Source organism: Methanothermobacter sp. KEPCO 2 (assembly GCF_041228365.1).
In the GTDB taxonomy this organism is placed as follows: Archaea; Methanobacteriota; Methanobacteria; order Methanobacteriales; family Methanothermobacteraceae; genus Methanothermobacter; species Methanothermobacter marburgensis.
This window is the reverse complement of record NZ_CP166185.1, coordinates 364,858-422,528: the sequence shown is the minus strand read 5'-3', so window position 1 is coordinate 422,528 and position 57,671 is coordinate 364,858. Positions and strand designations below refer to the sequence as shown.

52 protein-coding genes and 1 pseudogene (2 of these 53 only partly in view) are annotated in these 57,671 nt (G+C 47.6%); 22 read left to right on the top strand and 31 right to left on the bottom strand.

The window, feature by feature from the left end:
* Both AB9H23_RS02420 and AB9H23_RS02415 read left to right on the top strand, forming a co-directional pair.
* Positions 1-440: the 3' portion of a hypothetical protein gene (locus AB9H23_RS02420; protein ID WP_370005331.1), read on the top strand. Its footprint begins 178 nt before the window's first position; the window shows 440 of its 618 coding nt (coding positions 179-618); its start codon lies beyond the left edge, outside the window; the stop codon is at positions 438-440.
* A gap of 11 nt (positions 441-451) precedes the next feature.
* Positions 452-829 (top strand): cupin domain-containing protein, encoded by a 378-nt coding sequence (locus tag AB9H23_RS02415; protein ID WP_370005329.1) that lies wholly within the window; start codon positions 452-454, stop codon positions 827-829.
* A 63-nt stretch (positions 830-892) separates the two neighbouring features.
* Here AB9H23_RS02415 and AB9H23_RS02410 read toward each other — a convergent pair whose 3' ends face one another.
* From AB9H23_RS02410 to AB9H23_RS02395, 4 genes are all read right to left on the bottom strand, one after another.
* Positions 893-6,796, bottom strand: coding sequence for a right-handed parallel beta-helix repeat-containing protein (locus tag AB9H23_RS02410; protein ID WP_370005327.1), 5,904 nt, complete (start codon positions 6,794-6,796; stop codon positions 893-895).
* Positions 6,797-7,227: 431 nt separating this feature from the next.
* Positions 7,228-11,901, bottom strand: a complete 4,674-nt coding sequence (locus tag AB9H23_RS02405; protein WP_370005325.1) for a cobaltochelatase subunit CobN — start codon at positions 11,899-11,901, stop codon at positions 7,228-7,230.
* A 102-nt stretch (positions 11,902-12,003) separates the two neighbouring features.
* A complete protein-coding gene (locus AB9H23_RS02400; protein ID WP_370005323.1) occupies positions 12,004-12,588 on the bottom strand; it encodes a metal-dependent hydrolase in 585 nt (194 codons plus the stop codon).
* Positions 12,589-12,594: 6 nt separating this feature from the next.
* Positions 12,595-13,191, bottom strand: coding sequence for a hypothetical protein (locus tag AB9H23_RS02395; protein ID WP_370005321.1), 597 nt, complete (start codon positions 13,189-13,191; stop codon positions 12,595-12,597).
* Between the two features lie 139 nt (positions 13,192-13,330).
* Between AB9H23_RS02395 and AB9H23_RS02390 the strand changes: the two genes are divergently transcribed.
* Both AB9H23_RS02390 and AB9H23_RS02385 read left to right on the top strand, forming a co-directional pair.
* Positions 13,331-14,761, top strand: coding sequence for a flippase (locus AB9H23_RS02390; protein WP_370005319.1), 1,431 nt, complete (start codon positions 13,331-13,333; stop codon positions 14,759-14,761).
* Entirely contained in the window at positions 14,761-15,978 is a 1,218-nt protein-coding gene (locus tag AB9H23_RS02385) for a Coenzyme F420 hydrogenase/dehydrogenase, beta subunit C-terminal domain (RefSeq protein WP_370005317.1), read from the top strand. The genes AB9H23_RS02390 and AB9H23_RS02385 overlap by 1 nt, the downstream gene beginning before the upstream one ends.
* On the opposite strand, the gene AB9H23_RS02380 is transcribed toward AB9H23_RS02385, so the two are convergent.
* The 7 genes from AB9H23_RS02380 to AB9H23_RS02350 all read right to left on the bottom strand — a co-directional run bounded on the left by AB9H23_RS02380 (position 15,971) and on the right by AB9H23_RS02350 (position 25,263).
* Positions 15,971-17,197: a polysaccharide pyruvyl transferase family protein gene (locus tag AB9H23_RS02380; protein ID WP_370005915.1), complete on the bottom strand. Its 1,227-nt coding sequence runs from the start codon at positions 17,195-17,197 to the stop codon at positions 15,971-15,973. The genes AB9H23_RS02385 and AB9H23_RS02380 overlap by 8 nt on opposite strands.
* A 52-nt stretch (positions 17,198-17,249) precedes the next feature.
* Positions 17,250-18,350 carry a glycosyltransferase family 4 protein gene (locus tag AB9H23_RS02375; RefSeq protein WP_370005316.1) on the bottom strand — a complete coding sequence of 367 codons (1,101 nt, stop codon included), beginning with the start codon at positions 18,348-18,350 and terminating at the stop codon, positions 17,250-17,252.
* A gap of 577 nt (positions 18,351-18,927) precedes the next feature.
* Positions 18,928-21,024 (bottom strand): DUF2206 domain-containing protein, encoded by a 2,097-nt coding sequence (locus tag AB9H23_RS02370; protein ID WP_370005314.1) that lies wholly within the window; start codon positions 21,022-21,024, stop codon positions 18,928-18,930.
* Complete coding sequence (locus AB9H23_RS02365; protein ID WP_370005312.1) at positions 21,021-22,208, bottom strand: glycosyltransferase family 4 protein; 1,188 nt, start codon at positions 22,206-22,208, stop codon at positions 21,021-21,023. Before AB9H23_RS02365 ends, AB9H23_RS02370 begins: the two co-directional genes overlap by 4 nt.
* Entirely contained in the window at positions 22,205-23,410 is a 1,206-nt protein-coding gene (locus tag AB9H23_RS02360; RefSeq protein ID WP_370005310.1) for a glycosyltransferase family 4 protein, read from the bottom strand. The genes AB9H23_RS02365 and AB9H23_RS02360 overlap by 4 nt, the downstream gene beginning before the upstream one ends.
* Positions 23,411-23,463: 53 nt before the next feature.
* Complete coding sequence (locus tag AB9H23_RS02355) at positions 23,464-24,585, bottom strand: glycosyltransferase family 4 protein (protein WP_370005308.1); 1,122 nt, start codon at positions 24,583-24,585, stop codon at positions 23,464-23,466.
* Between the two features lie 15 nt (positions 24,586-24,600).
* On the bottom strand, positions 24,601-25,263 hold the full coding sequence (locus tag AB9H23_RS02350) for a glycosyltransferase family 2 protein (protein WP_370005306.1): 663 nt from the start codon (positions 25,261-25,263) through the stop codon (positions 24,601-24,603).
* A gap of 196 nt (positions 25,264-25,459) precedes the next feature.
* On the opposite strand from AB9H23_RS02350, the gene AB9H23_RS02345 reads away from it, so the two are divergent.
* Together AB9H23_RS02345 and gmd are read left to right on the top strand one after the other, a co-directional pair.
* The gene (locus AB9H23_RS02345) at positions 25,460-26,623 is read left to right on the top strand and encodes a D-glucuronyl C5-epimerase family protein (RefSeq protein WP_370005304.1); all 1,164 of its coding nucleotides are present in this window, start codon (positions 25,460-25,462) and stop codon (positions 26,621-26,623) included.
* 166 nt (positions 26,624-26,789) lie between these two features.
* Positions 26,790-27,818, top strand: a complete 1,029-nt coding sequence (gmd, locus tag AB9H23_RS02340) for a GDP-mannose 4,6-dehydratase (RefSeq protein ID WP_370005302.1) — start codon at positions 26,790-26,792, stop codon at positions 27,816-27,818.
* 204 nt (positions 27,819-28,022) lie between these two features.
* On the opposite strand, the gene AB9H23_RS02335 is transcribed toward gmd, so the two are convergent.
* Both AB9H23_RS02335 and arsB read right to left on the bottom strand, forming a co-directional pair.
* Complete coding sequence (locus tag AB9H23_RS02335) at positions 28,023-28,718, bottom strand: glycosyltransferase (RefSeq protein WP_370005300.1); 696 nt, start codon at positions 28,716-28,718, stop codon at positions 28,023-28,025.
* Between the two features lie 98 nt (positions 28,719-28,816).
* Positions 28,817-29,851 (bottom strand): ACR3 family arsenite efflux transporter, encoded by a 1,035-nt coding sequence (gene arsB, locus AB9H23_RS02330; protein ID WP_370005298.1) that lies wholly within the window; start codon positions 29,849-29,851, stop codon positions 28,817-28,819.
* Positions 29,852-29,979: 128 nt separating this feature from the next.
* Here arsB and AB9H23_RS02325 point away from each other — a divergent pair, with 128 nt between their 5' ends.
* Positions 29,980-30,537 (top strand): hypothetical protein, encoded by a 558-nt coding sequence (locus tag AB9H23_RS02325; RefSeq protein ID WP_370005296.1) that lies wholly within the window; start codon positions 29,980-29,982, stop codon positions 30,535-30,537.
* Positions 30,538-30,620: 83 nt separating this feature from the next.
* Here the strand turns inward: AB9H23_RS02325 and AB9H23_RS02320 are convergent, their stop codons facing one another.
* On the bottom strand, positions 30,621-30,947 hold the full coding sequence (locus AB9H23_RS02320) for a hypothetical protein (protein ID WP_048175224.1): 327 nt from the start codon (positions 30,945-30,947) through the stop codon (positions 30,621-30,623).
* 145 nt (positions 30,948-31,092) lie between these two features.
* On the opposite strand from AB9H23_RS02320, the gene AB9H23_RS02315 reads away from it, so the two are divergent.
* Together AB9H23_RS02315 and AB9H23_RS02310 are read left to right on the top strand one after the other, a co-directional pair.
* A complete protein-coding gene (locus AB9H23_RS02315; RefSeq protein ID WP_048175223.1) occupies positions 31,093-31,509 on the top strand; it encodes a winged helix-turn-helix domain-containing protein in 417 nt (138 codons plus the stop codon).
* A 15-nt stretch (positions 31,510-31,524) separates the two neighbouring features.
* Positions 31,525-31,797: a DUF3467 domain-containing protein gene (locus AB9H23_RS02310; RefSeq protein WP_370005913.1), complete on the top strand. Its 273-nt coding sequence runs from the start codon at positions 31,525-31,527 to the stop codon at positions 31,795-31,797.
* A gap of 54 nt (positions 31,798-31,851) precedes the next feature.
* Here AB9H23_RS02310 and AB9H23_RS02305 read toward each other — a convergent pair whose 3' ends face one another.
* A complete protein-coding gene (locus AB9H23_RS02305; RefSeq protein ID WP_048175221.1) occupies positions 31,852-33,204 on the bottom strand; it encodes an MATE family efflux transporter in 1,353 nt (450 codons plus the stop codon).
* Complete coding sequence (locus AB9H23_RS02300; protein ID WP_048175220.1) at positions 33,188-33,643, bottom strand: MarR family transcriptional regulator; 456 nt, start codon at positions 33,641-33,643, stop codon at positions 33,188-33,190. Before AB9H23_RS02300 ends, AB9H23_RS02305 begins: the two co-directional genes overlap by 17 nt.
* Positions 33,644-33,801: 158 nt before the next feature.
* Between AB9H23_RS02300 and AB9H23_RS02295 the strand changes: the two genes are divergently transcribed.
* Both AB9H23_RS02295 and AB9H23_RS02290 read left to right on the top strand, forming a co-directional pair.
* Positions 33,802-34,083: a type II toxin-antitoxin system HicB family antitoxin gene (locus AB9H23_RS02295; protein ID WP_048175219.1), complete on the top strand. Its 282-nt coding sequence runs from the start codon at positions 33,802-33,804 to the stop codon at positions 34,081-34,083.
* A 49-nt stretch (positions 34,084-34,132) separates the two neighbouring features.
* Positions 34,133-34,291: a type II toxin-antitoxin system HicA family toxin gene (locus AB9H23_RS02290; RefSeq protein ID WP_300478112.1), complete on the top strand. Its 159-nt coding sequence runs from the start codon at positions 34,133-34,135 to the stop codon at positions 34,289-34,291.
* A gap of 4 nt (positions 34,292-34,295) precedes the next feature.
* On the opposite strand, the gene AB9H23_RS02285 is transcribed toward AB9H23_RS02290, so the two are convergent.
* From AB9H23_RS02285 to AB9H23_RS02275, 3 genes are read right to left on the bottom strand one after another with little or no spacing between them, the layout of a single operon-like run.
* Entirely contained in the window at positions 34,296-36,428 is a 2,133-nt protein-coding gene (locus AB9H23_RS02285; protein WP_370005292.1) for a DEAD/DEAH box helicase, read from the bottom strand.
* A gap of 15 nt (positions 36,429-36,443) precedes the next feature.
* Positions 36,444-37,685, bottom strand: a complete 1,242-nt coding sequence (locus tag AB9H23_RS02280; protein ID WP_370005290.1) for a BREX system ATP-binding domain-containing protein — start codon at positions 37,683-37,685, stop codon at positions 36,444-36,446.
* A 10-nt stretch (positions 37,686-37,695) separates the two neighbouring features.
* The gene (locus AB9H23_RS02275) at positions 37,696-38,358 is read right to left on the bottom strand and encodes a hypothetical protein (RefSeq protein ID WP_013295568.1); all 663 of its coding nucleotides are present in this window, start codon (positions 38,356-38,358) and stop codon (positions 37,696-37,698) included.
* Between the two features lie 251 nt (positions 38,359-38,609).
* Here AB9H23_RS02275 and AB9H23_RS02270 point away from each other — a divergent pair, with 251 nt between their 5' ends.
* Positions 38,610-39,212: a hypothetical protein gene (locus tag AB9H23_RS02270; RefSeq protein WP_370005288.1), complete on the top strand. Its 603-nt coding sequence runs from the start codon at positions 38,610-38,612 to the stop codon at positions 39,210-39,212.
* Between the two features lie 245 nt (positions 39,213-39,457).
* The gene (locus AB9H23_RS02265; RefSeq protein WP_370005286.1) at positions 39,458-40,693 is read left to right on the top strand and encodes a hypothetical protein; all 1,236 of its coding nucleotides are present in this window, start codon (positions 39,458-39,460) and stop codon (positions 40,691-40,693) included.
* On the opposite strand, the gene AB9H23_RS02260 is transcribed toward AB9H23_RS02265, so the two are convergent.
* Together AB9H23_RS02260 and AB9H23_RS02255 are read right to left on the bottom strand one after the other, a co-directional pair.
* Complete coding sequence (locus AB9H23_RS02260) at positions 40,694-41,146, bottom strand: YkvA family protein (protein ID WP_231855316.1); 453 nt, start codon at positions 41,144-41,146, stop codon at positions 40,694-40,696.
* A gap of 8 nt (positions 41,147-41,154) precedes the next feature.
* On the bottom strand, positions 41,155-41,355 hold the full coding sequence (locus AB9H23_RS02255; RefSeq protein WP_370005284.1) for a hypothetical protein: 201 nt from the start codon (positions 41,353-41,355) through the stop codon (positions 41,155-41,157).
* A gap of 78 nt (positions 41,356-41,433) precedes the next feature.
* Between AB9H23_RS02255 and AB9H23_RS02250 the strand changes: the two genes are divergently transcribed.
* Complete coding sequence (locus AB9H23_RS02250) at positions 41,434-41,823, top strand: nucleotidyltransferase domain-containing protein (RefSeq protein ID WP_048175213.1); 390 nt, start codon at positions 41,434-41,436, stop codon at positions 41,821-41,823.
* Between the two features lie 5 nt (positions 41,824-41,828).
* A pseudogene (locus tag AB9H23_RS02245) lies at positions 41,829-42,259 on the top strand (DUF86 domain-containing protein).
* Positions 42,260-42,297: 38 nt separating this feature from the next.
* On the opposite strand, the gene AB9H23_RS02240 reads toward AB9H23_RS02245, so the two are convergent.
* The 5 genes from AB9H23_RS02240 to AB9H23_RS02220 form a co-directional block, all read right to left on the bottom strand.
* The gene (locus tag AB9H23_RS02240) at positions 42,298-44,922 is read right to left on the bottom strand and encodes an Ig-like domain repeat protein (RefSeq protein WP_048175212.1); all 2,625 of its coding nucleotides are present in this window, start codon (positions 44,920-44,922) and stop codon (positions 42,298-42,300) included.
* A 150-nt stretch (positions 44,923-45,072) separates the two neighbouring features.
* Complete coding sequence (locus AB9H23_RS02235; RefSeq protein ID WP_370005282.1) at positions 45,073-46,911, bottom strand: right-handed parallel beta-helix repeat-containing protein; 1,839 nt, start codon at positions 46,909-46,911, stop codon at positions 45,073-45,075.
* Positions 46,912-47,093: 182 nt separating this feature from the next.
* On the bottom strand, positions 47,094-47,348 hold the full coding sequence (locus AB9H23_RS02230; protein WP_370005280.1) for a DUF86 domain-containing protein: 255 nt from the start codon (positions 47,346-47,348) through the stop codon (positions 47,094-47,096).
* A complete protein-coding gene (locus tag AB9H23_RS02225) occupies positions 47,345-47,509 on the bottom strand; it encodes a hypothetical protein (protein WP_370005278.1) in 165 nt (54 codons plus the stop codon). Before AB9H23_RS02225 ends, AB9H23_RS02230 begins: the two co-directional genes overlap by 4 nt.
* Positions 47,506-47,934, bottom strand: a complete 429-nt coding sequence (locus AB9H23_RS02220) for a nucleotidyltransferase domain-containing protein (RefSeq protein WP_370005276.1) — start codon at positions 47,932-47,934, stop codon at positions 47,506-47,508. The genes AB9H23_RS02225 and AB9H23_RS02220 overlap by 4 nt, the downstream gene beginning before the upstream one ends.
* A gap of 220 nt (positions 47,935-48,154) precedes the next feature.
* On the opposite strand from AB9H23_RS02220, the gene AB9H23_RS02215 reads away from it, so the two are divergent.
* Positions 48,155-48,640, top strand: coding sequence for a hypothetical protein (locus AB9H23_RS02215; protein WP_370005274.1), 486 nt, complete (start codon positions 48,155-48,157; stop codon positions 48,638-48,640).
* A 13-nt stretch (positions 48,641-48,653) separates the two neighbouring features.
* Positions 48,654-49,178, top strand: coding sequence for a hypothetical protein (locus AB9H23_RS02210; RefSeq protein ID WP_370005273.1), 525 nt, complete (start codon positions 48,654-48,656; stop codon positions 49,176-49,178).
* Between the two features lie 522 nt (positions 49,179-49,700).
* On the opposite strand, the gene nikR is transcribed toward AB9H23_RS02210, so the two are convergent.
* The 3 genes from nikR to AB9H23_RS02195 form a co-directional block, all read right to left on the bottom strand.
* The gene (gene nikR / locus AB9H23_RS02205) at positions 49,701-50,120 is read right to left on the bottom strand and encodes a nickel-responsive transcriptional regulator NikR (protein ID WP_370005271.1); all 420 of its coding nucleotides are present in this window, start codon (positions 50,118-50,120) and stop codon (positions 49,701-49,703) included.
* Positions 50,121-50,341: 221 nt separating this feature from the next.
* Positions 50,342-50,932: an NAD(P)H-dependent oxidoreductase gene (locus AB9H23_RS02200; protein ID WP_370005270.1), complete on the bottom strand. Its 591-nt coding sequence runs from the start codon at positions 50,930-50,932 to the stop codon at positions 50,342-50,344.
* Positions 50,933-51,014: 82 nt separating this feature from the next.
* Positions 51,015-52,667 (bottom strand): sensor histidine kinase, encoded by a 1,653-nt coding sequence (locus AB9H23_RS02195; protein ID WP_370005268.1) that lies wholly within the window; start codon positions 52,665-52,667, stop codon positions 51,015-51,017.
* Between the two features lie 257 nt (positions 52,668-52,924).
* On the opposite strand from AB9H23_RS02195, the gene AB9H23_RS02190 reads away from it, so the two are divergent.
* Genes AB9H23_RS02190 through AB9H23_RS02180 form a run of 3 tightly spaced genes read left to right on the top strand, consistent with a single transcriptional unit; the run spans position 52,925 to position 55,340 of the window.
* Positions 52,925-53,128, top strand: a complete 204-nt coding sequence (locus AB9H23_RS02190) for a PadR family transcriptional regulator (RefSeq protein ID WP_370005266.1) — start codon at positions 52,925-52,927, stop codon at positions 53,126-53,128.
* Positions 53,125-53,265: a hypothetical protein gene (locus AB9H23_RS02185; RefSeq protein WP_370005264.1), complete on the top strand. Its 141-nt coding sequence runs from the start codon at positions 53,125-53,127 to the stop codon at positions 53,263-53,265. The genes AB9H23_RS02190 and AB9H23_RS02185 overlap by 4 nt, the downstream gene beginning before the upstream one ends.
* Complete coding sequence (locus AB9H23_RS02180) at positions 53,262-55,340, top strand: Coenzyme F420 hydrogenase/dehydrogenase, beta subunit C-terminal domain (protein ID WP_370005262.1); 2,079 nt, start codon at positions 53,262-53,264, stop codon at positions 55,338-55,340. The genes AB9H23_RS02185 and AB9H23_RS02180 overlap by 4 nt, the downstream gene beginning before the upstream one ends.
* 32 nt (positions 55,341-55,372) lie before the next feature.
* Here AB9H23_RS02180 and AB9H23_RS02175 read toward each other — a convergent pair whose 3' ends face one another.
* Positions 55,373-55,870, bottom strand: a complete 498-nt coding sequence (locus AB9H23_RS02175) for a hypothetical protein (protein WP_370005260.1) — start codon at positions 55,868-55,870, stop codon at positions 55,373-55,375.
* Positions 55,871-56,096: 226 nt separating this feature from the next.
* On the opposite strand from AB9H23_RS02175, the gene AB9H23_RS02170 reads away from it, so the two are divergent.
* Both AB9H23_RS02170 and AB9H23_RS02165 read left to right on the top strand, forming a co-directional pair.
* Positions 56,097-56,258 carry a 4Fe-4S binding protein gene (locus AB9H23_RS02170; RefSeq protein WP_013295546.1) on the top strand — a complete coding sequence of 54 codons (162 nt, stop codon included), beginning with the start codon at positions 56,097-56,099 and terminating at the stop codon, positions 56,256-56,258.
* 8 nt (positions 56,259-56,266) lie between these two features.
* Positions 56,267-57,448 (top strand): NAD(P)/FAD-dependent oxidoreductase, encoded by a 1,182-nt coding sequence (locus tag AB9H23_RS02165; RefSeq protein ID WP_370005911.1) that lies wholly within the window; start codon positions 56,267-56,269, stop codon positions 57,446-57,448.
* A gap of 134 nt (positions 57,449-57,582) precedes the next feature.
* On the opposite strand, the gene AB9H23_RS02160 is transcribed toward AB9H23_RS02165, so the two are convergent.
* Positions 57,583-57,671, bottom strand: the end of a protein-coding gene (locus AB9H23_RS02160) for a UbiA family prenyltransferase (RefSeq protein WP_370005258.1). Its footprint extends 694 nt past the window's final position; 89 of the gene's 783 nt are visible here — the last part of the coding sequence; the start codon falls outside the window, past its right edge; it ends in the stop codon at positions 57,583-57,585.

Sequence of the window (57,671 nt, the reverse complement as noted above, 5' to 3'; positions counted from 1 at the left end):
TAAATGGCAGGGGGAGGGACTTCAGGTTCCAGATAGTGCTCCCCGGTGCAGAGAACCTTGACACCCATGAGGTTAACGGTACAAGGATATGCTACAATGAGAGCGGTCTGAGTGGGGTGGGTCACATAGACCACATCGACGTCACCTGGGATGCCCTCTTATCACTCATGAGGGGAGACCTGAAGTCTGCAATGTTCGGAACACCCCTAAGCGGCCACTACAACATGACCTGCGCCGCCTGGAATGGTGGTGGTAACTTCAGGAGCGACGGTACAGACTTCAGGGGTGACTTCAGGATAAACGGTGTTGAGACCTTCTTCGGCGGTAACTTCACCCTGAAACCTGAGGCCGGGCGCATCGTTCTCAGCGCAGACTACATATACTACCCCCAGGGAAAGCCACAGGAGGCCAGGAGGGTTAAGAAGGACTTCTACATGTAATTTGATTGGGGATGGTTCATCTGATTGTTAAGAACCCTGATGGCCGCGAATATGGTAGGGTCCTGGATGGTACCCTGCTCTCTGAGATCCTCCACCCAGAGAATGACCCTGTGGGGATGAACTTCAGCCTCGCCCATGCAATGCTCAGAGAAGGTGAGGCCTCACTTCCCCACCGCCTGAGGGAGTCCGTGGAGGTCTACTACATCCTCGAGGGTGAAGGGGTCATGCACATAGGGGATGAGGTGAGGGGGGTAAGTGAAGGCGACGCCATCTATATCCCTCCGGGCTGTGTGCAGTACATTGAGAATACTGGTGAGGGTTACCTTTCATTCCTGTGCATCGTATCCCCACCCTGGAGGGGTGAGGACGAGGAACTTGTCACTGACTGACAGCACAGCAAAATTTTAAATCCAGAGCACCTTTAATTTTTTGTCCAGATTAAAAAAATGTTTTTAGATTACCACGTAGTGTGGTAACCTTCCGTTTGCACCGTAGAATCCGAGTATCCTGCTGTACATGTATACGAGTCGTGAGTAGGGGACCCTTCCACGGTAGGTCACAGCATAGTTGGGGGCCCTTCCATTCCTGGTTATGAAGTCCCTTATGTTTGCAGCGTACCTCAGGTATGCGCTCATGTACAGTTTGCCTGGCATGTAGATACCCTTGGGTGCGGTGGGGTAGCCCACGGTTCTGGGTGTGACAGGTTTCTTACTGCCGGCACCAAGGTTGATGGCTGTCCTCGCAAGGATGTCAAGGATTCCCGGTGGGGAGTATTTCCTGCCCGCTATTTTGACTGTACCCGGCAGCCTCCTGTATTTGCTGTAGTACCATGTGATGTATTCCGCTGCCCCTACCATCTGGTCAACGGTTATGCCGCCTGATGTTGCCGTTACTGTGGTGGATGGGAGGGTGTCAACGGTGACACTGTAGGTGCCTGCGCTGAGCGCTCTCGTATATGTTACTGTGGTTGATTCGCCTCCATTGAGGTTAACTGTCCTTGAGTCGACCTTCACGCCGTTTATCATGAGGTCAGCTGTGTATGAACCTGCCAGGTCCCCTGTATTCGTGACCCTGACTGTCACGGTGATCATAAGTGGTGCTGGTCCTGATACCGGTGAAACCCTCAGGTTACTTAGCTGGAAGGTCGCCGGTTTAAGGACAGTAACAGCCACAGGAACAAGACCATCAACCGTGACATTGTAGGTGCCCCTTGAGAAGACCCTGGTGAAGGTAACCCTGACTGTCTCACCTGCATTGACGGTCACAGTACTTTGAGAGACCACTGCACCATTGACCATGAGGCTGGCGGTGTAGTCACCTGCAACATCCCCTGTATTTGTGACATCCACGGCCACATTAACATTCAATGGCTCAAGACCCGTCACCGGATCAACCGCCAGGTTATCCAGTACAAAGGTTGCCGGTTTGAGGACAGTAACAGCCACAGGAACAAGACCATCAACACCCACCATGTAGACACCTGGATCTGTGAGGTCCCTGAGGAAGCTCACCTCAGATGATGATGCAGGGTTAAGGGTGATGTCCCTGAAGGCCACAACCACCCCATCGACAGTGAGGTTAACCCTGCATACACCTGCAACCTCCCCTGTATTTGTAACATTCACCGTGACGTTTACCCTGAGGGGTGCCACACCGGTATCAGGTGTCACCTTGAGGTTATCAAGGGTGAAGGTGGCCGGTTTAAGTACCTTGAGTGTGGATGTGTCCTCTGATGGGAGGTGGGTGTCATCACCCGGGAATTCTGCCCTGGTGGCGTATGTACCGGGTGCCCCTGCAGTGGTGGTGAACCTGGCTGTTCCTGTGTTATCTGTGAGGGCTGATCCCAGGAGTACACCCTCAAGGTAGAATCTGATCTCCTTTCCCTCAACTGGTCCTCCCTGTGATGTGAGTGTCGCCACGAGTTCGGCTATCTCACCAGCCACTGCCTGTGCCCCCTGGAGGGTTGTGGTGGTGGGGTACTTCTCTGTGAGGGGCGCGAAGGTGCTGAAGGTGTTGATGTTGTCTGCGTAGACGTACCTCTCGGTGGTGTTCACCCCTGTCTCTGGAAGCTGGTTCCAGTTTCCTGAGTGGCGGAAGACCCGGAGGCCTGTCTCATTTTTACCTGCAACGTCCCCCGGTGTGTAGTGGAACCTCAGGTAGTCAAGGATTGTTGCTCCTGCTGATGATATGTCCACATATTTCGTGATGTTAACCCATCCTGCAGGGTCTGCTGGTGGTGATTCAACTCCCCTCAGGATGATCCCGGCGGTGTACCTGAAGCTCAGGAGTGTGGGGTAGAGTAGGCCCACCCTGAGGCGCGTGAAGGTGTTTGATGTGTCTGGGTCAGCCTGGAGGTCAGGACCCGTGGTGCTGGTGATGGTGTTGTCGATGAATTCAGAGCCGGTTACACCCTGCAGGTACATGCCTCTGCTGCTGGAGGTTAGTGTGTTGTTCTGGATTGTTACAGCGGTACCAGCTGCACGTAACCATAAGCCCCAGTCCGTACTGCTGGATACAGTGTTATCCATCAGGGTTACAACCCCACGAACATCCGCCAGGTAAAGTCCAACACCATTACTACCGGATATCGTCGTGTTTTTCACCGTCAGGTTACCGCCATCAGCAGCGGACATGGTCACGTAGACACCATGACCCCTGGAACCAGTAACAGTCAGGTTATCAAGCACCACATTCCTCAGGGTGTTACCACCATCCAGGAAGACACCATTAAACCTACTGTTAACCACATGGGAGTTGCGGATGGTCAGACCATCAATGAAACCACTCCACCAGCTAGCCCTCCAGATACCATTAGAACCACAATTCACAAACCAGGAATCATCCACAGTCACGTTCCTCAAATTGGAGCCCCAAACAAAATAGAGACCCTCCTGGCCACTGTCAGTAACATTAACACCCACAAGAGTCACATTGGAAGCCGTGCCGTAAATAACAATACTTGCCAGGGTGCAGTTACTGATATTAAGATTTCGCAGGATGAGGTCATCACAGTCAACAGCCACAACACCATAATCAAACTGCCTCACACCATTACCAAACACCAGACCCTCAACAGTCACACCATCAGCATTCTGAAGCTCCAGACAATTACCACCATTATCACGGATAAGCAGAGCCTCAGGGTTCACCACAACATTATTCACACCCCGCAGATACACACCATTACCATTATTCTCTATAGTGTTGTTCTGGATTGTTAAGTTAGGGTTATCAGCCCCCATCACATATAAGCCCCAGAAAGTACTGCCGGTCACAGTATTATCCATGAGGGTCACAATTCCACGGACATTCCCCAGGTAAAGCCCAATACCATCACTACCGGATATCGTCGTGTTCTTCACCGTCAGGTTACCGCCATCAGCAGCGGACATGGACACAAAGACACCATGACCCCTGGAACCAGTAACAGTCAGGTTATCAAGCACCACATTCCTCAGGGTGTTACCACCATCCAGGAAGACACCATGACCCCTATTGTTAACCACATGGGAGTTGCGGATGGTCAGACCATCAAGTAAACCACTCCACCAGCTAGCCCTCAGGATACCCTCACTGCAATTCACAAACCGGGAATCATCCACAGTCACATTCCTCAACGTGGAACCCTCAACCAGGTAAAGACCCTGCTGACCACCACCAGTAACATTAACACCCACAAGAGTCACATTGGAAGCAGTGCCACCAACACGAACACCCTGCAAGGTACAGTTACTGATACTAAGACCCCTCAAGATGAGATCATCACAGTCAACAGCCACAACACCATAATTAAACTGCCTCACACCATTACCAAACACCAGACCCTCAACAGTCACACCATCAGCATTCTGAAGCTCCAGACAATTACCACCATTATCACGGATAAGCAGAGCCTCAGGGTTCACCATGAAATTATTCACACCCCGCAGATACACACCATTACCATTATCCCTTATAGTGTTGTTCTGGATTGTTACAGCGGTACCAGCCGCACGTAACCATAAACCCCAATCCGTACTACCACTAACAGTGTTATCCCTCAGGGTCACAATTCCACGAACATCCGCCAGGTAAAGCCCAATACCATCACTACCGGATATCGTCGTGTTCTTCACCGTCAGGTTACCGCCATCAGCAGCGGACATGGACACAAAGACACCATGACCCCTGGAACCAGTAACAGTCAGGTTATCAAGCACCACATTCCTCAGGGTGTTACCACCATCCAGGAAGACACCATGACCCCTATTGTTAACCACATGGGAGTTGCGGATGGTCAGACCATCAAGTAAACCACTCCACCAGCTAGCCCTCAGGATACCCTCACTGCAATTCACAAACCGGGAATCATCCACAGTCACATTCCTCAACGTGGAACCCTCAACCAGGTAAAGACCCTGCTGACCACCACCAGTAACATTAACACCCACAAGAGTCACATTGGAAGCAGTGCCACCAACACGAACACCCTGCAAGGTACAGTTACTGATACTAAGACCCCTCAAGATGAGATCATCACAGTCAACAGCCACAACACCATAATTAAACTGCCTCACACCATTACCAAACACCAGACCCTCAACAGTCACACCATCAGCATTCTGAAGCTCCAGACAATTACCACCATTATCCTTTATAACACTCTCAGAACCATTGATGGTAACATTATTGATGTTTCGAAGGTAGATACCGCCAGCAGAGTTATTGTAGGCACTGTTTCTCTGGAAGGTTAATTTGGGATTATTCTGGCCTGTTAACCATATTCCCCAGTTAGTATTGTTAGTGAATGTGCTGTTTTCAAGGGTGTTGTTTCCTCTGAGCTCTGCGTATAATCCGCTTCCCCGATTGTTGGTTGAAGTGACATTGACTATTGTGGCATTTTCACTGTTTGTCTCCATGGATATCCTTAAACCATCCATGGAGCAGTCCCTGATGGTGGTGTTATTAACAACCACATTACGCACAAAATAACCATAATAACTGTAAGCCCGCAGGAAAACACCATAACCGGTCGCATTGACCACGGTAACATTCTCAAGCCTCAAAACATCCACACTTGAACTGTAATCCTTCTCAATACCACTGGCACCGGTGGAATCAAAGACAGAATCACGGACAACCAACCCTGAAACACTGGCACCAGCATCAACCATCAAACCCTGCTGGGAAGTCCTGTTCACAGTGACAGCGGAAACAGTCACATTAGATGATGCTCCGCGAATAAGCACACCACGCTGAATACCAAACCCTGTAGCAACCCGGGCAGCAGCATCATCAAAGACCGCACCACGAACAGTCACAAAAGCAACACCCTCAAAAACCACAGGATAACCCGCATTATCAGTCAACTGAGAACCACCCAGAACCACAGGAGCAGACTCAACACCAACACGCCTCAGGTAAACACCATTACGATTACCCACAAAACGGTTACCCCCAGAAAGGACAAACCCACCAACATTATCACCAACAACCCTCAAACCATAATAACCATCAACACCCCCACCAAAACCATTACCAGAAAACACATTATCCTCCACTAAAAGAAGACCCCTACTCTCAAAATACGCACCATGCTGCCTGTTACCACTAAAAGTACTGTTACCCACCGTAACATTCTCACTATTCACCTCCATAACCACCCTCAAACCATCCAATGAACAGTTACGGATAGTGGTGTTATTAACAACCACATTACGCACAAAATAACCATAATAACTGTAAGCCCGCAGGAAAACACCATAACCGGTCGCATTGACCACGGTAACATTCTCAAGCCTCAAAACATCCAGAGTGGAAGCGTAATATTTCTCAATAGCACTGGCACCGGTGGAGTCAAAAACGGAATCACGGACAACCAGACCAGAAACACGAGAACCAGAATAGAGCAGCAATCCCTGATTGTATGTCCTGTTCACAGTGACACCGGAAAGAGTCACATTGGAGGAAACGCCATTAATAACAACACCAAGGCTGGGGCCTGTTATGTTAAGGTTCCTTAGGGTAACATTCTCTGCCCCATCCACGGATACACCCGCAGAGGCTGTTGCACCGACGAGTCTGAATCCCTGGATGGTGGCTCCTGAACCTGTGGATTGAACCCTGAAGACCGGGCTTGATGGATTAAGTGACCCGTTAACGGTTACAAGACCCGCGCCCCTTATGGTGAGGTTGGTCTTGTTTACAGTGACGCTCTCATGGTATGTGTAGGGGTTCCCGCCATCGTCGTGGACGGTTATTGTATCCCCACTCACTGTGGACCCATTATCAATTGCAGCCTGAATCGATGTGAAGTTGTAGCCTCCTCCAGGACCTACAGTCCATTCAGCGGCAGATGAAGATGAAATGGAAACCAAAACAACGAATAACACCAGCAAAAACATCCTAATTGACGGAAACGACTTTGAAATCACCCAAGATCTCCCCCAATGTGCTTGAAAAGGAAGTCGATCACAGAACTAGCGACAAACCCCACAAAAAAGGAAGTCGATCACAGAACTAGCGACAAACCCCCTCTGCACTATTTTATGCACTTTAACAATATATAAAATTTTCGCGGGTAAATGAAAATAGGCCGTATAATCTTCAATTTATTTAAAATGATTTAAAATACTGATTGATAATGTAAAAACTGGTCATATTGTCCAAATCTCGCCCGGTGATCATTAAACATGATGAAATCACAGTTCAGGAGAATAAAGAGAACCAATGAGTATTAGGGATAAAAAATCCAGTAACCATATAATTTCGCCGACCACAATCTTAAAAAAAATAAAAAAATGGATGGTTATATTCTGTTTCTTCCACTTCCCATGAAGTAACCCACGCCAGCAAGGGCAACCAGTGCAATAACACCGATTATGGCGTAGACCGGCATTCCGGTACTGGAACCCTGTGATGCAGTTGCCCTGCTCACCTCATAGGCCTTCCCTGCCCCGGCACCAGGTGACTCCTGGGCGCTCTTAACCTCGGAAACTGAAGTTCCGGCATCACTGGAGATCCCGGCGCCCCTTCCTGGTGATGGATTTCGCCCGGCTGAGGTTGAACCTCCACCAGAATCTCCCTGGTTCGGGGTTGATGGTACATCAGGTGTGGATCCTCCTGCTGGGGCGAATGCTGAGCTCCCTGTGGCCGCATACAGTTTCTCCTTAACCCTTGCAAGGAGGTCAGGGTTGAGGTACTGCATGGCCCACTCCATCATTGCAATGTTGCCGCAGCTGCAGTCACAGCAGGCAACACCATTCTCTGCCATCGCCTGTGCCCATGTGGATGCAAGGAGCCTTAGCGTTGCCTCATCGGCCTTCCAGTGCCCCTCATGTGCTGCCTGGAGCATGGTCCCTGTGATGGATATCAGTGCATAGGAGTTCTTACCTGATAGCCACTCTTTGACACCGAGGCCATTAACGTCCCTTATGTAGGTATCTGCAAGTTCATCCCATGCCCATGAAGGCACAGCAGAGGGTGATGTGACCTGCCAGAGCCAGAGGGACCTCACCGCTGATGAGAGCCTGTTGGCACCGGCGTACCCCTCAGACATGAGACCCCTCACATAGTCGGGGTTGAGGTAGCGTGTCCTCATATCAAGGGCGATGGCCCCCTGGAGTGAGAGGACCTCAGGTGTCCCTGTGGCCACTGTTATTATGTTAACTGCAGGTGTGCTGCCTGTGAGTTTTCTGATGGCCAGTGACAGGCCGCCCAGGTAGTCTGCCATGTCATCGTTCTCTGTGACACCCACAAGGTAGGTGCTCCTTCCCTGGTAGACCGCTGATACTCCCCTGAGGAGGTCTGCCAGGAGGTCAACGTTCTTAACACCCCACCCGGTCTCTGAGTAGGATGTACCCATGCGGCTCATGAAGAGGTCTGCGAGTTCATCTGTGCTGTTGTAGGTCCAGGACATCTCACCAGCCTCCTTGACTCCTGTGCCGTAGGATCCCAGGGGTGGTGCGAATATCCTGTAGATGGCCAGGTTCCCTGCATCTGAGGCGTTCATACCTGCCGCCATGTACTTCTGGACCAGTTCAAGCCAGTGAGCTGCCACCCTGTTCATCTCAAGGGGGTCACTTCCCGGTGTGAAGAGTTTAAGTGTCCTGAGGGGTTTAACGGCCGCCTCAAGGGCCTCTGAGACCTGTGGGTATCCTTCAAGTATGGTGGTGTATGATGCTGCGAGGGCCAGCCTGAATGCCCTGTCCATTGTAACGGCGACCTGGCCGTAGACGTCCCTGAAGAGTCCGCTTACCGTGACCACCGCGTCTATACGGGGCCTTCCAAGTTCACTGAGTGGTATGAGTTTCACCCCTGTAACTGTACCTGAGCTGCTCCATACCGGCTTCACACCCAGGAGGTTGAGGACGAAGGATACCATGGCACCGTCGTCCCTGGCTGTGTCCACGCCCCAGATTACCACTGCAAGTTTTTCCGGGGGCTCGGTGTAGGTGGCGAGGACCTTCCTCACTATCTCAGCCCCCACACTGTAGGCTGCCTGTGTTGGGACTGTGCTGGGGTCTATGGTGTAGAAGTTCCTGCCTGTGGGGAGGCTTGATGGGTTCATGAGGGGCTCCCTTCCGGGTCCCGGTTCAACGTAGCCGCCTCTGAGTGCGTTGAGGAGTGATGACATCTCCCCCGCTGTGCTCTTCCTGATGAGTGCGATGTAATCTGCTGCTGTCTGGAGTTTGCTGAGTATGTCAGGTGATGCTGTGAGGTTCTCTGGTCTTGAGCCGTCTACGAGTGCCCTTACCATGGTGAATGTCCTGTTTTCGATCACTTCACGCTGGTCCAGTGTGAGTTCCTCGTAGATCCAGCCGTATTCTGCTGCCAGGAGCCTGTATATGGAGCTGTCTCCTGTTGAGATCATTGAGGATACCATGTATGCTATTGCATCGCTGCTCCACTCCCTCCCGAAGGTGTGGAGTCCCGCCGGTATCAGTGTGGACTCGATCCTCATGAGGTACCCTGATATGGTGGCTATGAGTTCATCTGGAGTTGAATTCTGGATGCTGATGCCGAGTTCGTCTCCAAGTTTCAGTTTAAGTGCTGTGTTCCGTATTTCGGCCAGGTACTGGTTCCTGAGCTGTTCATCCGCCTTCTTGTAGTTTGAGATTAAATCCTTGAGTGTGAGGAGTTCGCCGTAGAGTCCTGTTGATTTCATTGCCGGTGTCAGGTGGTCGATGATGACTGCGAGTCCACGCCTCTTGGCTGCCAGGCCATCCGCCGCATTATCCACGCGGTAGATGTAGATTGATGGTGTCTCATCCACCACTATATCGGGGAAGTCGAAGCCTGCCAGCATGACCTCCTTTCCCGGGAGCCACTCGTAGCTTCCCATTGTGCCCATGTGTATCATTGCGCTGGCATTGAATACCTTGTTTATCCATGCATAGTAGGCCAGGTACTGGTGGTGTGGTGGGAGTACACCCACGTTGTAGAGCATCTCAGGGCTGGCCTCCCATCCCCTCTGGGGCTGGGGTCCTATGAAGACGTTCCCCTCCATTATACCGGGTATAACAATGTATTTCCTGCCGTTCCTTGTTACGGTCATCACATTCCCGGGGGCTTCTCCCCAGCCGCAGAGGCCGGGTATTGCAAGGAGCATGAAGGAGTTCCTTGCAGCCTGGAAGGTGTTCCAGAGGGTGGAGTTGCCACCTATAACTCCCCTGAGTGCCGTGTACATGACTTCAAGTAATTGCAGCCCCTCTGAGGCTTTGTCTGAGGACTTTATGTTGTCCTTCATCTCAGAGTACCATGAGCTGAGGGCCTTCATGAGGGTCTCCGCCTTAACATTCCTCTGGAGGCCCATTTTCAGGAGTTCCTCGATATATGCTGTGGGGCCCTCTGTGACGTATCTTCTTGCTATGGGGTTGAGGCCCTGGAACCATCTGAGGTATTCCTCTGCATCCCATAGTATGACGCCTGTGGTGTTTGCGAGTCTCTCGAGTTCACCGGGTGCCCAGTTTGCAATGTTTATACCCCTCTCAACCATGAGGGTTACGAGTTCAGCCGCTCCTGTGATGTTTCCAACCCTGTATCCCTCCTTCTTCAGGTTGAGGAGTATCTCATGGATGCTCTCTGGTACGTTGAGGTAGCTTGCCCCGATCTCTGATTTGCCTGGCGGGTAGTTGTAGTATATGATGGCTATCCTCTTCTCCCCTGCCGGTGTTAACCTGAGGTTTACCCAGCTTGTGAGCCTTGCTGCCAGTTTCTCCACCCTCTCGGGTATGGGTGAGTAGGAGTAGGTGTAGGCACCTGTCACAGGGTCAGAGTGGAACTCTGCCGCGGCTATGATTATGGGCTCTATGAGTCCCTGGGTCTCGGGGAACCCTGCCTGTCCCATGATGTCGTCCTGGCTCCAGGGCGTGACACCGTCACTGGATAGGAGCCAGTCATCCACTGTCCTTGTGTTCACTATAACACCCCTGAGGACCGGCACGTTGAGGAACCTCAGGAGTGTGTTCACCTTCCCTGAGACTGAGCCCCCGAGGAGGTAGGTGCTGAAGGAGACCAGTGCCTGAACCCGTGGCTTGTACATGGTACTGTTGGCCTCAAATGATGCCAGGTCGGGTGCTGTTGTGAAGAACCTCACCATGGCCGAGTAGGTGTTTTCACCGTACCTTGCAACCACCGGTATTATGTTGTGGGCGCCCCTGAGCCTCTCTATGAGGCTGTCAATGTGGGCTGTCCCACCACCGAGCATGTTGCTCTCTGATTCTATGAACCCTATGGTGGGCTTTGCAGGGTCCAGGGGGTAGTCCCTGAGGTAGTCTGTGAGGTTTCCGTAGAGTTTCCCGTCGCGGTAGAGGAGTTCCCTTGGAACCGCAACCGGGGGGTCGTAGGTGACGTCGAGTGTGATGTTCCTTCCCCTTGCCCATACATCCGCTGCCCAGAGTATCTGGTTCCTGTAGCTGGGGACGTTCCTGTAGCAGTAGTATCCCTCCCCCTGGGCCCATAGGGCTATCTGGGGGTACTGATTAACGTAGGCCTCCAGGAGTGGGAGGGGCTGGAGCACCCTGAGGGCCCTGCTCACTGTGCTCACCACCGTGTCCGGGACACCGGTGAAGACCAGTTCATCGTTTATCCGGCTCATCTTAACCAGTTCAAGTCCGCTTGCACCATCGAAGACTGCGAAGAATTTTCCGTTGAGGATTTCGGGTTTTGCTGTTATGACCCTGAGCATCCTTGTGTAGTCCTCTGTCCCCAGGTAGTTGCAGATTATGACGTCCGAGGAGTTTATGAGTGCCTCCACCTCCTCGGGTGTGGAGTTGACTATCTGGGGTGAGCTCCTGACCCTGATGGTGATGTTCCTATCAGGGTACTCCTGGAGGACACTGTGGGCCGCCTCATTCACAACCCTGGTCCCCTCGATGGAGTGTATTACGAGGACATCCACGGTGCTGTTGTCTGCCGCATCGGCCGTGCCCTGGAAGATGAATACGAGTAACACTGCAATCACTATTACCCTTGAATCCATTATCTTATCACCTCCATGTTTTAACTGCAGAATAAGTATTATTGATGTGTTAATTTAAAATTAGTTATTATTGAATTCCGGTATAGATGAAAAATAGTAATATTAACTGTCCATGAAATCAACATGGACGCTCTCAGACCCGTTCTGCCTGACCCTTGTAACGTTAACGTCCCTGTCAGCCTCCACATGTACACTCACACTGATCCCGGTGTCATTCACGGTGCGCTTTTCAGTATCATCTTCATAGAATCCGTCCAGGGCACCCACCGATACTAGGGATAGTGCCAGGGCAAGGATGAGGAGGAATGAGAGGATGGCCCACTCGCCGGCTGTCCCTGTCTTTATCCTCCGGTTCCTGCGGAGGCAGTGGTAGGGTGTGTCATTGAGGGGGTATAGGAGGGGGCATCCGCGGACCGTGAAGAGGTCCAGGGCAAGGTGGGATGACACCCCGACAAGGAGGGGCACCCCGATCCCTGGACTCCATAGTGATAGGAGCAGAAGGGGTGGTAGAATTAGAAGTGTGTGTCCGATGCCCCTGTGCCTCCCGGCAAGGAAGTCGAGGATGTCAGGGAGCACTGACCCGGCGCCGGCGAGGAGGGCCCCGTTGATGAGGGAATTTACTGGGTGTATGAGGTTTACCATGAGGAAGAATGCCACTGCAGCTGTTATGTGCGTCCTGAACCTCAAGGGTTATCACCTTAGGATGTAGTTCATTGTCCTGAAGCCTATGAGGCCAAACCAGAGCGTCCCTGATATGAGGATCCCGTATTCGAGGCCCAACTTGAAGTATCCCACTGCCATTAGTATGGACATGAGTACCATGAATGCCCCTGTGACGTCAATGGCCTCGTCGTCCAGGCACTCATGGGGGTTGAGCCTCTGGAAGGTTGAGTAGAATGACCTCACCTCACTCCTCATGGTGCCGTTGATGGCCGCCACGTAGTTGACGTTGCCGTTCTCATGGAGCCAGAGGTACTTCAGTGCGGCCTTCTCTGTGAGGTCCTCGAAGTGGTCCATGAAGACCCATGTGTCGCCGCGGGTTGATGCTATCTCATTCATTATCTCGGTTATGGTTAGCTTCTCACTGGCCCCTGGTTTATGGGCCCTGAGTATCTGGAGGAGCCCTGCCTTGAGGGGCATTGGTGTTACCAGGTATACCAGTGTGGCCCGAGTGGTGATTTCACCCTCCTTAATGGCCTCCAGTATTCCCTGGTAGGCCTCGAGGGCGTTTCCACCACACTCAATAACGTTGCCATCCTCAAGGCAGGAGACAATGTTTATGAGTTTCATAAAATAAAGTATTAAGTAATATTATTTAAATTTTTCGTATGAGATGGGTTTATACTGTGGGTTTACAGAGAGAATATGAAAGGAATTTGAATAAGCTACACATATCATTCAGAACCAGGGTAACTGTGAAAGTGATTTTATGAACCAGATCCAGAGGATAGTGAAGAATATCAGTGTTACAGGGCTTGCACAGGTTTTAACTGCACTGATGTCCTTTGTACTGCTCATATACCTTGCAAGATTCCTTGGGGAGGCTGACTTCGGGAAGTACAGCTTCGCATTTTCACTTACCACGCTCCTCGCCACACTAACAGATCTCGGGGTTAACCAGTTACTTGTAAGGGAAATAGCAAGGAATAAGGATATCTCAGAGGAGTACGTCAACAACGCCGTCATGATGAAGGTTCCCCTCGCCGCCATGACCTTCATGGTTATAGTGGCTGTTTCTTGGATTTTAAACCTTAAAACCGATGTTATGGTACTCCTGTACCTCTTTGGATTCTACAATGTCCTCCTAACAGTTTCAAACACATACGTCTCCCTTTTCCAGGCCTGGGAGCGGATGGAGTATGCTGCCATCCTCCAGATCATTGAAAGGGTATTCACAGTGGCCCTTGGTCTTGCCGTGCTCATTCTGGGATACGGTGTCATTGCCGTTGCCTGTGTATACGCTGCTGCCGGGGTGCTGGATGTTGCTATTTCAGTTGCCATAACCTCAAGGAGGTTCCTGAGGCCATCATTAAGTTTCAATCCCTCTCTTCAGAGGAAACTCCTTGTTATGGGACTCCCCTTTGGCCTTAACTCACTATTTGCAATGTTCTTCTTCAAGATAGACACGGTGCTTCTTGGTATCATGAAGGATGACGTGGCCGTCGGTATCTACAATGCAGCCTACAACCCGCTGCTCAGTCTCAGCATGATCATCTCCGGAATGGTGTCTGCGGCCATCTACCCGGTAATGTCAAGGTACTTCACCTCTGATGCTGACTCCCTTGAGACCTTCACAATGGTATCCTGCAGGTACCTCTCCATCCTTGGTTTCCCAATAGCTGCCGGGTGCCTGGTATTCGCCGATAGGTTCATAGAATTATTCTATGGTGGGGGGTACCTTGGAGCCATCCTGGCTTTCCAGATACTGGCCCTATTCATACCCATCAGGCTTGTGAGCACAGTTACAGGGACCCTTCTGACCTCCATCAACAGGCAGGGTTTCAGGATGCTGAGTGTGGGCCTGAGCGCCGTTCTGAATATAGTACTCAACGTTATACTCATACCCGCCTACAGTTATATCGGTGCAAGTGCTGCGACTGTTATCTCTGAGGTCTTCCTTTACCTTCTGTTCCTCTTCTATATCTGGCGCCACTACCGGGGGGTGAATGTGAGCAGCACCTTCACGAGGCCCGCCCTTGCATCCATCGTGATGGCCCTTGCAATTTATCCCCTCAGGGATATGAGTCTCATAATAACGGTTGCTCTTGCATCATGCGTATACTTCGCTGTCCTTGCGGTCATTGGGGGTTTCAGGGAGGAGGACCGGATGATGATAATGAATATTCTGGGGAGAGATTAATGAGGAATGCTAGTGAAGTTGGAGATCTGTGTACAGGTTGCGGTACATGCACCGCATTATGCCCCCCACGGGCTCTTGAGATGCGTGTCAATGAGAAGAAAGGGGTTTATGAGCCAGTTTTAACCGGTGAGTGCAATGATTGTGGAGTCTGCCTGAGGGTCTGCCCTGGACTCGGTGTGGATTTCAGGAAGCTCAACATGGAGATCTTTGGGAGGGAACCAGATGATATCCTCCTGGGGAACTATGAGGCCTGCTATGTGGCACACTCCACCGATGAGAAACTGAGGTATGACTCATCCTCGGGGGGTATGGTGACGCAGGTCCTCCTATACCTCCTGGAGGAGGGCCTCATAGATGGTGCCCTCGTAACCCGTATGAACCCGGAGAAGCCCCTTGAACCTGAACCATTCATTGCAAGGACCCCTGAGGAGATAATTGAGGCCAGGGGGTCCAAGTACTGCCCTGTACCTGCGAACGTCGCCCTCAGGGAGATAATCGAGGTCCCCGGGAGGTATGCTGTTGTTGGCCTCCCATGCCACATCCAGGGTATCAGGAAGGCTGAACTCCTGAACAGAAAACTGAGGGAGCGTATAGTCTATCACCTCGGGATTGTCTGCAACCACGCCCCAAGTTTTAAGGCCACCGAGTTCCTGCTTGGGATGCTGGGGGTTGAACCGGGGGATGTAAAGGGAATAAGGTACCGTGGGGGTGGATGGCCAGGGGGCCTTCGGGTTGAGACAGAAGACGGCGAGATACTACTACTACCTGAGTACTGGGGATCCGGCTTCGGGCAGCTATTCATGCCAGATAGGTGCCAGATGTGCCCTGACCACATGGCAGAGTTATCAGATATGTCCTTTGCAGACCCCTGGCTGAGGGAATTTAATGGAGAAACTCAGGGAAAAACTCTCATGGTAACGAGAAAGAATCCCAAAATACTTGATAAAATTAGGAAAAAGGGTCTGTGCGAGGTTGAATCAATAGAACCATCAAGGGTTCTACTATCACAGCTCTATAACATCTACATGAAAAAGAAGGTCAACATGATCGGTGAGAACATTTACAATGCTGAATTTCCACCCATAGATCCCATGGACCGTTTGATCGCCATTATAAGACCCAGAAATACTAAGATGCCCAGAAAACTTACCTTGAAGTATTTCACATTTTATGCGATATTAGCATCTCTAAAGGCCAGGATGGACTTCTTCAGGTGAGCCCAAGTGAATCACAGAGTTCCTTTACAAGTTCACCATTTCTCATAGCCATCTTTTTTATCTCAGGTATTCTTCTTTTTAGGTGTTCGGTTATTTCTTTTCTGTTTTCCCAGGCATCAGATATTTTTTCCATTAATGCTTCCTCAGAAAGATCTTTAAAGTCAATATAATAGTCCTCAAGCCCACATAGCTTCATAAGCCCTGGTGTTTTTATACTGTATGAGATTGCTATGGCAGGAACGCAGCTTGAGAGAGCCGCTATGTTTGCATGCATTCGTGCCCCCACAAAAAGATCACAATTTGATATGACATATTTAAGTTCTTCAGAATTGTAATCCTCCTCCAAATTAAAAACATTTTCCTTATTTCTTAATTTGTTAAAGACCTTTCTGTTTATTATATGGTCGTCGTTTATGCCCTCAACAGTCACATGAGCTACAAGTATAACATTAGCATCATAAATCTCAATGACTTTATCAATGGTATTGGTCATCAAATCCACATAATCATCATAATTTCCACCACTCCATGTGGATATGGCGTTGCTAATTGAGAATCCTATCAAATTTCTTCTCGTTAAAAATTCATTTAGAGTTGGATCATTAACTTCCTTTTTATCAAGAACAAAGGCTGTGTCTGCAGTGAGGTAAACTGGTGGCCTAGTAACTCCAATTTCTTTGAGATAGTTATAAGATATTTCGTCCCGTGTTGTAATAAGTGAAACTCTATTGAGGATACTTTTAGCTATAAAGGTTGTCAATCTAGTTTTAAAAGGCCCAATAGATTCTGCGAATACAATCACAGGTTTTTTAAGTAATATGGCCATGAATAAACCGCAAAACTCAGTCAAAAAATTGAATATGCCATAATCTTCAGACAGAACGTCTCCACCTGTTGTAATGATCATATCTGCACTTTTAATAACACTTAGACCCTCATTCCATGTAAGGAGAAATTCAATGTCTTTAATATTTGATAAAAACGACCAAGTAAATAGTGATAAAAATACAAATAGTGTTTTTAGAGTTACAAATGACGGGTATATAAGACTAATTCTCTTGTATGAGCTAAACTCATGATCAGTTTGAGGAATAGTTAAAGAATTTATATAAGGTATAAAAAAGATAGATTCCTTTAAGAAATGTTTTATAATACTGATTCGACTTAAAATCAAAGCTTCAGTTCCTCTATTTAATCTATCAGTGGGACCCATAATCACTATTTTCAACATTTTTAACCTCATTCAGAGCATTATTTACAAAGAACTATATTCAGAAATTATCGAAACTTTTAAGAACTTTTTCTAAATCTTTAAGCATTTTTTTGAGACTAAACTCCTTTTCAGCCATTTTTCTTGAATTATTACCCATTCTAATCAAATCATCCTTTGAAAAAGATTTAAACTCATTTATTCCTTTCAAAAGGTTTTCAGGTTGATTATCATCAACAACGATTCCACAATTATATTTCCTTACAAATTCTGCTGCATCCCCAACATCTGTTGTGAGTATCGGTTTTCCCATAGCAGCATATTCAGCAAATTTTGTGGGTGCAGCGACTTCAGCAGATTTATGTGATGGCCTTGGAAGAACCAGTACATCACAAGCACCGTAGTAATATTTAACCTTATCAAATTCAACTTTTGGTAGAAATAATGCATTATGATATCTTCTTTTATTTTTTGAGAATCCCACATATAAAAAGAAAAGATTCTTATCATTTAAGCATTTGGTTGTTTTAATAAGATTATCAATACCTTGCCATCTGTCATCTGCTCCAATGTACCCAAATGTTAGTTTATCATGGATTCCTAGATTCAATTTTATATTTCTTATTTCTTGGTCACTTAGAGGTTTGAAGAGATCTAAATCCGTGGCGTTTGTTACGTAATATAATTTTTTCCGTGGGATCCCTCTCTGTGTCAGATCTTTAATCATTAAATTTGAGACACAGATTATCCTATCAGATACACTAAAGCTCAACGAAGAAATGATTCTATAATAAATTGATCTCAGTAATCCTGGTTGTAATAATTCCATTTCACTTATCAGATCCCCATGATTATCTAATAATATAGGAATCCTTTTTATCTTAGATAGAGAACATATAAACGCTGTTGGGGCCAAATTACAGAATATTAAATCATAATTTTCCTTCGATATTTTAATAAAATGCTTTAAATGAACACTTAAAGGCGAGACTTTGATAAATGAATACTTAAATGACGGTTCAAAAGTCAAATTCTTACGACTATAAAAACATAACTCAACTTCATGGCCTAACAAAGATAAAAGCTCAGCTTGTTTTTTTATTCTAAACCATAACGAGGAATTCTTACTAGGCGCTCCAATAATAACACTTAAGATTTTCATGATGCACATTCCATATGGTTGTTATTTAATTCTATTTACCTCTCTAAACATGTAAATAACAATTCTGCAGTTTTAGCCGCGCTAGATCTCAACTTTCCAGTATTCACTAGAAATTTTTAGAATCCCATAAAAGAGTAAATAATCACATCTAATTAATGTGATTCCTACGGAGCCCTCCTAGCTAATTCTTTACAATCCCCAGGTGCAACCCTTAATTTAAAAATTTCTGCTCCGAATATAACCAATGTTAGTGCATTGCTCAACGGCAAATTCCAGAAGAATACTTACTCCTGCATTCGTTGCATAGTTCTCCAGACGTTGGCTTTTGGTTAATTTCTTCATAATCATCTATAGGCCAGTTAGAACAATTTTCACAGAAATGCCAAGTATCACTTCCTTTTCGTTTACGGTATCTCAACATTTCACCCCCTCATCTTTTTTGGCTCCGTAGAAACCACAGGATGACCACATATTCAATATGGTCCATATGTACTATTCAATATTTCATGATAAAAATTTTACTATAGTACGATTTATGTACGATTTATACTAAAGACTATTTCTTTGAAAATAAAGTTCAGAACCCTCCTAAAATTACTGCACCACCATCATCATAAATCCTGTCTTTGTCTCCAATGAGATTTTTATAGTTCCAAAGGGGTTCAACATTGTCCATTTTCAGTTTACCCTTAACAAATGTAGGCGGTTTTGCAGGTGGATCAATAAAGACAAGTCCCCTATTCACATTTACCCATCTCAAATAAATATAACCTCTTTCACTTTTTGTTTCATGTGTGAAAAACTCTTTATTCAACTTTGGATGGATGTAGAATCCCTGAAATATCCTTGAATAACCAAAGGTATCCGTATTTACTGTGAGGTTTCCGCCGTTGCTTGAAAGCCATTTTGCAGCTGTCACCTCACTCGTGAAAATAAAGGCCTCATATCTCCTCTCACCTTCACTGTTATACGCATATGAGTATGGTATTCCTGCAAAGTGATAGTTAAGGTAGTTGACACATGAAAAGAGCAAGACAAGAACAAAAAGTATTAGAGGTAATCTCATTGATTGTCTTCTAAGTAAACTCAAAAGCTCCTGGATACCTATTATGAAAAGAGGAGCTAGAACTACGAGCATCTGCGTGAACAATCTTGTACCACCATAACCCCTTGATACAAAGGGAAGTATTATAAATAATGCCAGTATTGCCAATGAAATTAATATTGCTGCCATGTACTCCCTGCTTACGTCATCCTTTCTGTGAAATATAAGACTTAAAGCACCGACACCTATAAGGAAAAATACTATATCATGTACCATGACACTCATGAAGTTTGGAAGCTGTGCTATACCTATTCCCACAACTGACTGCTCCGCGTTGTTTCTCATATCCGCTGAAAAGAAATCTGCCATACTTGAAAAGGTGTTCTTGAAGAATTCAATGGCATCATTGAATGGTGCCCCTGTTGCCTGCGCATACCACGCAAAGACGATCACAAAAAATAGGACAGCTACTGAAACACCAAAGAAGTAACTACTTTTGGGTCTTCCAATCGAAAATCTTTTGGTGAGCCATACAACAGGGGGGATGAGAACTGTCAGGATTGCAAAAACATATGCTGTTGTGTAATGTGAGAGAACCGTTGAGATCATGAAGATTATAAAGAGGACCTTTTTATCTCTTCTAGGTAGGCTTGAAGTTAAAACCATTATCGCCAGAGAGAAAAACACAAGGGCTATGAGCTGTCTGCACCAACCGAGTATATAGATAAACGAGAACTGGAATATAAAGAGTAGAGCTGCGTAGAAAGCCATGGTTCTATCCTTCAGAATCCTTTCACTTATAAGGTAAACTGCGAGCGGCATTATTGCCCCAATGAATCCATAGTAGAATTTAAAGATGTAGACTGCAGGCACATCCAGAATCAATCTGTATATCGTGGGGAGTATCGTTATGCTGAGGCAGGCGTTGTATGCATTGTTAATTGCACCTGAAACGCTCCAGTGCCCATTCATGAGTACCGTGCGGAAAAGATAATATTCAGTATGGATATCCCTACCTATAAGGTAATTTGAGGGAAGCCCATTCATTATAAGAAGTGAAAGGCCAATGTTAAAAAGTGCAAGAGGATAAGTTGATTGGTGCAACCTCTCCCTCAGTAATGTTAGAATGACTATGTAAATTGGTACTGTTAGGAGGACTCCTAAAAGAACCACATTAAAGCGATAGATATTCATCAGATAAGAACCTATAACTGTTAAGAGTGGAAAAATAAATGAGATCAATGCAGGTGCAAATAAACCATTCTCCAAATCAAAATCAAACCTTATAGGATCATCAGCTGCCCGGAAGTGATATCCAGTTAGAAGTATCGCTATGAGTATATTAAAAGATATAAGTACTAGCAACCATGAGAGTGGTCTGAGAATTAAAGGATACATCATGTTAAGTAATAGACCACTGAAAATTAGTAAAGATAGACTTAAACCAACTGATAACAGTCCTTTTTCAAGTAACCCAATTTTGACCCCAATTATCTCAAGCAAGAGATATCCTGGAATAACACTAAGAAATATGAACGGTAATGACTGTCTTATAATTGAAATATTCAATAGAACTGATAGATCTATGAGTAAAAGCAAAATAATAAAATAAACACTCTCACGTCTCATACTAATCCCTTATAAATATCTTCAAGTTTATCTACATGCTCTTTGACGCTGTATTTTTTTGCAGTTTTAAATGCATTTCCCTCTAGCTTCCACAAGATACTTGGGTCATCTAGAATCTCTTTAATTATACTTCGAAGTTCATCAATATTTCCTGACTCAAAGAGAAAGCCATTATATCCATCATTTACAAGCTCAGGTATACCTCCAATCCTACTTGCAATTACAGGAGTAGAATTTGCGAAACTTTCATAGATAACCATCGGTGAATTATCATAACACACAGACGGCACTACACATACATTAGCCATTCTATAAAGACTCTGCAATTCATCACTTGTAAGAAATCCGTGGAATATTATTCTTCCATCTTCTCTACTGACACCCTTTAATTTATCTTCATCAAGCCCTTTTCCTGCAATATGGAGCCTTATATTATCAACATTGAGCCCTTGGAAGGCCTTTATTAGAATATTAGTACCTTTATGTCCAGATAATGCTCCAGCATAAAGTATATCAATCAATTCATAGTCTTTTTTTGTTTTTTTCCCATTAAGAATCAATGCTCCATTATGAACAACTTTTGTAGGAATATCATTAAAAAATCCATTTGCATGTAGTTTATCAACCATGAACTTTGATGGCGCAATTAAGACATCTGGTTTGTTATCTATTAAAAACTTATTAGTCTGTCTGTATAAGTTACAAACTATTCTGGGAGTTTCACACATTATTTTTCCCTTTTTGAGAAGGTTTGATCTTACACACATTGCTGAGAAATCATGTGCAGTAAAAACAAGAGGAATGCCTAATTTTTTAACAGCTTTAAATACTAAAGGAGAAAACCCCTTAAATGAATGAATATGTACCACGTCAGGATTTTCATTTTTTAAAATACGTTTAATTTTAAAATAAGAAATCAAATTTATTAAATCAATACAATGCCAAATAGGCTTAATAAAATCTGGTTTTCTATAAAATTCACGTGCTAAATATATGTTTTTGGGATTTATCTGGTACATCTTTAAACCATTGACAAGCTTTTTTTTATCAGACTTTCCTGAAGTTATAACCACAACTTCATGGTTTCTTTCACTTAAAATTGGAGAAACTGTTTTCAATAGTGTTTCAATACCTCCTCCGCCAGCCGTAGGATCCCAATTAACTACTATCTGACATATCTTCATTTCGTATCCTCAGTTAAACATTTATATATGTTTTCAAGTTTATTAACATGTTCCTCTACCGTATAAATTTTAGAACTTTTAAAAGCGTTATTTTCAAGCCTTTCAAGAATACTTGGATTTTCAATTATGTTAATAAGAAGTTCCTTGAGTTCCAATACATTTCCAGGTTCAAACAGAAAGCCATTATATCCATTAATTACAAGCTCAGGTATCCCTCCAATCCTACTTGCAATTACAGGAGTAGAATTTGCGAAACTTTCAATTATAACCAAACCAAAAACTTCATACCACAAAGATGGAACTAAGGTAACATTTACATCTCTGTAAAACCTCTTAAGATCTTCTATGCCAGCAGCATAGCCATAATACTCCACTTCATCATCATTTTTGGAAATCTCTTTTAAAACATCTTCATATTCACCTCTTCCAAAAATATAAAACTTCTTTTTATATCCATCTAAAAGTTTAATAACCTCTAATAGCACTTCAATGCCCTTGTGTCGATTAAGTTCCCCCGCGAACATTATTTTAATTGTTTCATAATCCTTTTTTACTTTTTCAGGTTTTAATGGGAGTGGATTTGGCAATATCACCTTTTCAGATTTATCGAAGATTTCTCTATCATTAAGTATCTGCATTAAAAATGTAGAAGGGGAAATCATTATATCTGGATCACAAGCAATTAACTTGTTAAATTTTCTATAGAATGAACAAAAAACTCTTTCTTCATTGCAGACACAATTATTTCCCTTTAGAAGTGTTGCTCTGGGACACGCTATTTTATAATCATGCGCCGTGAATATAACCGGAATTTTTAGACTTTTAACTGTTCTAAAAACATAAGGTGAAAACCCTGTAAAATTGTGTATGTGTATCAGATCTGGTTTTTCCTTTTTTAAGATTTTTATAATATGTTTTTGAATGAAAAGATTAAACCTGTCTATGAGTTGCCAAATAATTTTTTTAATAGTCAATTCTTTTTCAATAAAATTATCAAAGAACGTGTAAACATTGAATGGGGGTATTCTGTATATTCTTACACCATTAATCCTTTCTTCATAAAAGTTATTATCATGACTTGTTGTTATCACTGAAACTTCATGACCTCTTCTCACAAGTTCTTCTGCTTCAAGATGCGCAACTCCAGATGCCCCTCCAAATATTATAGGAGGATATAAACTTGATATCATGCAAATCTTCATGTTGATCACATTTTTTAGGTTTGAAAAAGTTCCTTTATATGTGAATTAAAGAGTTAATTGGTTATTAAATCCATATAGATCTTTTCTAAATCGTTGATTATTTTATTCCAGTCATAATCTCTTAAAGACCCTTTAAAACCTTGGTCTGATATAATGAGCTCTTTGATACTGGCTGCTATCTCCTTTGGGGATAGTGGGCAGAGGTAGTCATAACCATCTTTCACAAGATCTTTCGCTGCATTGGTGGGTGTATCGATTGTTACAACTGGTAAACCAGCAGCATTAGCCTCTAGAACAACAATACCAAGTCCTTCACGTGTTGATGGCAGAACAAAGATTCTTGATGATTTCATGTAAGCTATTAAATCATTTTCATCATTCAGAAAGTCTAAAAATTTAATGTTATCTTGTAAATCCAGTTCCTCAACCATCTTTTTGCATCTTGGTTTTTCAGGACCCTCTCCTATGATAAGACATTTAATGTCAGGAAACTCATCCTTTAAAAGATGTATGGCCTTTATAAGAACATCTATGTTTTTATGTTCAATAATTCTTCCGGCGAATATTACATCCGATGAAAGTTCGGCTGGTTTAACCCTCTCAATTTTTCCAATGTCGATACCATAAGGAATAACTCTCAAAACATTTATACCATTAATTTCAACATCATCTTTTACATGTTTAGATATTGTTATGATGTTTTTAGTTAATCTGAATGTTGCTTTTTCTATAATTTTACCAAGAAATCCTTTAATGCCAAGGTATTCATACCAGTAAGAACCCCAATATTCAATCACAGTTATAATCAGAGTACTTCTATTTACAAGAGATGCTATTTTAGCAGAAAAACATGAAAAATACGGGAATTGCTGACAATCTATCAAATCAAATTTTTCATTTAAAAGTGGTTTTAAGAGACTTATTGAAAATTTTAAGGCGGCCTTTATGGATCTCCTTCCATTAACATATAAATCAAGTGGACCGCAGACACCGTGATATTTTATACCATCAATCTCAATGTCCCTTTCGTCATTCTCATCAAGCCACCAGCCAACACAGTACCAGTGCACATCATGTCCTCTCTCTGCAAGCCTCCTTCCGATCTCATAGACACGCTTTTCCACACCACCCTTGATCCAAGGGTAGGCACCGTCATAGATGAACGCTATTCTCATTGTGTCACCAGATGTTTATGACTGCCTCAACCTTTCAACAACAAGTGTCCTGAAGATTTTGAAGCCGTCAGTCAGTGATGAAAGCTTGGGTTCATCGGACCTCCTCTTGTAGGAGATGGGGACCTCAACTATCCTCAGGTCTGACCTTGCAAGTTTTGAGAACATCTCGGCCTCCAGTTCGAATCCAGGATACCTCAGCCCCACATCTATGAGGTAATCTATCGCCCTCCTCCTGAAGGCCCAGTGCCCCGTGCAGACATCACTCACGGGATAGTACAGGATTGTGGCGGTAAGGCTCAGTATACGGTTCCCGATCCTGTTGAGGCGGGATATTGCACCATCCTCCACGTCCCCCTTCAGCCTTGAGCCGAGGACCACATCAGCCCCCTCACCCTTGAGCACATCTATCAGGTGCGCCGAGTCCTCGGGCGGGTAGGTGCAGTCGGCGTCCATCATGATGGCATACTCCGTCCTCACATTCCTGAAGGCTGCGAGCATGGCATTCGTCTTCCCCTGCCTCCCCTCAAAGATGACCCTGACACCACGTGATGCTGCAATCTCAGCGGTCCTGTCAGAGGAGTTATTATCAACAACGATGATCTCGGCGTCAGGGTAGAGCATCATTATCCTGTCAAGAAGTGCCCCTATGGACTCCTCCTCATTATAGGCCGGTATCATAAAGGTTACATCATCCAGTTAGGACACCCCACATGGTGGTAATACTGACATCAACATGACAACACCATAATTACAAGTGTGAATAATTTTTCTATAATATGGCCATTTCAATTATAAAAAGTTTTCCGGGGCTTCCAGAATATGTAACCTTACATTATATATTCAAAGCCACTAAACAATTTAAATGGTGATATTCATGAAAAGGGTTTTTCCAGTGATCCTTGGCTTAATTTTCATCCTTGCATGCAACCCATCCCATGCAGTGGATAACACCACAGACTGCAACGGGACACCCAACCACCTGAACCGCTCATATTACCTGGACAATTACCAGGAACTCCTCAAGGGGGCCGTTAAAAATAACACCAGGATAAGAAACCACCTTTATACACGGTACACCTCAACAGGTGATAGAAGGTACTATCAGGCATACGTAGATGCTGGGTATGCCGTTAAAATCTTCTCAGGCATCAAAAGTAAGAGGGCCCTGAGGAGCTATGAGAAGATAATTGAGATCAAGACCATACAGGCCAATAACGCCTACTACTCCAGGAAACTTTCACCATCAGACACGACGGTGATTGTATTCAACAGCAGGGCCTGCCAGTTCAGGAACATGCCTGTCCCGGAGTTCAAGAGCAACCTCCCCTTTGTCTACTACAAAAACAGGGGATGGCACATTTACCCTGTAACAACATCCAACCTTGCAAGTGGCTGCAGGAACACCACAGACTTCCTTGAAGTGCTGGATGAACAGAAACTCACCGCAAACTTCAGGACGTACAGGGGTATGCGCTACGCGGTATTCCCCATGTACTTTGACTACCATGGCTCAGGTACCGGCTGGCTTGACAGCTTCGCCCAGGGCAACCTTGCAGGCCACTACGCCAGGGCATACAACCTCACAGGTAAAAGGGAGTACCTTGACATCTCAAATTCCCTCGTAAACAGTTTTTATGCCCCAACAAACCTTGTGAAAACCACGAAATACGGTAACTTCTACCTCCACTACAACTTCCTGAGGGAACACTACATCCTCAACGCCCACCTCATCTGCACACTGGGAATCAACAACGTCCACAGGTACACAGGAAACTCAAGAGCGCTTAACCTATTCCGAAATGGCGTATCAACCTTCAGGAGGATGAACTGGAGGTTCGACAGTGGGCGATGGACATATTATGCTGTGAGCGGCAGGTACTACAGGCCGGCATGGCTAGCCAGTGCGAGCTACCACAGACTCCACGTACAGCTTGCAAACCAGGTCTGGAAAGCAACGGGGGACAGCTACTACCGCAGCATTGCCTTAAGGTGGAACAGTTACCTGAAAAGGAAAGGACTCAGACCCGAGAGGATCTAGGACCACCAGCACTCAAATAGAACTGTCCAAACCTCAACCCGTGAGGTATGAAATTCAAAAACCCTTTTTTCTCATTAAAGAATTTATTAAGTCTTAGGATTATATATCACCCACTAACATAATGTTATAAGAAAAACTAAAGAATATTCAATATTAGGTGTGAACAATGAAAAAAGCACTTATAACAGGGATAACAGGACAGGATGGGTACTTTCTGACCAAATTGCTTCTTAAAAAGGGATATGATATCTATGGAATTGTAAGAAGAAGCAGTCAGAATTCAATTGGAAATCTACAATATCTTGCAGAAGAAGAGCTGGAATCTGTTAATATTTGTTGGGGGGATATCACGGACAATTTATTCGTGGACGAAACAATAAAAAATGTTCAGGCCGATGAAATATACCACCTTGCAGCCCAGAGTTTTGTCTCATTTAGCTTCAATAACCCCCGCCTTACCTACGACGTAAACATAGGAGGTACGCTGAACGTTGCCAATAGCGTCATGAATTATTCACCTCATTCAAGGACATATTTTGCTGCCACATCTGAATTGTATGGTAAGGTTCAGGAAACCCCTCAAAAAGAAACGACACCATTCTATCCAAGAAGTCCCTATGGTGTCTCCAAACTTGCAGGGTTCTGGACAATGAAAAACTATAGAGAAAGCTATGATCTGTTTATGAGCAATGGAATTCTATTCAATCATGAAAGTGAAATGAGAGGTCCGGAATTTGTTACAAGAAAGATAAGCCTGGGTGTTGCTTCGATATATCACGGTTTAAGTGAAAACATAGAACTTGGTAATCTCGATTCTAAAAGAGACTGGGGGTATGCAGAGGATTACGTCCATGCAATGTGGTTAATGCTGCAACATAAAAAACCAGACGACTTTGTCGTTGCTACAGGAGAAACGCATTCTGTGAGGGAATTTGTTGAAGAGGCCTTCAAGGTTGCTGGAATTGATATAGAATGGAGAGGTTCAGGAGTTAAAGAAACTGGAATTGATACACGAACAAAAAAACCCCTTGTAAAGATAAATCCACAGTTTTTCAGACCAGCAGAAGTGGATCTGCTGATAGGAGATTATTCAAAGGCAAAAAAAGAACTTGGATGGGAACCAAAGGTTAAATTTAATAAACTTGTTGAAATAATGGTTGAAAATGATTTAAAGGTCATTGAGAAGCGTGTTTAATAAAAAGGCCACAAAAAAGTTTTTCTATGAGCTTAATATTAAATGCTATAAATGTAATTATATTCTTAAAACTTAATTTCAGACAGGTCTGGAAAGCAACGGGGGACAGCTACTACCGCAGCATTGCCTTAAGGTGGAACGGTTACCTGAAAAGGAAGGGACTCAGACCCGAGAAGATCTGAGCTGATCCAGAGGAAACACCAACTATAGCCTCATGAGGAACTCCTTCAGCCTCCTCTGGAGTCCAAGGGGGAGGTATGGTGTGGAAAACCCCAGGGAGGTCCACACCACAGGGACCCTGTGCTTTTTCATTATTGCCCCCATTGTGGTGTAGTATTCAGGGGACATGGAGTAACCCGGTGACCTGTGGTAGGCCTCCACAGGTACCGCATAGATACTGTAACCCTTCTTCCTGAGGGCAAGGCACCGTTCAACCGCGTAGAGGTGCCAGTGGCTGCATGTCTCCTCATCAAAGGGATGCCTCCTCCAGACCTCAGAGGGTAGGGCAAAGAGGCACTCATCAACGGTCTGAACCCTCACCGGAGCCCCAATTCTCCTCCCAACATCCACTGGTGGGTCGCCCTGTTTCATGCATGAGAACAGCCTGAAGGGACCGGCCACTCCAGCAGCACCCAGGACACCCGCATCCTCCAGTGACGATGAATATGAGGCCATCCCTCTGATGGCTTCCGGTTTTACCTGCACGTCCTGGTGGGCGAATATGAGGGTGTCACCTGTGGCCATCTCCGCCCCGTGGTTGAGGGCCTCGGCCGCTGAACTGAATCTACCGGTGGTGTTATCGAGGATTATGAGTTCATAATCGTCCCCTTCACGGAGGTCCCTGAGCAGGAACCTTCTGAGGGTTTCCCTATCATTGTAGACACATATTACTGATATCATCCAGTAGCATTATGTTCCCGATAAAGATAAAATTAATTTTCAGAGGTGTGCATTTGCGGCCCATCCCTCTGGTACCTTCCCATAAAAAATTAATTTTTTCAGGCCGGAAACCTGTCACGGGTTGCATTGGCTATCCTCACCAGTGTGAGCATGACCGGTACCTCCACCAGGACCCCAACAACCGTGGCGAGGGCCGCCCCTGACTGGAGGCCGAAGAGTGATATGGCCACCGCAACCGCCAGTTCAAAGAAGTTGCTTGCACCTATGAGGGCTGCCGGTGCAGCCACCGCATGCCTCAGCCTCCAGATGCGGGCCCAGAGGTAGGCCACCGTGAAGATCAGGAAGGTCTGTATTATGAGTGGTACCGCAATCAGGGCAATGTGGAGGGGGTTCTCAATTATGACCCTCCCCTGGAATGAGAATATTATGATGAGGGTGAGGAGGAGTCCCATGACCGTTATGTTCTCGAATTTACCCAGGAACTCCTGGAAGTACTCCGGCCCCCTTGAGGTGATGAGCCTCCTCCTTGTGAGGTAGCCTGCAAGCAGCGGTACCACCACGAAGAGCACCACCGAGAGTATGAGGGTATCGTAGGGTACCTGGATGTTACCGATTCCTAGGAGGAATGCCACTATGGGGGCGTAGGCGAAGAGGAGTATTATGTCGTTCACCGCCACCTGCACCAGTGTGTAGGCCGGGTCACCCCGTGTGAGGCTGCTCCAGACGAATACCATTGCCGTGCATGGTGCTGCCCCAAGGAGTACCGCGCCTGCAAGGTATTCCCTCCCGAGTTCAGGTGGTATCAGATTTGAGAAAACTCCGAGGAGGAAGAATGATGCCACGATGTACATGGTGAATGGTTTTATGAGCCAGTTGGTCCCGCAGGTAACGGCAAGCCCCCTGATTTCCCTGGTGGCCCTTATTATACTTGAGAAGTCTATCCTGAGCATCATGGGGTATATCATGAGCCATATCAGCACCGCCACAGGGAGGGATACCTGGGCGTACTGTAACCTGTTGAGGAGGGCCGGGAAGGCTGGTATGAACTGTCCGATCCCAACCCCTGTGATTATGCAGAGTATCACCCAGACTGTGAGGTACCTTTCGAATATTCCCATCTCTTCACTTTCCATGGTATCACCGGTTACATATCAGTAAATTCAGATATGTTGATTTATTATTAGTAGTTTCCCATGAACCGGAAAGGTTTTTATGAAGCAAAAAACATGAATGTAATTATTAAGTGTTTATGGTGGTAAATTTGAGACTCAATGTGAATACAAATGGTGAACCACTGCTGAAGTGGCTGAACAGTAAGCTGAATGTTTTAAGCTCCGTATTGGGGATACTTGTGGGTGCAGTTGCCGGGACACTCACCGCTGTAATCCTTGGCGGTGCCCTCATGGGTGGATCTGTGGAGCCAATATTCTTCGTATTCATTGTGGCCTTCGTCTTCCTCTTTGTGGAATCCTTCGTTGCGGGTCTGGGTGCTGAAACCTACAGTGAATCCCTGGTGAACTCAGGGTTCCTGGTACTCATCTATCTCGCCGTCGGTGTGCTTGGTCTAATGGCAACAACCACGGGTGGCATGATGGCCCTCATGGCCATATCACAGATATTCCCTGACACCGGCGGGGACATGACAGGTACAGCAGCACCCATGGGACTGGCATCTGAGCCCACATACGCACCAGCAGACTATCTTCAGCTCATATCAGGGATACTCATGGTCATCTCACTGGTGCTTGCAGCATTCGTGGGGGGCCTCCTGGCGGTCTACATAAGGAAGAAGATGAAAGGTCCATCCATCAGTGAATAGGGTCCTCCCCTAAACATTCATTTTTTTGAGGGCTACAAGTCCCATACTGAAATCCCATAAAATAACACTTAATAGACCGATGATTAGAATAGCAGCAGAATACGCATATCCGGAAAGTTTCGCCTCTGAAATTCTTCTTTGAGTTTCCTTGCAACCAGAAATCCGAGCTTTGTAGTTGCAAAATTGTCTGGTTTTCTGTAATACCTTATAAGACCCTTTCTCCTCAGTGAATCAATTGCCCTATCGGCCTCAGGAAGTGTATCATCCCTCAGCTTCTTCCTGATTGTCTGTCTTGTGAAGTTCCTGTTGGCGGATCCACCTATACGGCCCACAACGGTCATGACCTCCCTTTCAGCAGGATCCATTGAATCTATAATCAGCTCAACCTCATCCATGAGGACTGTTATCATAATTCAATATGTATATATATTATCGTATGTGTTCTGAATATTGGTTTCAGTAAATGAAATAAATTTAGATAAATTTATACATAAATTCCGTGATATATGTGTAGTGAATGATAAATTGAAAATAAATTACTGAAGGTGATTTTCAGTGACCTGTGTGCTCAGGGAAATATTCGGGGATACAAACAGAGTATCCATACTTGAGGAGCTCCTGGAAAACTGGGGCCACTACCTGAAGGTCCCGGAGATCGCAAGGATGATTGACGCGACCGAAAAGACCGTCTACAACCATGTGAATGAACTCATGGAGATTGGATTACTTGAAAAGAGGGAGGGAAAGGCTGCAGCCTACAGACTGAAGATGGATGATAGGAGGGCCGTGTGCCTTGCAATCCTTGAAAGTGAGGAGTATATCAGGAAAATCGATGAGATTACCGGGAAAATGAATGAAGAACCCATGGAGACAACTGCCGGAAGAACGTCCCCTGCACATTACAGCCTTAATGAGTCAGGAAAACACACACTGACCATCTCATCAAGCGGCCAGGGTGGGAAATGTGGTTGAAGTCCCCATTGTGATATCCTCAGAACTCAATACCATCTACATAACAGGTGCCCTTGGGGGTTTTCATCAAATGAATTCCGCGTCCTCCTCTTCTCTGAGGAGTTATTCCCCAGGGACGAGGAAACAGAAATCTCGAAGATCAGTGCCTGCCGGGTCGTGGAGAATGAGGTGAGGATGTCACCGGAAACAGCGAAGGAACTTGCAGTGTGGCTCATGGAGCAGGTTGAGGAATACGAGAGGACCTTCGGGAAAATCAGGGCCCACCACTCCAAGGGGCCGCAGCCCTAGAAGAGGCTGGATGCCAGACTCCATGAGCACCATGATGGGTTCATAAAGGGGGAATCAGTCCCCGTACCTCCTGAGCCTCCCTATAAAGAGCCTTGCCCAGAGGTAGGCTATGAGGCTTCCCCCGATGTCACCTGCAACCACACCCCACCAGACTCCAACCTCACCGAATCCCAGGATCACACCAAGGAGGTAGGCGAATACCGCAACCAGGAGGACCTGCCTTATAACCGAGAGTGTGAGGGATGTGAGTCCCCTCCCTGCCCCCTGGAAGATGGAACCTGACATTATACCCGGTGGTAGGAAGAGGTAGAAGAGGCAGATGACCCTCAGGAACCAGGTTATCCTTGGTGCCAGGTCCGCAGATGCCTGGGAGTAGGAGAATACCCATGAGATCCAGGGGGCAAGTACGAATGTGAGAAGTGCAGTGGCAGCGGCTATTACAAGTCCCAGCCTTATGGAGTAACCATGGACCACCTCAAGGTTTCTGAAGTTCCTTGAACCATAGGCAACCCCCGAGACGCTCACAAGGGCAGTTGCAACCGATATCACCGGGACGATGGCCATCATGACTATCCTCCACCCGGCCGAGTACACTGCAACTGCACTGGTACCCCCCACTTTCGTAAGTATCCCGTTGAGTACCGCTGTTACCAGGGACATGACAAAGAACTCTGCACTTGCAGGTACAGTCACAGAGAGTATTGAGAGTGCAACCCCACGGTCGGGTCTGAAGTGCTTCATCCCGATGGAGGTGTAGGTCCCTCCCCCCATGAACCAGTAGATTACAATGAGTGAGACCACAAGCTGGGATATCACCGTTGCCCAGGCCGCCCCAGCTATACCCCACCCTGCAGTGTATATGAGGAGGGGGTCAAGGACCATGTTGAGGACCGCTGAGATTCCCATGGCATACATTGGCCTCTTTGCATCACCCTCGGATCTGAGTATCCCGTAGGCGGCCCCTGTGAAGAGTGTGAATATGGTACCCGCGAATACCACACTACCGTACTGGAAGGCTGGTTTGAGGGCATCCCCTGCCCCCAGGGAGAGGAGTATATCTCCGAGGAGGAGTTCAAGGATCACCGTGATGATAACTGAAACCGCAACTGTTATTATAACCGTGTGGGTTGCGCTGTTGTTGACGCCCTCGGGGTCACCTGCACCAAGGTACCTTGAGACCGATGATGCCGCCCCGGCCCCGAGGCCATTGGATAGCCCCACGAGTACCATGTAGAGGGGTGTCACGAACCCTATGGCTGCCAGTGCCTCGCCACCGAGACCAGCCACCCATATGGCGTCCACCAGGTTGTAGATGGATGTGAGCAGCATCGCGATTATCATCGGCCCTGAGAGTTTCAGGAGGGCCCTCCTCGGGTCCCCCCTCATTATCTTAACGCCCTCTGTCATCTTCCACGCCCCTTATCTTCATTGCATCCTCTGCGAGTCTCCTGCACATTTCCATTAGAGTATCCCTCTCCTCATCTGTGAGGTTCTCAAAGAGGAGGTCCGTCCACCTATCCTCAACCTCCATTATGAGGGGTATGAGTTCCTCCCCCTGAGCTGTGAGGCTAAGCATGTACCTCCTCCTGTTTTGGGGGTCCTGTTTTCTCATGATGAGTCCCCGCTCCTCCAGGCGCCTTGTGATCCTGGCTATGGTTCCCTTGTCCACCTGGAAGAACCAGGAGAGTTCATCCTGGGTAACCCCTGGTTGCCTGTGGATCCTGAAGAGGCAGGCCACCTGTGCGTCTGTGAGTTTCAGGCTGGATAACTCCCTTGCCACAAATACGCGGTGGCTTCTGAGTATGATTGATAGGAGCCCCTTGAATGGTATGTCACTGTCGATCATCACTTCATCCTCAATGTTCTGATGCTGAAGTTATCTGGATGGCACCATATAAATGTTGTCATAGCAACTGTTGCAGCTGCAACATAAATATATATTAAGCCATCAATTCATATCAAATAATGCAGAAATAGTTATCTGTGAACTTCAGGTGAGATGGGATGGCCTCAGTTAAACTTGAGCTTCCAGTAAAGATTGAAAAAGAGGGAAAACTGTTCGTGGCGATATGCGAGCCCTTCAACATAGCCAGTCAGGGCATCAGCAAAGAAATTGCCCTTGAGAACATCCAGGAGGCGCTTGAACTCTTCCTTAGCGACGAGGATGTTCTTGAAATGTATCAGGACCTTATAAGCAGATTCACTGTACCTGAAAAAGAGGAACATGTGAGCGTTAAGATAGATGGCTGGCAAAAAAGGAAAACTGTCAGGAGTGAAGCTCTGTAAGATCCTCCAGAAAGAGGGATTTACGTATTCTGGAGGAAAGGGTAGTCATGTGAAACTCAAAAAGATAGATGAAAATGGGAAGAAACTCATTGTGATCATACCTCTTCATGATGAAATCGCCCCCGGAACCCTGAAATCAATTCTTAAACAGGCTGAGCTCACATATCCAGAATTCATGAAGCTCATGAATTCCAGAAAAAGAACATGAATGTCTATTTCTCAGAACCATGAAAAACCTGAATCCTGAAGCCCTCCACCTCAACAGGTCTGCTGGCCTCAAGCAGCCCCATGAGCTCATCCGGCCTGTAGAGGAGGCTGTACTTTATATGGGCCGCCACATCCTCAGGGAGGTGCTCTATGAACTTGTTCTTAACCATCCTGTCAAGCCTGTCATGGAGCCTGAGGGGGAAGTCCTCCTCAGAGATGATGGATGGGATCTCATTCAGAGTAGATACCACATCATCGTAGTCTACCTTTGCCCTGAAGCGCGCCGCGAAGGCATCATCCCTGACACGGTATGCATCATGCTCCATCCTGAATATATCGGAGATGAGGCCGTTAACCCTCTCCCCTCCGAAGGTGTGGATCTCCACATCAGACCCGACACTCACAGGGATAACATCCCTGGTTAAACCTGCGGCAGAGGCCCTTGCCATCTCAGATAGGACCCTCTCCCTTGATGCGTCATCTAGCCACCTGAGGAGGTCCCGGTTGAAGTTTCCAAGGAGGATGTCATAGGCGTGCCTTGCAACCTCAAAGCTCACAGGGGCGCCGCCACCACTCCAGTCAGGAATACTGGCCTTCCTTGAGCAGGGCTTAACCTTAACGATGAATTTTTCATGGTCTATCTCCCTCACAATCCAGTTTTCACCGCCAAGCACGAAGCCCCTCCCCTCCTCAAGGTATGTTACAGCGAAGAATGCGTCAAGGGTCCCTACTGTCTTTGTGCCGTGCTTAACAGTGAACTCATAGGTGGGGTAGAACACAGAGTAGAACTCCAGAAAGTTCATCTTACCGAAGACCTTCTCAAAGTTGAAGCCATGGTAGAGGTAGCTTCCATGTTTCCTTATAAAATCACTCTCACCCATGAATTCAAGGAGGTGCCTGAAGTCCCCTTGGGTTATATCAGAGAATACATGGGCCCTCCCCAGGCCCCTGTATATCTCGGCGGGCCCCGGTTTTTCAATCTCAAACACCGAGCTCAGGATCTGGTGGAAGTATATGTCAAGGGGCCGGCGGGGTATCCTGAGCATCTCAAGTTTACCTGAAAGTGCCAGTGAGACAACCGAGAGGGCGAGGAGCACCTCACCCTCATGGAATATGATGGTCCTCTGGTTGCCGCTCCTCCTGCCACTCCTCCCGGTCCTCTGGAGGAACTGGTTCACGGTTGTTGGGCTCCGCAGGTGTACCACCACGTCGATGTCACCCACATCTATACCAAGCTCCAGTGTACTGGTGCTCACCATGAAGGCCGCTGAGATGGATTTGAATTTCTCCTCTGCCTCCTCCCGTGACTCCCTGTTCAGGGAGGAGTGGTGTATGAAGACGTCCACATCCAGGCACCTTCTTATGATGTTGTAGTACCTCTCGGCCTCCCTCCTTGATGGGACGAAGATGAGGACCTTCCTGCCGGTTAACCTCCTTAAAACATCAATGACCCCCGCTTCTCCACCAGAGAATATCCTGTACTGGAGTCTCCTATCAGATCTCTCCTTTACAACAACACCCGAGGGGCTCATCCACTCAAGGACATCTTCGGGGTTTCCAACCGTCGCAGAGAGCCCTATCCTCTGGGGCCTCACAGCGGTGTACCTTTCAAGCCTTGCAAGGAGGGAGTTCAGCTGGACACCCCTGTCTGACTCTATGAAGTAGTGGATCTCATCCACTATGATGTAGCGGAGGTTTCTGAAGATCCTCTCCCTCTCATCCCGGCTCCTGTTCACCATGATGACCTCAAGGGACTCTGGTGTTATGAGGAGGATGTCCGCGGGGTTCCTGATGAACCTCCGCTTGGTGTCTGGCGGGACATCCCCGTGCCACTTCATGACCTCAAGGTTGAAGTGGTTGCCCCAGTACTCCAGTCTGCTGTGCATGTCATTTATGAGTGCCTTGAGGGGTGAGACATAGAGGAGGCTGACCGGTGGGAGGCCCTCTGTGAGTATGGAGTTGAAGACGGGTATCATGGCGGCCTCGGTCTTACCAGAGGCTGTGGGTGCAACTATGAGGGTGTCCTCCCCCCTCCCTATGGCCTCAAGGGCGGATTTCTGCACGTCCCTCAGGCTCCTCCAGCCCAGCCTGTTGGCGAGGAAGTGCCTGAGGCGGGGGTTGAGTGATTCGGAGGACATCAGATTACACCCTGACTAAACCCAGTCCTCGTCCTCGAACTCCTCAAACTCCATCTCCTTCTCCTCGAAGAGGTCAAGGATCTCCTCCTCGCTTCGGAGTTCAGGGTTCTGCTGGACAACATCAAGGACACTTATGAATGATTTAACAAAGTTTCTCGGTGAAATGTAACCTGTGAGTTCCGCGTTGGCCTCATGCCTTGCTATTATACCCTCAAGGGACTCCCTGACCGGTTTTGCCTCCCATTCATAGACCTCCTCATGCATACTTATGAGGCGATCTGACAGCTCCATGAGGTTGTCCTTCTTGAAGCCGTCAAGCCTTATTATGGGTTTCCTGAGGTCCTTGAATTCCGTGTGGAGGACGTCCTCTATCCTCTCATTCAGTGCGGTGTAGGATGGCACACCCATCTTGGGGTCCTCAAAGAACTCGGGGGTCCCTGCAAATATGAAGAGGGTGTTGTGGAATCTGCCAAGGCTGCACTCATCGTATATGAACCTCATGTAGTCGTAGGCCGTGTCCCTCAGCTTCTTTGTGTGTAGGGTCATTATGTGCTCTGCCTCGTCTATGAGTATTATGAGCCCTGAGTACTTGAGTGCCATGAGGAATGAGGAGAGGGCCTCAAGGTACTTGAAGGCGTTTTCCCGGTCAATGTCACCCTTGACACCGAACTGTCTCTTTATGGTGTAGGGTATGTTCTTCTCACCGCTGAGCCATGCCATTGCATACTTTGCTGTCTCCTGGTCACCCCGTGCAGAGAGCTTGTAGTAGTTCTCTATTGCAGCAGCGAAGGTTGTGGCGTGTTTACGGACCTCCTTGAGGTCATTGTTTATGTTGTCTATCACTATCCTCTCCTGCTGGTAGGGGTCCGAAGTTTCCATTAGGGCCATCATGCGGAGCTGTGTGGTCCACTTTTCAATTATGTGCTCAAGGGATGTGCCTGTCTTGCAGCGGAGTGAGGCAACGATGCTCCTGTAGACGACCTCGAACTTGTTGAAGGGGACGTCCCTGCTGAGTGTCACCTTGGCGACGACGAAGTTGTCTGCAAGGGCCCTTTCCTCCAGGAGTTTCAGGAAGAAGGACTTCCCCGACCCGAATTCACCGTTGAGGAACCTTGTTACCGCAGCCCCATCCTTAACCTTACTGAATATCTTGTCGAACTCCTCCAGTTCCCTCTCACGCCCGACACATATCTCGCCCACCCCCTCAGGGGGGACGTTGCCATTTTTAAGGGCATTTATGATACTCTCTGCATTCATATTAAGCCTCCTATTCCAGGGATATCAATCCAAAGTCTCTTCCAGCCCCTCTGCTGTTGTAGAGTGTTACTATCCTCTCGGGATCCCGTGAAGGGTAGTGTTTTATACCGGTCCTCCAGGCGTTGATTGAGTAGAATTCCTCGAGTTCATCATATGATTTGTTAATCCCGTAGGACTGGATGAATTCATCAAGGAGTTTTATGAAGGATTTTATCTCCATCTGCTTCCGGCCATCGGCCTTTCTGAGCATGCTGTGGAGGCCCATGATGGAGTTCAGAATGAATTCATCCATGCTGAAGGATACCTCCTCAAGGTAGGCGGGGAATTTCTCTATGAACTTTGCCCTGGACCTTATGGTCCTGAAATCAGCCTCATCTATCTTTCTGTACTCAGATTTCGTTGCTGATGACCATTTTTTAGAATCAAAGGAAACAAGTTTATCCTTGAATTTAACTAATGGTATGGGTGGGTTGAAGAACTTTATACCCTTGAGCTTCAGCTTCCGGGGGGATTCGTAGTAATCATAGAGGGTTTCAGGGTCACTGTACACACTTTCAACCATGGTGTATGCAACAAATGAGAGTGTCCTCCGGCCATTGAGGGGGATGGGCTTGAAGAGGAATATCCTGTCACCTGATCGGATTTCATTTATAAGTTTACCTCTCTTCCTCACGGAGCCAATCACGAGGTTCTCAGATATATCTTCAAGGACATCATCATCTATTCTGTGAAGCCAGTATCTGGACTTACCCCTGGGGACCAGTCTTTTCTGTTTTATTATGTAAAAACCCCCTTTTATGGCATTAAAGTCATTTAAATGTTTCTAAAAATTGATAGATAAATTTTTTTATAACCCTGTAAATGTTAATGATTTAAGTAGCTGTAAAAACATTAAATTATACTGTATTGAGGGGAGTATGCCATATGAATAACTGCGTCCTCTGCTGTAGAGAATCAGATAAACTTTTATGCCTATCCTGCGGCAGTAAATCATCTTCTTCATCCTGTGAAAACTGCGGCGCTGAGAACCTGGGCGTCTGCAGGGAATGCTACGATAAATATCGAATTTTAAAGGCCATTGAAACACTTCAGGGAAGGGAACCCTTCAACTTCGATGACTTTAAGGATGATGAGGAACTCGGCTCCCTGCTATTCTGGATTCTCCTAAGGGAGGGATTCATAAAGAAGCATGTCAGCAGTGAAGGGAACGGGTTCATAAAGAATCAGGGCCTCAATAGCTTCAGAACCCTTTACGTGTTATCTGAAAAATGCGATGACTTCATGGAACTCAACCTGGGCTTCAAATCTGCAGCCGAATCACTTCTCAGGGCCGCAGTGAGACCTGAAGAATTCATGAATGAACCTTATGATTCAGCCGGGGATGAACATAATCCTGAAAACCTGAATGATGACCTATGGACCCAGGAAGCCGGATCTGATGGTGACCCGAACGCCCTGAAAACAGGGGGATACTGGAGAATGAACCCGGGACCCCCTCCAGAGCAGAGGAAACGGATCAAACAATAGATGAAGAAGCTCCAGCGGTAGAATCCCATCAGCGAAAAGATTTATTACCTAAAGTACCCGTCAGTGGCCTTGAACTCTGTTCTGGCTGCCAGAAAGAGCTTGAAACCGAAACTGAGAGGTCCCAGGGGATCTGCAGGGAATGCTCAAGGAGACTCTATGCCCTTGAATCCCTTGAAAGAATCCTCAGAACATTTAAAGCCGGGGATGAGATTAAAGTTGCCGTTTACACAGCCGGGATGGATGACGTGGAGAGAACAGAATTCACAGCCATGATCTGGATACTCGAAGAGTTCAACCTCCTTGAGCAGGACGGGGAATCAGGTACCTGCAGGTTAAAACCCGAAGAGGAGGTCCAGAAGTTCATCATAGAGAACGTGGGGCTTAAAGGGCTCAGATCAGTATCTGGTGAGCCAGCCCAGACAGGAAGCACCGCGGCACCTGAAAAGGGTGAACTTGAGTGCTCAGTGTGCGGGGAGGTAAAACCCGCCACAGAATTCAATTCATCCGATGGAACCTCCCCCATGTGCAGGGAATGCTCAAGGAGGCGCTGCGCTGCAGATGCCCTCGCTGAGATAAGAAAGCTTGTTGAACCAGGGGTTGAATTTGCTGTTGACGACATCATAGAAAGTGAGGATGAGAGGGTTATCATCACTGGCCATATCTGGCTGCTGCAGGACTTTGACCTCATCGAGAGCAACCCGGCCTTCGAAACCTACACCCTTAAACCGGACGAGGAACTCAGAGTCTTCCACGAGGCCTATGGTGAAGGGGAACTTGTTACAGAATCAGACATGATCAGAACCTGCCCCATCTGCGGCAGGAAACTCAAGAAATCCAGCTTCTACAGTACAGTTGACGGAAAACGGGATGAGTGCCGGGAATGCTATGACCGGATACTGGCATGGGACATATTCAGGGACATCAGGGAGATCGTGGGTAAAGGGCCCTTCAAAAGGGAGGAACTGGCTGAACACTTTGATGAACCCGGGACCCTGGATGCCAGGATCTGGACCCTCCAGGAGCATGACCTCATTGAGGAGAGTCCCGAAGGATTCCTTCTTAAACACAACCCTGAAATTGAGGAGATCTACCTCCGGTACCATGGATCAGATGCTGAAGAAACCCTGGACACACTGACTGTGAAGCCAGAAGAAACCCCGGTTACAGGAATAGAACAAGAAATAACAGCAGAACCTGTCCCCGCAGGGGACACTACCCACAGAAAGGAGATAATCTACATAAACCCCGCCGGTGAAAGCCTCAACCTCATGATGAACGGACTTGTGAGTGGTAACGGTCTCATGGATACCATGAATGAACTGGGGGACCTCCTGCCATCAATGAAGAAGTGCATGATCCTGAGGAATGATGAGTGTTTTGAACTACTCATTGAACTGACTGTGGAGAAGGAATCACTTGATGACATCCTTGGGGTCCTTGAGGCCAGGAACTGGGAGAACAGAGTCCGGGAAAACAGCTGATCAGATCAAACCCACATATTCCAGCACATCGGTTGTCTTCTCCCTGAGGACCTCCTTTGACCTCTCATAGCAGAGTTCAACAACCTCCTCAAGGTCTTCCTCTCCCTCCCAGTACTCTGAGAGGAACTCGTAGCCATAGACGTCCGCCAGGATCCTTATGACGTAGGCTGTTATGAAGATGTCGTCAATGTACCCGTAGGCACCGTAGACCGTCTCGGGGATGACATCCATGGGTACAACATAGTAGGCTATTGCCGCGCTTATTTTGAGTTTGAGCTGGCTCTTGAGGTGCTCATAGCCCAGAAAGTCCGCGAGGAGCTTGAAGAGTTTCGGGCCATGGTCTATGAAGGATGCATATTCCCCGTTGAAGGACTCAAGGTTCTCAACCAGCACATCATAGAAATCCTTAAAATCTGCCTCTGTCATGGAAACCACTGTAATTCTCTTGGCCATGATGATACTTATCCTTTACCCCTCATCCCACGCCAGATTGACTCCACGTCCGGGTCTCCACCAGACAGCTTGCCTGTGAATTCACCTATCTTCACCATTGCAGGGACCGGTACCATGAGTCCAGCCACGACAGCCTTACCGATATTCAGGGACGGTAGATTTGAGTTCCCACTTTGCCTCAGTGGCCCTCTGAACATGGATCTGATCATTTCAATCAGCAGCATTATTATCTGGCTGTGAAAGTACATGACCAGCAATTTAAGATATAGAATGACTATAGTAACCATATGAATGAATCTATCAGAACCCGCATTGATGAGTTCCTCAGTGTGATAAGGAGTTTCAAGGACGCTGACAGGGTCAGGTTCATAATACTCTATGGCTCAGCCCTCAGGGGGGAGGGGTGGTCTGATATAGACCTTGCAGTGTACTATGATGGAACCCCTGATGAGGCAGCGGATTTCAGGCTGAGAGTCCTCTGTGAGGTGGATGAAATATTCGATGTCCAGATATTCCAGCAGCTCCCACTCTATGTGAGGGTCCAGGTACTCAGGGGTGAGGTCATATACTGTGACAGTGAAAGATTCCTCCATGACATTGCATGGGAGACAGTGAAGGAATTCGATGACTTCAAACACCGCTTCTATGATTACATCGGCATGGCCCCCATGAGGTGAATATCATGATAAGAAAGTCCATCATACTCACGAAGATAAGTGAGATTGAGGAAAGCGTAAATCTTATAGATGATAACCTTCCTGAAACCTTTGAGGAGTTCCGGGGTCTTGGCCTTGTAAGGGATGGGATGTACAAGAGGCTTGAGTTTGCTGTTGAAAATGTCTTTGACATATGTTCCATCCTCAACTCCGACCTGAAACTCGGTGTCCTGGATCAGATGGTGATGTGCTTGAGAACCTTCTGGGAGCCGGAATAATAGACAAGGAAACCTTCAGGAAAGTAAAGGCAATGAGGGGATTCAGAAACATCGTGGTCCACAGGTATGGTAAGATAGATGACCGTATAACATTCAGGATCCTCAGGGAACACCTCAGGGATTTTCATGAATTCACCGAAAAGATCAGAAAAACCCTTGAGACCCTTGAGAATAAATGAAGAGGTTATCATTGAAGACAAAAAATAAATAAAGGGTTTTAAATTGTTATATCACCCGGTAACCTACCATTTGCACCGTAGAACGCCAGTACCCTGCTGTATACGTATACCAGGCGAACAAAGCTCACCTGCCCGTATGATGTTGAGGCATACCTGGGTGCCCTTCCCTGGCTGTTTATGAAGTTCCTGATACTGACTGCCACTGACACGTAGGCTGGCCTTGAGAGTTTACCTGACCTCCATGTGCCTGTGCTACCAAGGTAACCAACAGCACGTGGTTTCAGTGGATTCTGGTTTCCTGAGTTGAGCTGTACCGTGGCGCGTGCAAGTAAATCCAGGAACTGAGGCATGCTGTAAGCCTTACCGGCCACTGTTACAGATGCTGGTAGTTTACGGTAGCGTGCATAGTGGTTCCTCACACTCAGAGCGGCAGCTGCAATCTGTTTAACAGTTAAACCCTGGGATTTAACCGTAACCGTCCTTGCAGGAAGGCCCCCCACTGTCACCAGGTACACACCATCCCTGGTGATGGTGTGGTTGAACCTCACATCCCCTGATTCGCCGGCGGCAAGTGAAATCACCACTGATGCAACCGGGGCCGAATTCACAAGGAGCTCTGCACGGTAATCACCCGGGGCCTCACCGGTATTCCTGACCCTGGCAGAGACACTGATCCTGAGGGGAGCTGCCCCTGAGAGTGGAACTACGGTGAGGTTTGAGAGTTCAAATGCCGCCTTCCTGAGGATCCTGAGGTCTGCCCGGGATGAACTGTTATTGAGGAGTTCATCACCCTGGAACTCTGCAGTCACATTGTAGAGACCTGGCGGGAATACTCCTGGAAGGTTGAGGGTTGCCCATCCATCTGAACCTGTGGTTGAACCCCCCATCTGAACCCCATTTATCCTGAAAATGATGACCTTACCTGGGATTGGGTTCTGTGCCATTAAACGTGCCCTTAAATTGAATGCATCGCCCTCAACAGTTTCAGTGTCTTCCACTGTGATGGCTGATGGAACCTTGAGGACATTCACATCCACTGAGGCGCTTTCATCGTCAAGGGCCCCGTTCACTGTCACTGTACCCGGTGCTGCCAGATCTGTGAGTGTTGAGGATGCAGTTCCATGGGACATCACAGCATCATCGATGCTCCCTGCGGTGGCCGAGAAGTCCACATTATCTGTGTAGGGGACGAAGAATGTGTCATGGTATCCCCCGGCACTGTCATGCCTCAGGTCGGCTGTTATGACTGAGGTGGCCCCGGCAGCAACAGCCGCTGGATTTGCGGTTAATGTGAGGACCATCCATGGTGCTGCAGCAACATCACCTGCTGTGAGTTCGGTGAAGTCCGGTGTGTTACAGCCCCACCAGTTGAACCTGGCATCCACTCCCGGGCCGTCCTCACAGAATACATCGACACCAGGGTTATCCAGGATGCGGCAGAAGCCTATCACTGTAACCGTGAAGTAGCTGAGGACCGCTGATCCTGTATTCCATGACTCTGCAGTGTTACCTGTGAAAGTGGATTCTGTGATATTTGCAAGCACCGCAAGGAAAGAACTTACACCGCCACCAGCGTATGCTGCCCTGTTATCTGTGAATGTGCTTCTGCTAACGGTGATGTTGCCGTAGTTGTTCCTGATTCCGCCGCCGTGTGCTGATGCCACGTTCTCCTCAAAGGTGCACCCTGATACTGTGGTGTTAACATTTTCTGCATGGATACCGGCACCGTAATCTGCAAGGTTTGACCTGAAGAGGGAGTTCGAAACCTGTAAATTCAGTAATGAATCATCAGGGTTTCTGAATCCTGAGATTCCCCCACCATAGCTTGCATTGTTGTAGAGAAACATGGAGTTGGTCACAGTAACCGTGATTTCCGTGGCGTCTGCTGCCCACACATATAACCCGCCACCATGGCTGTCTGCGGTGTTCATTGCAATGGTGGAGTCGCATATGGTTGTATCTCCTCCAGTGTAAATCGCGCCACCAGTCCCTGCACGGCCAAGTACAAATGATGAGTCTCTGATGTTAAGGGATGAGTATGGGGCGCTGTATATGGACCCCCCACACCCTGAGGCCTCATTACCGTTGAAGATTGATTCTGTAACCTCAAGGACCCCCTTACTGTATACTGCACCACCATCCTCTGCGCTGTTCTCCATGAGGTAGCCTTCAGTTAGTTTCACTGTACCGTCACTGTAGATGGCGCCGCCCCCGGCTGCGGTGTTGCAGGTGAGGATGCAGTTCTCCACCTGGAGCTCGCCGTGGTTCATCACCGCCCCGCCCTCAAATGCACTGCCATTTCTCAGCGTGAGGTTCCTGAGGACCAGGACCGTACCCGAGGACACATTGAAGGCCCTGCCCATTGCTTCACAATCAATCACTGTACCGGTGGTTGACTGTCCGGTGATGGTGAGGTTCCTGTCTATCAGCACGTCCCTGTTACCAACACCCCTGTATTCACCATCCGCGAGCCAGATCCTGTCACCTGAGGCCGCGGAGAGGGTCGCGTTTCCAATGGTTGCCTTGGCAGCCGCCCATGAGAGCCCATCATTATCATCGGACCCCCCAGTGGCGTTGACATAGATATCGGCTGCGCTGACACATCCAGGGATAAGCATTATCCCCACAAGAAACAGAAAGAGCCATGTAATTATCTTTATCATGTAAACCCCCTTGAGTATATATAATGATTATAGGATAAAAAATTTTCACTGAACTCCCATGAAACAGGGTTCATGTTTAAGTGATGCGGAAAATAAGGTTAGACCTCTACTGAGATTCAAAAAAAAAGTTAAAAAATAAAGGGTTGGGTTTTAGATTATCAGGTAGTTTGGAAGCCTCCCCCTGTTACCGTAGAACCTCAGTACCTCACTGTATCTGTACACGAGGCCCACAAAGCTCACCCTGCCATAGACCGTTGAGGCATACCTGGGTGCCCTTCCCTGGCTGTTTATGAAGTTCCTGATACTGACTGCCACTGACACGTAGGCTGGCCTTGAGAGTTTACCTGACCTCCAGATGCCAGTACTACCGGCGTAACCAACAGCACGTGGTCTTAACGGGTTCTGGTTTCCTGAGTTGAGCTGCACAGTTGCACGTGCAAGTAAATCCAGGAACTGGGCCATGGAGTACCTCTTTGATGCAATTGTGACAGAGGCTGGCAGTTTACGGTAGCGCAGGTAGTGGTTCCTGACGTTCACGGCTGCTGCGACAAGCTGGTTGATGGTTATACCCGTTGCTGGTGGAGCTGGTCTAACGGTTACCTGGGTGTTAACCACCTGGTTATCAAGAACCGCGGACACCACTGCAACCCCCGGTGCATTGAGGTTCCTGAGGGTTGAGGATGCAACCCCACCGCTCATCAGAGCATCGGTGATTGTACCATAGGTTGTTTCGAAGCCCACAACACCCGTGTATGGTACAGCGGTTGCATGCAGTGTGCCGTCACTGTCATGGAGAAGGTCCGCCCTTATGAGGGAGGTGCCCCCCACGGTAACGGTTGATGGATCTGCAACCAGTGTAAGGACGATCCATGGCGTTGCAGCAACGTCACCTGCTTTGAGTTCAGTGAAGTCCGGTGTGTTGGACCCCCACCAGTTGAATCTGGCATCCACCTGCGGGCCGTCCTCACAGAACACATCGGCGCCAGGGTTGTTCAGGATGCGGCAGAAGTTGACCAGCGCAATGGTGAAGTAGCTGAGGACCGCTGATCCCTGACTCCAGGTCTCTGCAAGGTTACCTGTGAACGTGGACTCTGTGATATTTGCCAGGGCAGCCCGGACATTGCTTATACCTCCACCGGCGAAGCCTGCACTGTTATCTGTGAATGTGCTTCTTCTAACTGTGAGGTTGCCGTAGTTGTTCCTGATTGCGCCGCCGTGTGCTGATGCCACGTTCTCCTCAAAGGTGCATCCCTCAACGGTTGCATTGGCATTGTCTGCAAGGAATCCGCCGCCGTACCATGCTGTGTTGCCTGAGAACGTGCTTCCCCTCAGTAGAACATTTAGGGTACCGGTGTAATCTGTTGCAACTGCCCCACCATACTTTGCGTCGTTTGATGTGAATGATGAGTCTATGACCACTGCAGAATCTGAGGGCTGATATCCCGATACATGAAGAGCGCCGCCAGTTTCAGAAGCACTGTTATCCTGAAATGTTGCTGAGGTAATATGGATGTTACCGAGGCTGTAAATTGCCCCGCCCCTGTATCCCATGTTCTCAAGGAACCTGCATCCCTCGACAGTTAGGTTACCCTGGTTCAGGATGGCTCCACCATGGTTTTCGTTTCCCCTCTTCACGGTGAGGTTTCTGAGGGTGAAACTGACACCCTGCTGGACGCTGAAGGCCCTGCCCACTGACTCACAATCAATCACCGTACCGGTGGTTGACTGTCCGGTGATGGTGAGGTTCCTGTCTATAACTACGTTCCTGTTACCAACACCCCTGTATTCACCATCCGCAAGCCAGATCCTGTCACCTGAAGCCGCGGAGAGGGTCGCGTTTCCAATGGTTGCCTTGGCAGCCGCCCATGAGAGCCCATCATTATCATCGGACCCCCCAGTGGCGTTGACATAGATGTCAGCTGCAGAGGCGGTTCCTGATAAAATGAGGAGCACTGCAATGGCAGCTATTACATACAGATGTTTTATCATTTACCTATCTCCTGCTATCTGCACATTAAATGTGCATATATATAATATGGTTTAATCTGGTTAAAGGTTTTTTTCAAAAAAGCAAGCTGAAAGTTTTAAATGATGGAAATAGATAATATAATATGGCTAAATAATTTTGAAGAGAAGGTTAACTGATCCTCGGGATAACGAATAAGGGTATCTTAATCAGACAGTTCCTCCAGATACCTGGCAACAAATACAGCAAACTTCTCTATATCCTCCAGGTCCCGTTGAAGGTAAAGATAAACCCTCTCAACATCTATTTCCGCATACATATGAACCAGTATGTTCCTGAAACCAGCTGCTGGTGCAAATTTATCTGCAAAATCCCCTGGAAGAACCCCTATTTCTCCAAGTATCTCTATGACCTCCCTGTATGTCTCGGGTTTTCTCGCCCTCTCCCATGATATGATCATCTTCCAAAACGGCACTCTATGGAAACCTCAAGGTACCTTTCAACTGCCCCCCTGAGGGTGACGTCCTTTTTAAGGTCCTCAAGTGAATGTGATCTGTAATTCCTGAGTATCCCCAGGTACTCCTGGAGTTTCTCGAGTTTCGATAGTACCTCATCCTTCACTTCAAACCCTCACGTGCCATCATCCTGAGCGCCAGTCTGGTGTGCCTGTCGTTATGGTACCTTCTATCAAGGTACTCTGACATGATACGTCCCTCGAACCTCACCCTCTCTTCCTCACTGTCCTTCAGGAGTATTCCATCCCTGATTATGCTGTAATTCAGGGAAAGTGGCGCCCGGTTCATTATGACAAGGTCCACCCTGTCTGTTCGGAGTGCGGATACAAGTTCATCTATGAGTTCCAGCTGAAAATTGAGGTCATCGTATCCCTTCAGGGGTTCCTTCAGGAGAACACCGATGTCAAAGTCCCCGAGGGGTCCCTTATCCCCCCTTGCAGTGGAGCCAAAGAGGTATGCAATGCTGACCTCATCCCTTTTTTCCAGAACTTCCACAAGTTTTTCCATTTTCTGTTCTTCAATGCCCATCATGGTTCCACTTGATAATTCTGAATCACATCATATATAAGGTGCCGGCCAGGGATTAACTTCGTAATAGAGAACTATTACGCAGGTCAGCTCTCCAGGGACCATAGCCGTCCTCCAATCACAGATTTTTGTTTGCCATGTTAAGTTTTAATTATGAAATGAAAATGTAAAAATTTAAATTATATTGTGATTTAATATTACTGTTCAGTTATAAGGTGGTTAAATGTCGATGGATTCCGATGGTATTGATAGGAAAACTGGAAAGTTTGCCGGCTGGTGGAACCGCAGGGGACCACTCACAAGGGTGGCCATCATTGTCCTTGGGATAATCATCTGGTCCGCCGCAGCATATTCCTATGGTTACGATAAGGGTGTTGGTGGAGCCATAGAATACGAAAAGGACTCCTTCCAGGTGAACGTTGTGAACTACACAATCCAGAAGGGCGAAGGCGGATTATATGAGATCCAGGGGGAAATCCAGAACAACTATGATAAACCCATACTGCTCGACCCGAGCCTGGAAGTGAAGGGCTTTGACTCCAGTGGTGAAATGGTACTGTACGCCCCCCTATTCATAACCGATTCAGGGGAAATCAGGCCAGGTGAGAAGGTGAAGTTCAGGGGAGATTGCCCTATCCTGGAGGGTTACAGCCCCGATGATATCCTCATTGGGATTAAAACAGAATGTTCCGGTTATGCATGGGCATAGAAAGGTGATCTGAATGGCTGAGGATTTTCGTGAAGAGAATAATGGAAACTTTTTCATACGCTGGTGGAGGAGGAGGGGGACCTTCACAAAGGCAGGTATAGTGGTATCCCTCGTCATAATATGGGGTTTTGTGCTGTTTATGATGGGTTACACTGAGGGTTCATCCTATTTCCACAGTCTCCACATGGGGGATGTCCAGGCAGAGGTGCTCAACTACACAGTGCTGGTTGATCCCAGCGAAGGCTACGTGGTGGGAGGGGTGGTCCAGAACAGGTACAGGGCCACACTCCTACTGGACTGTGTATGGGTCAAGGGCTATAACTCCTATGGAGAGGTCATTGCCCTTGGAATGGCTCCGGTCTTCACCAATTCATCCACGGTAAAGACTCTGAGACCTGGAGAAACCGCCTACTTTAAAACAACAGATTGGGCATTTGAGGATGGATACTACCCTGAGGATATAGCCTCATTTGGTTTAACAGCCAGGGGTAACCTCTTAACACCCTCAGGGACTTTATGTGGGGTGAAGATAGAGTGATGGTCTGATTTGCCCCTTTCCATCATGTGAAGAGCAGGGTGAGAAAAAGGGATATCGCCAGGCACATGAGGAAAAAAATTCCAACTGTACAGCAGCATGCAGAGATATCCCTTGCCTCCTCAGGAACAGGCATTCATACACACCCCCATTTTCTATTTTTTAGGAAGGGGAGATTCCATGAAACCTGCTGATTTCATTGTACTGAGGCTGTCAAATTTCTGAAAGATTGAAATTCCCTAAAATGACACTCCGGTAGCTTTCCGTTTTCATGTCATTTATTATTTATTTGATTATAATATTTTCATGAACATATATATAACATCTGTTGAATGGATGAGCTTATTGTAAAGTCGGGTTCCAGAGGATTAAAGATAGAACACCCGATAAGAGGGGATATACATATATAAACAGCTGAAAAACTGCTCTGAACCCTAACAGAAAATCCCTGCAGTCCCCTGAAGGGATAAGTGGTTCGGGTCAGAATCAAATTCAGAACCCTGCAGTTATCCACCTCTTAACCATTCACCTCTCATATTCCACCTCCTCTTCAGCTGAGACACTGGTGAGTCTCACGTGTTCAACTCCCCGTAGACCCATCATCCTCTCTGTGAGTTCACGTATCTCTGCAACATCACCCCTCACCACGAGGACCTCAAGGCGATGTTTTTCTGTGAGGTGAACCCTCATGACAGCGTCTATGTACTCCCTGTAGTGGTGCTGTATGTCGGCTATTTCCTCCATTGCCCCTGTGTGGTGGTTGTAGATCACCGAGACTATCCCTGTCCTCTCACCCTCCATCTCATTCATCCACCTGTACCTGACAATGTAGTCCTTTATGGCGTCCCTTATACCCTTGGACCTTGAATGGTATCCCCTGTTCCTCAGTACCTCATCAAATTCCTCAAGAAGTTTACTTGGAAGAGACATGCTTATTCTGGTCATGGTGGTCATGGTATCACCCCTGATCTGTGACACCCTAAAATCTGTGTATGAAGTATAAATAATTAAATATTATTTAAATTCAGAATAGCATAATATATGTATTACTATAATTACGTTTGATCTTATAACTCCATCCATGGAGGTGTCTGGAGGGTCTAATTCCTGGTTTGAAAGATAGGATAATCACGGTCAGATTACCCCATTAAAATGGAATACTCTCCTCAGAGGTTCCTCCCTGCCCTGCGGGCCCTCATGAGATTTATATCCCTGCAGGAGTCATCCCCAGGCACCATACCCCCAAGGATCTCCATGGTGACACTCTTAACACCCACCCCGAGCAGCCTGTCACCTAACATGACACTGCGCATGCTCTCTGCAATGCCTGTACCCTCAAGGTGTTCCTCTGTGTGGCCTGCAGAGCAGAGCACCACAGCCTTTTCAATATCAATCCTCGTACCCCGCTCTCCGTCCTCATAGAAGTAGGCGTACCCGTAGGTCCAGACCCGGTCAAACCATCCCTTGAGTTTTGCAGGGCAGTCACTCCACCAGAGGGGATAGATGAACGCAAGGGCATCGGCCCTCCCGATCTTCTCATGCTCCTCCATAACATCCCCTGGTAAGGGTGACCCCGCGTCCTGGCTGATCTCCCTGAGGTACTCCTCCTGACTCAGCTCCGGCCTGAAGTTCATCCTGTAGAGGTCCCCGATCTCATATGTGTGCCCGGCTTCACTGAGGCCCTCTGTAAATGCCTCAAGGACCTCCCTTGAAAAGGACTTCCTGGATGGATGTGCAAAGAGAATATAGACGTGCATATGAATCCCCTGCCATGTTATGTTGCAGGACACATTTATAATCTCAGGAGGTAAATGGGCTCCATGTTACAGAGCACACCTATTAAAGTCTCCTCCTGTAGTGAAGCTCCCTGAAGGGTACCGTGACCTCTGTACCCCCTCCATCCTCCCTGAGGAGTATCCTCAGGTCCCCCTCTATCTGCCTGGCGAGGTTCAGTGCAAGCTGGAGGCCCATCCTCTTTTCACCTGAAAACCCCACACCATCATCCATTACCCTCAGACAGTACTCTGAGTTCATTCTGCTGATTTCAACCTTCACGGTGCCTCTACCTTGAGGAAACGCATGCTGAAGGGAGTTGGATACCAGTTCATTTACTATGAGGGCCAGTGGCATGGCTGTCTCAACGTTGAAGGTATGCCGGGCGTCTATGTGGAATTCAACATCCAGTGCATCAAATACTGATCTGAGGTTTTCTGATATCCTCATTATGCACTCATGCATCTTAACCTCTGCAAGGCTCCCCAGCCCATACACGGATTCATGGATGGCGGCCAGGGTCTGAACTCTGGTTGATGTCCGGATGAGAGCCTCCCTTGCATCCTCACCGGCGGATCTTATCTGCATGTTTATGAGGCTCAGGATTATCTGGAGGTTATTCTTCACCCGGTGATGGAGTTCCCGGAGCAGCGCATCCTTCTCCATGATGTTCCGCTCAAGTTCCTCCTGTGCCCTCATGAGGTCTGTTATGTCGGTGAGGGAGATTATTGCCCCCTCATCCAGGGGAATGTACCAGCCGGTGAAGTTTCTGTCCCCTGCTTTAAGGCTCCTGATGCGCGAGGGTGCCCTGGCATCCATGAACCTATCATGAATGGACCTGAAGTCAATTCCAAGTTTCTTCATGGCCCTGTTGAGGTGCACTGGATTGCAGTCTTCATCGATGACTGCAACGGCCTCCTCAAGGTTCTCAACCACATCCCTGAAGAATCTGCGTGTCCTCCTGAGCCCCCTTTCATTCATGAGGCGTTCATGGTCAACTGTGTTGAGCCTGTAGGCTGTGAAGGTTATGGTAACTATGATGAGCGCCACTGTCAGCGAAAGGAGGAATATCTCTGCAGGGAATGGTAGCTGGTCCCTGCCCCTCAGGATCAGGACCCCTGTGACCGTTATGGCTGTGAGCATGGTTGCAAGGAGCACCCGTGCCGTGTATCCCCCCATCATTCCTGAGAAGAGTGGTTCAATGACTCCCCTGTGGGGATAGAGGCCCAGTAACCCCACAGCGGCCATGAGAAGCTCGGCTGAAATAATGGGGTCCACCCTGAGTGCCTCAACAACCTCCACCACACCTGTGAGGTGGGTCATCACCAGGGCATAGGATATGATCCCCGTGATGTATGCCAGTGTCTGCCCGGCATGATAGTGTCTGTGGATAAGGAGAATCAGACTGACCGAATAGGCCGCCAGCAATGGTGGAGGTAATGGATGCAGACCCTGAAATCCCGCAAATTGAATGAACTGGAGTGGGATTATCATTATGGATAGGGAAAGTGCTGTTCTTCTGTGGGAGAACCCTGCGAGAATTATCGATGCACCAAGCAGCACAAGAGACATGTGGAGAATGGGGAGTTCCCGGGGGGACCCTCCACCCCCAGCCATCATGAGAAGTGCCACGGATGAGAAGAGAATCAGAAAGAACCCCATCAGATGGGGCACAGTATTTTTCATGTTGAGATCCTTTTTAAAGGGGACATACTCCATCTGAACACCTCATACCTATCTGAGGAGGTTAAACATAAAAATTTTTTGAAAAAACAATAAAACTGTGGTTATTAAATCACTGAAACCGCATCCATCATGGCAATGAACAAAAAGAGTCATTTTACCGGTTACAGGTGTCCAGTTATCCCTTACCACTGATACGATTCATCTGTGTAAGGTGAGGACACAAAGCTTATATACTGTTTACTACACAGTAATGTGCACAACACATAACTGTGTAATATGAGGGTCATGAGATGGGTGGCATATGTGAAAGATTCGAAAAGGAAATAAGACGCGGGGCCATACAGCTCGCAGTGGTCTGTCTCCTTGAAAGGGAACTTTACGGATACGAAATCGTCAGAAAACTCCAAGAATCAGGGTTCAGAGTCGAAGAGGGAACCATCTACCCCCTTCTGAGGAGACTCGAGGGGAGGGAATCCTCAAAAGCAGCTGGATGACAGGTGAGGCAAGACCCAGAAAATATTACAGAATCACCGATTACGGTAAGAAGGTCAGAAAAAAATGGCTTGAATTTTTCAGGGCAGTGAACCAGGCCCTCAATGAAATTGAAACCATAATGGAGGAATATCAATGAATAAACTTGATGAATTCATAGAAAGGGCAACCCTGAGACTACCCCCAGAGGAAAGGGAGGAGGTTGCCCGTGAACTCAAAACCCACATACTTGACAGTGCAGAGGCAATAGCCGCATCAAGAAAAACCGATGTCACCAAGGAGGTGATAGCCGAGGCCCTGGAGAGGATGGGCCCAGCAGAGAAAATAGCAGAGATGTACCCCTCAGAGAGGAAATGGAAACCTGGAAAGATCGTGGAGTCAGGAATCTGCGCAAGGTGCGGTACCTGTGCCGTTATATGCCCCAACAACATCATATCCTTCGACGGACGCCCAGAGCTCCAGGAGGAGTGCCTCAGAAACGGTCACGGTATGTGCTTCGAGGTATGCCCCAGGGTCTCCTCAGACGGTTACCAGATCAGCATAAGGGAGAAGTTCCAGGAAAAGGTCTACCATGGAAGGGGACCCATCAGGGGCCAGGACGGTGGCGTGGTGACATCATTCCTCAAACACCTCCTTGAGAAGGGTGAAATCGACGGCGCCATAGTCGTGGGTGACGAACACTGGAAACCTGTATCACTCCTTGTGCAGACGGCAGAGGACCTTGAGGAAACAAGCGGGTCAAAGTACAGCATATCCACCCTTGAAGCACTGAGAACAGCCGGAGAACTCGGAATTGAGAGGGTGGCAGTTGTTGGGCTTCCCTGCCAGATAAACGGCCTCAGGAAACTCCAGTACTTCCCCTACCTTGCAAAGCATGACCTGGAACTTGGAAGAAAGGGCAAACCCGTGAAACTCCCCGAGATACGTTACCTCATAGGCCTCTTCTGCACCGAGAAATTCGAATATGGCAACCTCAGAAAGGTGCTGAGGGAAAATGGTATCAGAATGGAGGACGTTGAAAAATTCAACATCAGAAGGGGTAAGCTTGAGGTTGACCTCGGCGATAGGAAGGAAACCCTGAACCTCAGGGACATCAGGATCTCAGAGGGCTGCAGATCCTGCAGGGACTTTGACGCTCACCTTGCAGACGTCTCTGTGGGCTCCGCTGGAAGCCCCGAAGGCTACTCAACCATCATAGTGAGAACCATGAGGGGCGCTGAAATAGCCGAGGCAGTTGAACTCATGGAGGGTGCAGACACCGCAAAAATAGAGAAGATGAGGGACCTGAAACTCAAAAGATTCCAGAGGGAACTTGAGAGAAGAAGAAAGAATGGTGAATACATCTCCTTCTACTGGACCTCAGATTACCCTGGTGTATCCAGGAGGGCCGATGGCACCTACTTCCTAAGGGTCAGGGCCCGGCCATCAGGCTGGTACAGCCCCTCAGAGGTGAAGGAACTTGTGAGGATCGCCGAAAAATACGGTGCAAGGATCAAGGTCACCAACAGGGGATCCTATGAGCTCCATGATGTGAGTGGCTTTGACGTTGAGGAGGCAGTGGCTGAACTCAACTCCGCAGGGCTCCTCACAGGCTCAGAGGGCCCCCTTGTAAGGGCCACACTTGCCTGTCCAGGTAAGGAGAACTGTGGAAGCGGGATCATAGACACCACAGCAATCTGCAGTGCCATAGAGGAGAGGTTCAGGGAGATGCCGGCACCCTACAAGTTCAAGATAGCGGTGAGTGGCTGTCCAAACAGGTGCATGAGGCCCCAGATCCACGATGTGGGCGTCGCCGGTGTTGAATTCCCTGAGACGGTTGAGCAAATCTGTAACGGCTGCGGCAGGTGCTTCGAGGTCTGCAAGGTTGAGGCCATAAGCGTGCGTGGTGAGACATCCTACACCAACCATGACCTCTGCGTTGGCTGCGGTAAATGCATAAGGGAGTGCCCACACACTGCAAGAAGGGCCAGAGAAGAGGGTTACATACTCTACATAGGCGGTAAGGCTGGTAGGGAACTGGTTGAGGGTATAAAGACCCGTGTTGACACTGTTGATGAGATACTGGAATACATAGACGCTGTTATCAGGGTCTACACCAGGTATGCAAGTAAGCCGCAGAGGGAGAGGCTCGCATCAACCATGAAACGTGTCGGTGAAGAAAAGTTCATGGGCGAGGTGAGGAAGCTCATAAAGGAGAGATCACATAACCAGTGAGAAGGAATAAAAAAGGAGGGATCCCAATGGGATCACTCTAACTTCACAGTCTCAAGTATGGAGTCAAATGTTGCGTCATTCTTTGGTCCGCTGTACATGAATGCATAGCCGCTTGTCCTGTTGAGTTTCAGGTACACGAAGACCGTCTGAGTCGTTGAATCGGTGGCCTTCACCATTGCTGCGTTACGCCCGGCGACCTTTATTATGCTGGATGATACAACACCCTCATTGCTGGCCATCTCCTTCCTGACGGTTTCAGGATCCTTCAGGTAGTAACCCGCGCCTGCACTTACCTCTGCAACTGCAAGCTCTGAGGTGCTGTTACCAAGGTAAACTATGACATCCTTGGAGATTCCCGCCTCCTTCTTGAAGGCCCCCTGCGCCCCTGCAGGGTCAAGGGTCTCCCATGATGCGGGATATGTGAAGTTCAGTTTTCCGTCAGAGAAGCTCTTATACTGGGGCTCCTCACTCACACAACCAGATACAAGGACCGTTGCAGCCACAAGAAACAGAAATAAAATTTTCTTCATATTCAACCTCCCTTAATAATTGTTGTCATGGATATGATTTATAATTTATCCCGGAGCCCATCAACATATAAATAATAGGCTGTTGAAAGATCAGAAACTATGGTGTGGGCCATGTGGCGGCCAGGTCAGGGTTTTTGGGAACTATATATATACTTCCTCCCCAAAGTATAAACACCCGCATGATTAAAGATTCATGATCTGTAGAATTGATTTTAGGTTGATAACCATGAAGGTGAAGGAATGGTGTATGTTCTGTGGGGAATGTGCAGGTGTGTGCCCACGGAACCTCATAGAGGTCAGGGAGAATTCCCTGAAATTTTCAGAGGACCAGTGTAGGGAATGCAACATATGCATACAGGTGTGCCCTGTTAGGGCCCTTGAGAGGTGATTGACATGGTGACTGAAGTTGATGTCCTTGTGATTGGCGCTGGACCAGCCGGTTCAACAGCAGCAAAACACGCCGCCATGGGCGGGGCAAGTGTACTACTCATTGACAAGAAATCAGAGATAGGGGCCCCGAAGAGGTGTGCCGAGGGGGTCTCTGTTGGGGGCCTCGAGTCCCTGGGGATAGAGCCAAACCCCCGCTGGATCACGAAGAAACTTGATGGTGTGCGTCTGGTCTCCCCCAACGGCACAGATGTATGGCTGACCTCAGATAAGGTGGAGCTGCCAGAGGCAGGATACATACTTGAGAGGAAGGTCTTTGACAAGCACATGGCAATGGACGCTGCAAGGGCAGGGTCAGAGATCATGGTGAAGACCCTTGCAACCGGTATGGAGAAGACCGATGATGGGTACCTTGTCAGCGCAGAGTGCATGGGCAGGGAGTTTGAGATAAAGGCCAGGATAGTCATCGCAGCCGACGGCCCCGAGTCAAGGGTTGCAAGGTGGGCAGGCCTCAACACAGCCACAAAGCCCAAGGACATGGAGTCAGCTGCCCAGTTCGAGATGGTCGGAGTGGAGATGGAGGACAATAACTGCATAGAATTCTACTTTGGAAGCGTGGCCCCCGGTGGATACGCCTGGATCTTCCCAAAGGGTGATGACATCGCCAACGTGGGCCTGGGTGTTCTCTCAACAGAGACCGATAAGAGCGCCTATGAGCACCTGCTTGAATTTGTTAAGTCATGCCCGGCAACAAAAAACGCCCAGCCTGTTGAACTCAACATAGGTGGGGATCCGGTTGGTGGCATGCCAAAGGAACTTGTGGCCGACAGCCTCATGGTTGTTGGGGACGCTGCAGGTCAGGTGAATCCCCTCACAGGTGGCGGTATAATAAGCGGTATGACCGGCGGTATGCTGGCAGGAAGGGTTGCTGCTGCAGCGGTCAGTGAGGGTGATGTCAGCAAAAAGAGGCTCAGTGAATACGAGAGGCTCTGCCGTGAGGAGATCGGGAAGGAGATAGACAGGTACCTCAAGGTCAAGGACTACATGCTTACACTCAGTGACAGTGAACTCGATTCAATCGCAGAGGCATTCCAGGATGTCGAGTTTGAGAAGGTGAGCACCACGGAACTCGTTAAGAAGCTCATAAAGGTCTCACCAAAGGCCCTCATTAAACTGGGCAAACTCTTCTAATTTTATATTTGAGTGCCAGTCAATAACCATCAACTGAAACCTATCTTTTTAATCTATTCTAGAATATTAGCTAAACTTATCTGATCTGATTTTTTAGAAAAATTATCCCTGGAAAAAGAAAATCTAATGGCATCTTAAGCCACAAGAAGCACCGCCATGCATACCAGGTAGAATGCCACAAGAACCCTGTGGTAAAGCAGATCAGCCACCTCCACCATCCGCT

Excerpts from the sequence above, each read along its gene's own strand:
- AB9H23_RS02415 (WP_370005329.1), top strand. The coding sequence starts at position 452 with ATGGTTCATCTGATTGTTAAGAACCCTGATGGCCGCGAATATGGTAGG.
- AB9H23_RS02405 (WP_370005325.1), bottom strand. The coding sequence starts at position 11,901 with ATGGATTCAAGGGTAATAGTGATTGCAGTGTTACTCGTATTCATCTTC.
- AB9H23_RS02395 (WP_370005321.1), bottom strand. The coding sequence starts at position 13,191 with ATGAAACTCATAAACATTGTCTCCTGCCTTGAGGATGGCAACGTTATT.
- AB9H23_RS02390 (WP_370005319.1), top strand. The coding sequence starts at position 13,331 with ATGAACCAGATCCAGAGGATAGTGAAGAATATCAGTGTTACAGGGCTT.
- AB9H23_RS02385 (WP_370005317.1), top strand. The coding sequence starts at position 14,761 with ATGAGGAATGCTAGTGAAGTTGGAGATCTGTGTACAGGTTGCGGTACA.
- AB9H23_RS02375 (WP_370005316.1), bottom strand. The coding sequence starts at position 18,350 with ATGAAAATCTTAAGTGTTATTATTGGAGCGCCTAGTAAGAATTCCTCG.
- AB9H23_RS02370 (WP_370005314.1), bottom strand. The coding sequence starts at position 21,024 with ATGAGACGTGAGAGTGTTTATTTTATTATTTTGCTTTTACTCATAGAT.
- AB9H23_RS02365 (WP_370005312.1), bottom strand. The coding sequence starts at position 22,208 with ATGAAGATATGTCAGATAGTAGTTAATTGGGATCCTACGGCTGGCGGA.
- AB9H23_RS02360 (WP_370005310.1), bottom strand. The coding sequence starts at position 23,410 with ATGAAGATTTGCATGATATCAAGTTTATATCCTCCTATAATATTTGGA.
- AB9H23_RS02355 (WP_370005308.1), bottom strand. The coding sequence starts at position 24,585 with ATGAGAATAGCGTTCATCTATGACGGTGCCTACCCTTGGATCAAGGGT.
- AB9H23_RS02350 (WP_370005306.1), bottom strand. The coding sequence starts at position 25,263 with ATGATACCGGCCTATAATGAGGAGGAGTCCATAGGGGCACTTCTTGAC.
- AB9H23_RS02345 (WP_370005304.1), top strand. The coding sequence starts at position 25,460 with ATGAAAAGGGTTTTTCCAGTGATCCTTGGCTTAATTTTCATCCTTGCA.
- gmd (WP_370005302.1), top strand. The coding sequence starts at position 26,790 with ATGAAAAAAGCACTTATAACAGGGATAACAGGACAGGATGGGTACTTT.
- AB9H23_RS02335 (WP_370005300.1), bottom strand. The coding sequence starts at position 28,718 with ATGATATCAGTAATATGTGTCTACAATGATAGGGAAACCCTCAGAAGG.
- arsB (WP_370005298.1), bottom strand. The coding sequence starts at position 29,851 with ATGGAAAGTGAAGAGATGGGAATATTCGAAAGGTACCTCACAGTCTGG.
- AB9H23_RS02320 (WP_048175224.1), bottom strand. The coding sequence starts at position 30,947 with ATGATAACAGTCCTCATGGATGAGGTTGAGCTGATTATAGATTCAATG.
- AB9H23_RS02305 (WP_048175221.1), bottom strand. The coding sequence starts at position 33,204 with ATGACAGAGGGCGTTAAGATAATGAGGGGGGACCCGAGGAGGGCCCTC.
- AB9H23_RS02300 (WP_048175220.1), bottom strand. The coding sequence starts at position 33,643 with ATGATCGACAGTGACATACCATTCAAGGGGCTCCTATCAATCATACTC.
- AB9H23_RS02295 (WP_048175219.1), top strand. The coding sequence starts at position 33,802 with ATGGCCTCAGTTAAACTTGAGCTTCCAGTAAAGATTGAAAAAGAGGGA.
- AB9H23_RS02285 (WP_370005292.1), bottom strand. The coding sequence starts at position 36,428 with ATGTCCTCCGAATCACTCAACCCCCGCCTCAGGCACTTCCTCGCCAAC.
- AB9H23_RS02280 (WP_370005290.1), bottom strand. The coding sequence starts at position 37,685 with ATGAATGCAGAGAGTATCATAAATGCCCTTAAAAATGGCAACGTCCCC.
- AB9H23_RS02270 (WP_370005288.1), top strand. The coding sequence starts at position 38,610 with ATGAATAACTGCGTCCTCTGCTGTAGAGAATCAGATAAACTTTTATGC.
- AB9H23_RS02260 (WP_231855316.1), bottom strand. The coding sequence starts at position 41,146 with ATGGCCAAGAGAATTACAGTGGTTTCCATGACAGAGGCAGATTTTAAG.
- AB9H23_RS02255 (WP_370005284.1), bottom strand. The coding sequence starts at position 41,355 with ATGATCAGATCCATGTTCAGAGGGCCACTGAGGCAAAGTGGGAACTCA.
- AB9H23_RS02250 (WP_048175213.1), top strand. The coding sequence starts at position 41,434 with ATGAATGAATCTATCAGAACCCGCATTGATGAGTTCCTCAGTGTGATA.
- AB9H23_RS02240 (WP_048175212.1), bottom strand. The coding sequence starts at position 44,922 with ATGATAAAGATAATTACATGGCTCTTTCTGTTTCTTGTGGGGATAATG.
- AB9H23_RS02235 (WP_370005282.1), bottom strand. The coding sequence starts at position 46,911 with ATGATAAAACATCTGTATGTAATAGCTGCCATTGCAGTGCTCCTCATT.
- AB9H23_RS02230 (WP_370005280.1), bottom strand. The coding sequence starts at position 47,348 with ATGATCATATCATGGGAGAGGGCGAGAAAACCCGAGACATACAGGGAG.
- AB9H23_RS02220 (WP_370005276.1), bottom strand. The coding sequence starts at position 47,934 with ATGATGGGCATTGAAGAACAGAAAATGGAAAAACTTGTGGAAGTTCTG.
- AB9H23_RS02215 (WP_370005274.1), top strand. The coding sequence starts at position 48,155 with ATGTCGATGGATTCCGATGGTATTGATAGGAAAACTGGAAAGTTTGCC.
- AB9H23_RS02210 (WP_370005273.1), top strand. The coding sequence starts at position 48,654 with ATGGCTGAGGATTTTCGTGAAGAGAATAATGGAAACTTTTTCATACGC.
- nikR (WP_370005271.1), bottom strand. The coding sequence starts at position 50,120 with ATGACCAGAATAAGCATGTCTCTTCCAAGTAAACTTCTTGAGGAATTT.
- AB9H23_RS02200 (WP_370005270.1), bottom strand. The coding sequence starts at position 50,932 with ATGCACGTCTATATTCTCTTTGCACATCCATCCAGGAAGTCCTTTTCA.
- AB9H23_RS02195 (WP_370005268.1), bottom strand. The coding sequence starts at position 52,667 with ATGGAGTATGTCCCCTTTAAAAAGGATCTCAACATGAAAAATACTGTG.
- AB9H23_RS02190 (WP_370005266.1), top strand. The coding sequence starts at position 52,925 with ATGGGTGGCATATGTGAAAGATTCGAAAAGGAAATAAGACGCGGGGCC.
- AB9H23_RS02185 (WP_370005264.1), top strand. The coding sequence starts at position 53,125 with ATGACAGGTGAGGCAAGACCCAGAAAATATTACAGAATCACCGATTAC.
- AB9H23_RS02180 (WP_370005262.1), top strand. The coding sequence starts at position 53,262 with ATGAATAAACTTGATGAATTCATAGAAAGGGCAACCCTGAGACTACCC.
- AB9H23_RS02175 (WP_370005260.1), bottom strand. The coding sequence starts at position 55,870 with ATGAAGAAAATTTTATTTCTGTTTCTTGTGGCTGCAACGGTCCTTGTA.
- AB9H23_RS02170 (WP_013295546.1), top strand. The coding sequence starts at position 56,097 with ATGAAGGTGAAGGAATGGTGTATGTTCTGTGGGGAATGTGCAGGTGTG.